Origin of the sequence: Curvibacter microcysteis, from assembly GCF_028649455.1 — a bacterium.
Taxonomy (GTDB): domain Bacteria; phylum Pseudomonadota; class Gammaproteobacteria; order Burkholderiales; family Burkholderiaceae_C; genus Curvibacter; species Curvibacter microcysteis.
Genome location: NZ_JAQSIO010000001.1, coordinates 568,946 through 625,141, shown reverse-complemented (window position 1 = coordinate 625,141; position 56,196 = coordinate 568,946). Strand labels below are relative to the sequence as shown.

Here is a 56,196-nt window from a genome sequence, read left to right as displayed (position 1 = left end):
GTCAGCTGGACCCGGCCTACCTGCAGCAGGCCTTTGCCGTCAACGCCATCGGCCCGGCCTTGGTGATCAAGCATTTCTTTCCGCTGCTGGCGCGCAGCGGGCCGGTGCTGGCGGCGTTTTTGTCGGCCCGCGTCGGCAGCATCGGGGACAACGCCCTGGGCGGCTGGTACGGCTACCGGGCCTCAAAGGCGGCATTGAACCAACTGGTGCGCACCTCGGCCATCGAGCTCAAGCGCCACAACCGCGACGCTGTCTGCGTGGCCCTGCACCCGGGCACGGTGGACACGGCCTTGTCCCAACCCTTTGCCAAGACGGGCCTGCGTGTGCGCCCGCCCGAGCAGGCCGCCGCCGAAATGCTGGACGCCCTGGCCGCGTTCGGCCCCACGCACAGCGGGCAGTTTTTCGCTTACGACGGCAGCAACGTGCCCTGGTGAAGCGCCGTCCCACCGCGCGTTGCGCGGGCTGGGACCTGTGTTTTCAAACCCCCGAAGCAGACCCGCTGGCGCGCGCTGTGCCCTTGCCGTCTTTGGCGTTACACTTCAAGTCATCTAGAGGACTAAAAGTCTTAAGCATGACACAGCCAGCCCTGCGCGCGGTCGCCGCCGCGACCCCGTCCCCCGTCCCCGGCCAAAGCCGCTACGGCGCCCTGGCCACCGCCTTGCGCCACCGCGTGGTGGCGGGCGAATGGCCGCCGGGCAGCGCGCTGCCGGCCGAACAGCTGCTGGCGGCCGAGCATGGCGTGGCCCTGGGCACCTTGCGCCGCGCGCTGGAGCTGCTGGCCGAACAAGGCCTGATCGAGCGTGTGCACGGCAAGGGCACGTTTGTGCGCCAGGGCATTGCCGGCGCGTCCATGCTGCGCTTTTTCCGCTTTGGTGACAGCGCAAGCGTGGTGCCAGCCTCGCGCATCCTGTCGCGCCAGACCGTGGCCGCGTCGGCCAGCGTGGCCCGCGCGCTGGGCCTGGCCCCGGGCGAGCCCGTGCTGCGCTTGCAGCGCCTGCGCCTGATCGATGCCCAGCCTTGCCTGCTCGAAGACCTGTGCTTGCCGCTGGACCTGTTCGCGCCCCTGGCCGAGGGCGACCCCGCCGACTGGGACGCCTTGCTCTACCCGATGTACGCGCGCCGCTGCGGCGTGCATGTGCAGCGCGCCATGGACGACATCGGTTTTGGCCTGCTGAGCGCCCCCCAGGCGCAAGCCTTGGGCCTGGCCGCCGGCCACCCCGCTGCCGTGGTGACGCGCTTGGCCTACGACCTGAGCGGGCGCTGCGTCGAATGGCGTTGTACCCGGGGCGACGCCCATGCTTTTCATTACACCGTGACCCTGACCTGAGGAGACAACACCATGCACCCCATCCCCCCACACGTACAGCCTTCGGGCCTGTCGCGCCGCCTGTGCCTGAGCGCGGTCGCCGCCACCGCAGCCGCGCCTTGGCTGGTCACCCGCGCAGCCCAGCCCATTGCCGGCGGGCGCACCATCACCCTGGTGGTGTCCTACCCCGCCGGTGGCGGGGCCGATCTGATGGCGCGCATCATCGCGCCGCGCCTGGCCGAGGCCCTGGGTCAGGGGGTGGTGGTGGACAACAAGCCCGGTGCCAGCGGTCAGCTCGCAGCCGCCCAGGTGGCGCGCGCCACCCCCGACGGCAGCACCTTGCTGCTCGATGCCTCGTCCTTTGCCGTCAACCCTTCGCTGTACCCGCGCCTGCCCTATGACAGCGACAAAGCCTTCACCCCGCTGGCGGTGCTGGCCACCTTCCCCAATGTGCTGGTCTGCACGCCCAGCTTCGAGGCCCAGTCGGTGCGCGACGTGCTGCGCCTGGCGCGCGCCAAGCCCGGCGACCTGGCGTACGCCTCGTCAGGCAATGGCTCGGCCCAACACCTGGCGGGTGCCTTGTTTGAAGCACGGACCGGCGCCCAACTGAGCCATGTCCCCTACCGTGGCGGCGGCCCGGCGCTCAACGATGTGATGGGCGGCCAGGTGCCCTTGTTCTTTGCCAACGTGGCGTCCTCGCTGGGCCACATCCAGGCCGGCAAGCTGCGCGCCCTGGCGGTGACCAGCCGGGTGCGCACGCGCTCGCTGCCCGATGTGCCGACGATGGAGCAAGCCGGCGTGGCGGGCTACGAGGTGCTGGAGTGGAATCCTGTGCTGGCCCCTGCGGGCCTGCCCGAGGCGACCCGCCAGACCCTGGTGGCCGGCCTCCGCCGCGCCCTGGCCGACCCCGAGGTGCTGGGCCGGGTGCGCCAGCTGGGCGGCGATGTGTTCGCCGACGCCAGCCAGGCCAGCGCGGGCCGCTTCATCCGTGAGCAGCAGGCGCAGTGGGCCCAGGTGGTGCGCGAGCGCCGCATCACGGTGGGTTGATCGCCATGGCGCAGGTTCTTGTGAACGAGGCCCCGGCGGCAGGCTGGGACAGCCATGTCCATGTCTTTGACGCCGAGCGCCCGGTCGCGCCCGGCCATTACCAGCCCGTGCACCGACCGCTGGAGGCCATCGAGGCCTTGGCCCAAGCCCACGGCGTGGGCCACCTGGTGCTGGTGCAGCCCAGTGTGTACGCCTGCGACAACGAGGTCCTGCTGCAGGCCCTGGCACGCCGCCCCGGCCGGCACCGGGGCGTGGTGGTGGTGGACGCCCGCGTGGGTGACGACGAGCTGGCCCGCATGCAGGCCTTGGGGGTGCGCGGTGTGCGCTTCAACCTCGTCTCGCCGGTGGGCAATGGCGCGGCCGACCTGCTGGCGCTGGCGCCCCGCTTGCGGGCCCTGGGCTGGCATGTGCAGTGGTATGCCCGGGCCAGTGACTTGCCCGCCATCCTGGCCTGGCACCAGCGCACGGGCCTGCCCTGTGTGCTGGATCACCTGGCCGGTCTGCACGCCGAGCTGGCGGCCGACGACCCGGCCTGGGCTGGTCTGCGCGACCTGCTGGCGCTGGGGGCCTGGGTCAAGTTGTCAGGCTGGTACCGCTTGGGGGCGCAGGCCCCGTACGCGGCGCTGACCAGTTCGGTGCAGCGCGTGGCGACCCTGGCCACACAGGCGGTGGCGGCCACGGGGGAGGCCCCGCGCCTGGTGTGGGGGTCGGACTGGCCCCACACCTCGTTCGTCCCCGAGGCCTTGCCGGCTTACGACAGCGTGTGGCAGCCCGTGCTGCAGGCTTTGGGCCCGCAGGCGGCGCAGGCCGTGCGCGCAGGGGGCGCGCGTTTGTACGCCTGAGGGGCGTTGCGGCGGCTCAGCGCAGCGTGACTTCCACGCGCCGGTTGCGGGGTTCGTCCACCTCGTCGGCGGTGGCGACGGCGGGCTCGCGTTCGCCTCGGCCCGAGGCCTCCACCTGCTTGGCGTTCAGGCCCTGCTGCACCAGCAAGTCGCGCACTTGCTGGGCGCGGCGCAGCGACAGGGCGTCGTTGCCGTCGCCGCTGCCCTTGGTGTCGGTGTGGCCCACGACCAGCACTTCAGCGCCGGGGTAGCGGGCCACGTCTTCCTGGATGCGGGGCAACTGCGCCTGCGACTCGCCGGACAGGCGCGTCGTGCCGGGTTGGAAGTACAGCACAAAGCGCACCGGGCGCGGCGGCGCGATGCGGAACAGCGCGTCATAGGCTTGGCGCACTTGGGCGGGGTCGGCCTGGTCCACCACCGGGGCTCGGTCGGCGATCGCACTGGCGCGCTGGTAGGGCTGGGTCAGGGTTTGCGTGGCCTGGCCGGCTTGCACCACCACACCGCTGGCGCTGCCGTCGGCTTGCGGCAGCAGCACCACCTTGACGACGGGCACTGGCGGCGGTTTGGGGGGCGGGCTGGAGCAGGCCGCCAGGGCCGCCAGCAGGCAGGCGCTGGCCAAGGAGCGCAGGGCGCCGGGCAGGGAGAAGGCGCGGGCGATGGGGTTCATGGCTGCTCCTCGCTCACTTCGACGATGAAGTCCGTGCCCAAGACCCCAATGGTCGAGGTCGGGGTGGTGATGCGCATGGACTCGGGGCGGTTCTTGCCAATCAGCCCTGTGATGACGCGCAAGCTGCCCTTGAGCATGTTGAGCACCATGTGGCCGTTGTAGGTGGTGTCGTTGAAGCTGAATTCACGCAGGTCCAGGGCGCTGTTGGGGCCCAGCATCAAGGTGGTGCCGTCGCGCAGCACCAGGCTGACCGAGGCTTCCGCCCCGGTTTGCACGCGCTCAGACGCCTGCACAAAGTCGCCCGACACCAGGGGGCGCGGGGTTGGGCCCTGCACGCTCCAGGCCAGCACCCGCCCGGTCACCAGCTTGACCGTGGCCGCACGTTCGCTGTTGGCCACGGTGGTCTGTCGGGTGGGGCTGGCGCTGCTGCCGGTGGATGGGGTTTGGGCCTGGGCCGCGCCCAGCCCCCACATCAGCAAAGAAAGCCCAGCCGCCAGGGGGCGGCTGTGGCGCGTGATGAACTCGGTCATTGACAATCGATCCTTGGCTACCTAGCGCCTGTGGGCGCTGGGTTTCAGTGAATATTCCACACCCTACCATTTTCAGCGCTGAGCGCACAAGGTAGGTGGACAGGATGCCAAGAACTTGGAAAGGACATGGCGTGATCAGTTTGATTCAGCGGGTCAGCGAGGCCCGCGTGTGGGTGGATGGCCAGGTGGTGGGGGAGATCGGCCCGGGCCTGCTGGTGCTGGCCTGCGCCGAGCGTGGCGACACCGAGGCCGGCGTGGAGCGCCTGCTGGCCAAAATTCTGAAGCTGCGCATCTTCAGCGACGAGGCCGGCAAAATGAACCGCTCGGTGCAAGACCTGGACGGCCAGGGGCGCCCCGGCGGTTTGCTGCTGGTCAGCCAGTTCACTTTGGCCGCCGATTGCAGCAGCGGCAACCGGCCCAGCTTCACCCAAGCCGCCGCCCCCGAGGACGGCCGCCGGCTTTATGAGCACCTGGTGCAGCGCGCCCGGGCCAGCCACGGCGAGGTGGCCACCGGTATTTTTGCCGCCGACATGAAGGTGCAACTGATCAACGACGGGCCCATCACCATCCCCTTGCGCATGGTTTGAGTCGGGCCTCGCTGCCCAGGCGGCGGGCTCAGGCGCTGGGGGCTGGCGCTGCGGTGGCCGCCACGGGCCGCTGGCGCAGGCGCTGTGCGGCGCGCACCGCGTCGTCCACGCTCCAGTACAGCGCCACATGGCCGTAGCCACCGCCGTCGGCCAGGCCCAGGCGCAGCAGGGCCTCGCGCGGCTTGTCCTTGACCCGGGCCAGCAGCAGCAAGCAGCCCTGCTGGCGCAGCGCGGCCGACAACTCGGCCAGAGATTCCATGGCCGAGCTGTCCAGGTCGTCGCTCATCTCCAGGCTCAGCACCACCACCTGGGTGGGGCGGGCCAGCGCCCGTTGGCGCACCTGCTGGAACACCTGCTCGGCGTTGGCAAAGAACAAAGGCTCCTCGGGCCGCACCACCAGGATGCCGGGCTGGACCCGGGTCTCGGGGTGGCGCTCGCAGTCCAGAAAGTCGCGCGTGCCGGGCAGTTGCCCCAGCTCAGACAGCACTGGCTGGGCAAATCGGCGCAGGGCCAGCAGCAGCGACAGGCCCACCGCCAGCAGCATGCCGAACAGCACACCAAACAGCAGCACGCCCGCGCCGGCCACCAGGGCCAGCCAGGCGTCGCTGCCCAGGCGCAAGGTGGCGATCATGGCCTGGGGCCACAGCTTGTGCGACAGGATGGCCGCCACCACGGCGGCCAGCACCGGCAGCGGCAGCAGGGCCAGCGCGGGTCGGGCCCACCACAGCATCAGGGCCAAGGCGGCGGCTGCGGCCACCCCGGCCCAGCGGCTGCGCCCGCCCGCGGCCTGGCTGGCCGAGGCGGCCGAAAAACCAGCGCCCACCGGCAGGCCCTGCACCAGACCACACAGCAGATTGGCTGCACCCAGGGCCAGCAGCTCGCGGTTGGCTTGCACGGTGTCGCCGTTTTGCAGCGCCAGCGAACGCACCGAGCCCCAGGACTCGGCAAACAAGATCAGCAGCAGCGCGGGTGCGATCTCGGCCGCGCGCAGCCACAGCTCCGTGCTCAGGCCTTGCAAGGGCCCTTGCAGCGACAAGCCGGCAATCGGCCCGACCAGGGCCACGCCCTGCCTGTCCAGACCCAGCGCGGCTGACAAGCCCACGCCCAGGCCCAGCACCAGCAGCGAGGTCGGCACGAACAGCCAGCGCGCCAGACCGTGGTGCAGCAGTAGCCACAACGCCAGCGCGCCCACCCCCAGGACCAGGCTGGGGCCATGCCACTGCGGCCAGGCTTGCAGTTGCTGGGCCAGCAAGGGCAGGACTTGGCTGGACGCTGCAGCCAGGCCGGTGAGGTGGGGCAGCTGTTTGATGACGATGGTCACCGCCAGCGCCCAGGCAAAGCCGCGCAGCACCGGGCGCGAAATGAAGGCCCCAATGAAGCCCGCGCGCAGCCCCGCCGCCACCAGGAACAAGGCACCGGTCAGCGCGACCAGGGCGTAGCCCATGGCGGGCCCGCCCAGGGTCACGGCCGAGGCGAACACCGCCGCCGCCGACGAAGTGGGTGCCACGATGGCAAAGCGGCTGGTGCCCAGCAGGGGGTAGACGCACAGGCCCACCAGGGCGGCCAGCAGCGCGTGCGCGGGCTCGACCCCGGCGATCGCGGCATAGGCCACCGCCTCGGGCAGCAGCACCCCGGCGACCGATACGCCGGCCAGCAGGTCCGGGCCTCGGTGCCGCAGCCAGGCCCGCGCACCCGGGGTGGGCTGCGGCCGGGGGGCGGCGGGGGTGTCGTTCATGGGGGGGCGATCCAGGTGCTGTCCAGTGGCGTTCGGCCAGCCCTTGGGGGGCGCATCAATAGGGGTTGGCGAAACCCAGCGAGCCCAGCAGCAGGATTTCCAGCGCTTCCATTTCCAGCGCGTCACGCTGGTTGGTTTCGTGGTCGTAGCCACAGGCGTGCAGGGTGCCGTGCACCAGCAGGTGGGCGTAATGGGCTTGCAAGGTCTTGCCTTGTTCTTTGGCTTCGCGCGCGACCACGGGGGCGCACAGCACCAGGTCGGCCAGGATCACCGGGTCGTTGGCGTAGTCAAAGGTGAGGACGTTGGTGGCGTAGTCCTTGTTGCGGTAGGCGCGGTTGAGTTGCTGGCCTTCTTCGGTGTCGACGATGCGCACGGCGATCTCGGCCGATTGCGGCAGGGCGTGGCGGATCCAGCGGGCGACGGCGCTGCGCGGCAGCGCGGCGCGGTGCTCGGCCACATCGGCAAAGCGGGCAAATTGCAGGGACAGGGAGAGTTCAGGCTGGCTCATGGGGCGGCTTCCAGTGGGGGCGGCGGGGGGTGTTGGGGGGGAGGGGAGACGGCACCGACCCGTGTGCACCGGGTCGGTGGGGCGCAGGCCAGGGGGGCGGCCTCAGTCGCTGCTGGCGCGGCGCGCGGCCGGGCGGCCGGCGGCGTCGTAGGCGTCGACGATGCGGGCCACCAGCGGGTGGCGCACCACGTCGGCGCTGGTGAAGCGGGTCACCGCGATGCCCTTGACGCGCTTGAGCACGCGCTCGGCCTCGATCAGGCCGCTGGGCGCGCCCTTGGGCAGGTCGATCTGGCTCACGTCGCCCGTCACCACCGCCTTGGCGCCAAAGCCGATGCGGGTGAGGAACATCTTCATCTGCTCGGGCGTGGTGTTCTGTGCTTCGTCGAGGATGACGAAGGCGTTGTTCAGCGTGCGCCCGCGCATGAAGGCCAGCGGGGCGATTTCCAGGGCGTTGCGCTCAAAGGCTTTTTGCACCTTGTCGTAACCCATCAACTCGTACAGCGCGTCGTACAGCGGGCGCAGGTAGGGGTCGACCTTCTGGCTCAGGTCGCCGGGCAGGAAGCCCAGGCGCTCGCCGGCTTCCACCGCTGGGCGGGTCAGCACGATGCGCTGCACCGCGCTGCGCTCCAGCGCATCGACCGCGCAGGCCACGGCCAGGTAGGTCTTGCCGGTGCCGGCCGGGCCAATGCCGAAGGTGATGTCGTGGGTGGCCACGTTGTCCAGGTAATTGGCCTGGGTGGGCGTGCGGGCGCGCAGGTCGGCGCGGCGCGTGCTCAGCAGTTGGGCGCCTTCGGGCACCTCGGCCAGGGCGGTGTCGCCGGCCATCATGAGCTGCACGGTCTCGGCCGGGATGGGGCGCTCGGCGATTTCGTACAAGGCCTGCAGCACCTCCATGGCGCGCTGCGCGCGCGCCTTGGGGCCGTCCACCTTGAATTGCTCATGGCGGTGCGCGATGCTGACCTGCAGGCCCGCTTCGATGGTGCGAAGGTGCTCGTCCATCGATCCGCACAGGTGACCCAGGCGCAAGTTGTTGTGGGGGGTGAAGGTGTGTCTGACGATCAAGCTGATAATTCCGGCCGAAGGGCCCCGAGCCGGGGCCACAAGGACTGCAATGATAGGCAAATTGACCGGAACCCTCGCTGACAAAAACCCGCCCCAGCTTCTGGTGGACTGCCACGGGGTCGGTTACGAGGTGGATGTGCCCATGAGCACCTTCTACAACCTGCCCGGTTTGGGCGAGAAAGTCTCGCTGCTGACGCACTTCGTGGTGCGTGAGGACGCGCAAATTCTGTACGGCTTTGGCACCGCGCCCGAGCGCGAGGCGTTTCGCCAGCTGATCAAGATCAGTGGCGTGGGCCCGCGCACCGCGCTCAGCGTGCTTTCGGGCATGAGCGTGGGCGAGCTGGCCCAGGCCATCTCGCTGCAGGAGCCGGGCCGCCTGGTCAAGGTGCCGGGCATTGGCAAAAAGACGGCCGAGCGCCTGCTGCTGGAGCTCAAGGGCAAGCTGGGTGCCGAGCTGGACCTGCGCCAGCCCGCCGCCAACGACGCCCAGGCCGACATCCAGCAGGCCTTGCTGGCCCTGGGCTACAACGACAAGGAAGCCGCCGCGGCCCTCAAGGCCTTGCCCGCCGAGGTGGGGGTGAGCGAAGGCATCAAGCTGGCGCTCAAGGCGCTGGCCAAGTAAACGCCAGCGGCCCGGGTCGGCGCCTTCAGCCAGGCCTCAAGCCTGGGGCCGCAGCGGCAGGCGGCGCAGGCGTTGACCGGTCAGCGCAAACAGCGCATTGGCCACGGCCGGCGCGATCGGCGGGGTGCCGGGTTCACCGACGCCGCCCGGGGGCGCGTCGCTGGGCATCAGCCGGGTGCGGATGACCGGCATGTCGGCCAGGCGCAGTGCGTCGTAGCTGGGGAAGTTGCTTTGCTCCACGCGGCCGTTCTTCAGTGTGATCTCGCCCATCAGGGCCGCGCTCAGACCGTAGACGATGGCGCTTTGCAGCTGCGCGTCCACGCTGTCGGGGTTGACCACGGTGCCGCAGTCCAGTGCGCAGGCCACGCGGTGCACCCGCACGCGGCCGCCCTCCAGCGACACCTCGGCCACCTGGGCGCACAGCGCACCAAAGGACTCGTGCAGCGCCAGGCCGCGCGCGCGCCCGGCCGGTGCGGGCTGGCCCCAGTTGCCCAGCTCGGCCGCGGCCTGCAGCACGGCGCGGTGGCGCGGGTGGCGCTCCAGCAAGGCGAGTCGGTAGGCCAGCGGGTCTTGCCGGGCCGCGTGGGCCAGCTCGTCCAGAAAGCATTCGGTGAAGAAGGCGTTGTAGCTGTGGCCCACGCTGCGCCAGGAGCCCACCGGCACGGGCGTGGCCACGCGCAGCTGGCGCACCTCCAGGTGGGGGATGGCGTAGGGCAGGTCGAAGGCCCCCTCGATGTGGTTTTTGTCGGGCGAGTCCAGGGCCAGGCGTGGCATCAGGCGGCGCATGGTGTCCAGGCCAATCGAGGGCGCGGCCACGCGGTGGCGCCAGGCCAGCGGGCGGCCCTGGGTGTCCAGCGTGGCGCTGAAGCGCGACACGGCGGCGGGCCGGTACATATCGTGTTGCAGGTCCTCTTCGCGCGACCAGGTCAGCTTGACCGGCGCGCCCTCAGTGCGCAGCGCAATCGCCACCGCTTCTTCGACCATGTCGGACTCCAGGCGACGGCCAAAACCGCCACCCAGAAACGGCACATGGAACGTGACCTGCTCGCTGTCCACGCCCGCCACCTCGGCGGCCTTCATGCGCGCCAGCGAGGGGGCCTGGCTGCCGCACCAGACCGTGACCCGTCCGCCCTTCACCTGGGCCGTGCAGTTGACGGGCTCCATGGCGGCGTGGGCCAGGAAGGGCACTTCGTACTCGGCCTCGAGGCGGGTCTTGGCCTGGGCCAGCACCTGCTCCGCATCGCCCTCGTGGCGAAAGCGCGTGCCTTCCTCCTGGTCGAAGGCCTGACGCAGCCGGGCGCTGATGCCCTCCGACTGCAGCTGGGCGTTGGGCCCCTCGTCCCACACCGGGGCCAGTCGCAGCAGGCCTTGCTGAGCCAGCCAGCTGTTGCGTGCCACCACCACCACAGCCTGGGTGCCCAGGGCAAAGGCCTGCAGCACGCCAGGCAGCGCCAGGGCCGGGGCCGGATCCAGGGTTTTGAGGGCGCCGCCAAACACCGGGCAGTGGGTGATGGCCGCGTAGACCAGGCCCGGCGGGCGCACGTCCAGGCCAAACACGGCCTGGCCATTGACCTTGGCCGGCACGTCGGTGCGTGGCAGGGGCTGGCCAATCAGGCGGCGCTCGGCCGCCGGTTTGAGGCGCAACTCGCGCGGTGCGGGCAGCTGGGCGGCGGCTTGCGCCAGCTCGCCCAGGCGCAGTGGGGTGCCGCCCGCGCGGGCCTGCACCACGCCGTCGCGCAGCGTCAGCTCGCTGACCGGCAGCTTGAGTTGCAGCGCGGCGGCCTGCAGCAGTTGCTGGCGCGCTGCCGCCCCGGCCAGGCGCAGCGGCTCCCAGGCGTCGCGCAGGCTGGACGAGCCCCCCGTCACCTGCAGCGCCAGCGCATAGCCCGCGTTTTGCAGCGTGGCCCGGGTCAGGCGCGCCAGCAGGCCTTCGTCGTCAGGCAAAAAGGGCGACACGTTGAGCAGCAGCGCGGTGTTGCTGTAGATGCGGGCGATGGGCGCGGCCTCGACCTGCACCTGGTCCCAGCGCGCATCCAGCTCGTCGGCCACCAGCATGGCCAGACCGGTGTGCACGCCCTGGCCCATCTCGGAGCGCGGCACTGCCACGATGACGCGGTCGTCCGGCGTGATCTTGACCCAGGCGTTCAAGGCCACCTGCTTGCCCGTGGGAGAAAAGTCGCTGCCCTGTCCGATGCGGGTGCTGGGGTTGGTGCCGCCGCAGCCCACCAGCAGGCCACCACCGGCGGCCGCGCCGGCCAGTAAGAAGCCACGCCGGCTCAACGCGGGCTGGGCGGAGGTCGATGGCGTGTTCATGCGCGGCTCCCTTGCAAGGCTTGGGCGGCACTGTGGATGGCCGCGCGGATGCGCTGGTAGGTGCCGCAGCGGCACAGGTTGGTGATGGCCGCGTCGATGTCGGCATCGCTGGGCCGGGGCTTTTGCCGCAGCAAGGCGGCGGCGGCCAGGATCATGCCGCTTTGGCAGTAGCCGCATTGCGGCGTCTGGTGCTGCACCCAGGCGGCTTGCAGCGCGGCCACAGTGCGGTCGGGCGCGCCCTCGATGGTGCGGATGGCCTTGCCCGCCAGGCTGCCCACCGGCATCACACAGGATCGCACGGCCGCGCCGTCGACTTCGACTGTGCAGGCGCCACAGGCGGCGATGCCGCAGCCGAATTTGGTGCCGGTCAGGCCCAGTTCGTCGCGCAAGGCCCACAGCAAGGGCATTTGCGGGTCGGCGTCCAGGGCATGGCTTTGCCCGTTGATGAGGAGGGGGATCACGAGAGGGGCCTTTCTGCGCTGGCGCCGGGCCCCGCACCGCCACCGGTGATGGTGGCAGTGCTCGGGCCGGCGCATAAGCGCCGAGTGTGACCGATCTCTGGTGGCGGGGGCTGGCACGCAGGTGACTGGGCCGTCCGGGCCGCCCCACGTGGTGCGGCCAGGGGCGGGCTCAGTCGGGCCGTTCGCCGCGTGCTAGGCGCGCCTCGATCTGGTCGATCACCGGCAGCAGGTCGGCCACGCTGTCGATCACATAGTGCGCGCCGCCGGCCAGCAGTTCGGCGGTGGCTTGCTCGCGCAGGCCTTGTTGTTCGGCCGCGGGCGTGGCCTGCCACTGGGCCTGGCTCAGGCCCAGGGTGTTGCCGCTGATGGCCAGGCCGACCACCCAGGCGCCAATGGCGCGGCCTTCCTGCAGGCCAGGCACGGTGTCGTCCACCTTGACCACGGCGGCCGGGGGCCAGACCTGCAGGTCGGACAGGGTGCGCACCATCATCAGCGGGCCGGGGCGGGCGCTGGCCAGGTCGCCCGCGCAGACCAGGTTGTCGGGCACATAGCCCTGGGCGGCGGCCAGGGGCTGGACCACGTCCATGATGGGGCGGTTGTAGCCGGTGGTGGAGCCGATCTTCAGGCCGCGCGCGCGCAGCGCATCCAGGGTGCTCAGCGCGCCCGGGATCAACTGCGCATGGTCGCGCACGCTGGCCGCGTTCATGGGCGTGAAGACCTCGTACAGCGCGTCGCAGTCGGCGTCGCCAAAGGGGCGGCCGTGCACGCGCTGCCATTCGGCCGCGATGCGGGGCGCGGTGCCCAGCGCGTGGATGTGGTCCCATTTGGCCAGGCCCATGGGGACACGGGCTTCGGCCACGTCGATGCGCACGCCGTAGCGCGCAAACAGCTGCACAAAGGCGTCCATGGGGGCCAGGCTGCCAAAGTCGATCACGGTGCCGGCCCAGTCAAAGACGGCGGCTTGCAAGCGGGTGGGGGTGTTCAGGGCGGGGTGCATGGGGTTCTTTCTCTCACCAGGGGGCAAAGACTTCTTCGGCCAGGCCGAAGGCGGTGCTGGCGCCGGTGCCGCTGGTGACGGTGACCAGGCGGGTCTGGGCGTCGGGGGCCAGCACCACGCAGGGCTCGGTGGCCGAGGACGGGTAGGTGCCGACCCAGCGTTCGGTCACCTCGGCCTGCGTCAGGTGCAGGGCCGCGCGCAGTTGGCGCAGGATCAGCTGGTCCACCTCTTCGAGCGCAAACGGCGGCAGCACCGGGCCGTAGTGGTGTGAGTCGCCCACCACCAGGGTGCCGTCGGCGCTTTGCACCACGATCAGGTGGATGCCGTGCTGCAGGCAGGCGGCCTCTTCGCGCTGCAGTTGCGCGCGCAGGGGCGCTGCCTCGGGCAGCTCGCAATAGCCTTCATAGCGCACCAGGCTCAGGTCGCCCATCACCGAGCCCTGCAGCTGGAAGCCCGGCTGCGGACGCACGCGCAGCATTTGCAGCTGGCACAGGCGAATGTTGTGCGGTGTCCACTGCGGCGCGAACAGGCCATGGAGCTCGGCATTGGTGCAGACCACCACGCGCTCGGCGCGGTACTGGGCGCGCGAGGTCTCGACCACGGGCGTTTGCACCGACTGCACCGTCTCGCCAAAGCGAAACTGCACGCCCAGGTGCTCGGCCAGCCAGCGCGTGAGCAGGGGGATGGCGCTGCGCGACTCCACGCGCAGTTCGTGCGGGCTGTAGAGCACCGATTGCAGGCCGTCGGTTTGCAGGGCTGGGTGGCGCTGGGCCGCCTCGGCGGGGCTGAGCAGCGCGCAGTGTTCCCCCATCTCGGTGCGCATGAAGGCTTCCAGCACCGCGTGCGCGGCCGGCCGTTCGGCGCGCAGCCACAGGCCCTGGTGCAGCACCTCGATGCCGGCCAGTGGGGCCAGTTCGGCCCAGATGTCGCGCGAGCGCCGCGCCCGCGCCCAGCTGGGGCCGGCCTTTTGCCCGGTGACGGTGACAAAGCCAAAGTTGCGGATCGAGGCGCCGATGCACATCGCATCGCGCTCCACCACCACCACGCGCAGGCCGCGCTTGGCCGCCTGGTAGGCGTGGGCCAGGCCGACAATGCCGGCGCCCACCACGAGAAGATCACAGGAGATCGGGGTCATAAACAAAAGATCCAACAGCCAAGAAAATCAAAGAAAACCAAGACGCCATGCAGCGGCCCAGCCTGGGCCACCGGGGCGGCGCCAGCGCGGAGCTCATCGGTCGAGAAAGGTCAGCGGCGGCGCCAGCGCTGGGTGCGCGACACCCCCCAGCGCTCCAGCGCGCCCAACAGGCCTCGCCCCAGGGCTGCGCTGATGAAAATCAGCGTGGCCATGGCGGCCGCCGGGGCGATGTCGCCCGCGTCGTCCATGGCCAGCACGGCCAGCGAGGCCAGGGTGGTCTCGGGCGAGTAGATGAACACCACGGCCGACACGGTGGTCATGGCGCTGACGAAGAAGTAGCCCGCCACCTGCAGCAGGGTCGGCAGGCACACCGGCAGGTGCACTTGCCACAGCGTGCGCCAGAAGGGCACGCCCAGCGAGGCGGCCACCTGCTCGTACTCGGCGTCCAACTGGCGCAGGGCGGTCAGCTGCGTGATGTGGGCCACCGAGTAGCAGTGCGCCACGGTGCACAAGGTCATCAGCGTGAGGCTGCCGTACAGCCCGTGCAAGGGGTTCCAGCCGGCATTGAAAAACAGGATGTAGCCCAGGCCCAGGGCCAGGCCGGGCACCGCCATGGGCAGCGAGGCGATGGCATTGAGCCACTGGCGCGCGGCGGCAAACTGGCGCGGTTTTTCCACCAGGTAGGCGCTGATGAACGTGCACAGGCTGCCCAGCACGGCGGTGCCGGCGGCCATGCGCAGCGAGTTGCCGTAGCTGGCCCAGCCGCCACCGTCCACCAGGTCGAAGTCGTAGTTCTTGAAACTGGGCACCAGGTTGTAAGGCCAGAACGTGGCCAGCGAGGCGAACACCGCCACCGCCAGCACGCCCAGCAGGGCCAGCGCGATCAGGCTGCAGTAGGCGAACAGGGCCCGGTCGAGTGCCGGGCAGGGCTGGGGCTGGAAGGGCACGGCGCGCAGGCCCAGGCTGGCGTTTTGGCGCCGGCGCAGGTGCTGTTCGGCGACAAAGGCCAGCACCGCGGGCAGCAGCAGGATCAAGGCCACCACCGCGCCCAGGGGCAGGTTTTGCTGGCCGATCACCTGCTTGTAGATGTCGGTGGCCAGCACCTGGGTGTTGCCGCCAATCACCTTGGGCACGCCAAAGTCGGTGATCACCAGCACGAACACCACGATCCAGGAAATCATCAAGCCATAACGGCTGGCGGGCAGGGTGACGCGCCAGAACACGCGCCAGCGGCTGGCGCCCAGGGTGGTGGCCGCCTCGACCAGGCGACCGTCGCTGGTGGCCAAGGCGGTGCTGAGGATCAACAGCGCGTGCGGAAAGGTCCACAGCACCGAGCCGGTGACGATGCCAAACGGCCCATAGGCCGGCAAGCCCAGCAACAGGCCCTTGAGCAGGCCCTGGTTGCCAAACAGGTAGATCAGGCTGATGGCCATCAGCAGCGACGGTGCCAGCAGCGGGATCAGGGCGACGGCACGGAACAGCCGCGCGCCACGCAGGCAGCTGTGCGTCAGCGCGTAGGCGTAGCCATAGGCCAGGGCCACGCACACCGTGGCGCTGGCAGCGGACAGCCACAGGCTGTTGCCCAGCGAACTCAGCACATTGGGGCTGCGTGCATAGGCCGCAAAGTGGGCCAGGCCGACAAATTGGCCTGCGCTGTCCCACAGGCTCATGCCCAGCAAGGCCAGCACCGGCAGCGCGATGGTCGCCGCCAGCACCGCCAGCGCCAGGCCCAGCAGGGCCGCCAGCCAGGGGCGCTCGGCCGGGGCGCGCAGGCGGGTGGGCGCGGGGGCGGCTTGGGGCGCCGCGGCCGGGGCGGATGACGCGGCCAAGGAGGCCGCCGGGGCGGCCCCAGGGGCGACGGGGTTCAGGCGCCAGTTCATGCGACGCGCCTCACCGATTCGGGCAGGGGCAGGGCGTGCAGCGCGGGCGCGGGCAGGCTCAGCAACAAGTCGCCCTGCAGCCATTCGGGCAGGCGCGCGTCGGCGCCGGTGGGCCATTGCGCGTCCAACGTGGCCTGCAGGCTGTCGCAGTGCAGGCGCAGCAAGGCGGTGGGGCCATGGAACTGGGCTTCCACCAGGCGCGCCCGCACGCTGTTGGCGGGCAAGGGTTGGTTCGCCGCAGGGGCGCTTTGCAATTGCACGGCTTCCGGGCGCAGGCCCAGCAGCAGGGTGCTGCCGGTGCGGTAGGCGCGGGTGTCGCCATGCAGCCGGGTGCTGCCCACCTCCAAGGTGTCGGCGGCCACCACGCGCGCGGGCAGCAGGTTCATGCGGCCGACAAAGCCCGCCACAAAGCGGGTCTCGGGCCGCGCGTAGAGCTGCTGGGGCGTGCCCTGCTGCTCAATGCGGCCTTCGTGCATCACCACCACGCGGTCGGCCATGGACAAGGCCTCGTCCTGGTCGTGCGTGACCATCACGGTGGTGATGCCCAGTTGTTGTTGCAGGCGCCGGATTTCGGCCTGCAAGCCGCCGCGCACCTGGGCGTCCAGCGCGCTCAGCGGCTCGTCGAGCAGCAGCAACTCGGGGCGGGGCGCCAGCGCGCGCGCCAGGGCCACGCGCTGTTGCTGGCCGCCGGAGAGTTGCGACGGCAGCTTGTGGCCCTGGTCGCCCAGGCCCACCAGGGCCAGCATCTCGGCGACGCGTTCGGCGCGCTGGGCGCGGGGCAGGTCCTGCAGCCCGAAGGCCACGTTCTGTGCCGCGCTCAGGTTGGGGAACAGCGCATAGCTCTGGAACACCACGCCGAAGCGGCGCTGGGCGGCGGGCCAGGCGGTGATGTCCTGACCGCGCAGGGTCAGGCTGCCGGTGTCCGGTGACTCGATGCCGCACAGGATGCGCAGCAAGGTGGTCTTGCCACAACCCGAAGGGCCCAGCAGGCTGATGAACTCACCGGGCGCCACGTCGAGCGCGATGCCGCGCAGCACGGCTTGGGCGCGGTAGCGCTTGGTGATGTGTTGGATGGAAAGCATGCTGGGGCCTGGCCTGTGAGGTCGTCGGAGGGCTTACTTCTTTTCGGCCTTGGCTTCGTAGCGGCGCGCCCATTCGGTCAGGATGCGTTCGCGCTGGGCAGCGGCCCAAACGAAGTCGTTCTTGACCAGCATTTTTTCGAGGTCGGAGGGCACGAACTCCAGGCGCTCTTGCACCTGGGGCAGGGCCAGCACGGCGAAGTTGGCGGCGTACAGCTCGTTGGCCTTCTTGGTCACGGACCAGTCGGCCAGGGCGCGGGCGGCGTCCTGCTTCTTGCTGGTCTTCATGACCGCGGTGGCTTCGACTTCCCAGCCCAGGCCTTCCTTGGGGAAGATGATGTCGATGGGCGCGCCGTCCTTCTTGGTCTTGTTGGCACGGTACTCAAAGCTCAGGCCGACCGGGAATTCGCCGGCGCCGGCCTGGCGGCAGGGCTTGGAGCCGCTGTGGGTGTAGACGCCCATGTTCTGGTGCAGCGCGTCCATGAAGGCCCAGCCCTTGTCTTCGCCCATCATCTGCAGCCAGGCCGAGACCATCAGGAAGCCGGTGCCGCTGGAGGCGGGGTGCGGCATGGTCAGCGTGCCCTTGAATTCGGGGCGGGTCAGGTCGGCCCAGCTGGTGGGTGTGGGCAGCTTGCGCTTGGCGGCTTCAACGGTGTTGAAGCACAGGGCCGAGGACCACAGGTCCATGCCGACCCAGGTGGGGGTGGCGCGCGGGTCGCGCATGTTGGCGCGCACGGCCTCCAGGCCCTTGGGGGCGTAGGGCTGGAGCATGTTCTCTTTGTCCAGCAGCATCAGCGAGGTGGCGGCCAGGCCCCACACCGCGTCGGCCTGGGGGTTGGCTTTTTCAGCCAGCAGGCGGGCGGTGATGATGCCGGTGCTGTCGCGCACAAACTTCAGTTCGATCTCGGGGTGGTCTTGTTCGAAGGCGGATTTGTAAGCCTTGATCTGGTCGGCTTCGAGGGCGGTGTAGACCAGCAGTTCGGTCTTGGCCAGGGCGGCCGAGGTGGCCAGGGCCGAGGCCAGCACGGTGGTGGCCAGGCCGAGGCGGCGAGCCCATTGGAGCAAGGTGGTGCGCATGAGGAGGTCCCGTGGTTGGGTGATCAAAATGACTGGGGGGGCCGGTCCGTCCCAGGGCATGCAGTGCGGCGTGTGGCGGACCTTGGCTGTGACTTTAGGCAGGCCGTGTGAAACGCCCATGTCACAAAGCTGCAATTTCCTGAAGGCCCCATAGGCAGATTTGGGTGTCCTCGGCGCGCGACGGCGGGGGCGCTTTCTGCCATGATTTCGCGCTGGCCTGGGGCTGGTTCGCGCGCTTGTCAGGCCTTGGTCGTCCTTCCTTCTTCTCCTTGCTTCAAGCCATGTTTGTCACCCAGCTCAAATCGTTTTTCACCGTGGCCCGGCTGGGCAGCGTGACCCAGGCGGCCAAACAGCTGGGCCTGAGCCAGCCCACGGTCACCACCCAGATCAAGGCGCTGGAGGCGCATTACGGCGTGGCCTTGTTCCGCCGCCAGGGCGGGCGACTCAGCTTGAGCGACGAGGGCGCGCAGCTGCTGCCCCAGGTGGACCGGCTGCTGCAGCAGGAGATCCAGGTGGAGTTCGCCCTGCGCGAGTCCGGCGAGCTGCCCCGGGGCCACCTGCGCCTGGGGGCCACCGCGCCGTACTACGTGCTGGACATCGTGCAGCGGGTGCGTGCGCGCCACCCCCAGGTCAGCGTGAGCCTGGGCGCAGGCAACTCGCGCCAGATGGTCGACGCCTTGCTGGCCTACCAGGTGGACCTGGCCACCTCGTCCCACCTGGAGACCGACCCGCGCCTGCACAGGGTCACACTCGGGGCCGATCCGCTGGTGCTGTTGCTGCACCGCGAGCATCCGCTGGCCGCGCGCCCGACGCTGCAGCTGACCGATCTGGCGGCTTGCGATTTGATCCTGCGTGAGCGCGGCTCGACCACCCGGCAGATCACCGAGGACGCCTTGGCCCGGGCCGGGGTGCAGGTGCGTGGCGTGATGGAAATTGCCAGCCGAGAGGCCATCCGCGAGGCGGTGATCCGGCGCATGGGCGTGAGCGTGTTCGCGCGCCACGAGGTCAGCAGCCACCCCGACCTGGTGAGCCGCCCCTTGGCGGACGAGCTGCCGTCCTTGGTGGAGTACCTGTACTGCTTGCAGGAGCGCCGCGAGTCGCGCCTGATCGCGGCTTTTCTGGCCGAATGCCGACCCGCCACGGGGCCCCGCGGCTGAACCCGGGCCTGGTCCCCGGCACCAGGCTGTCAGGGCGTCAAGGCGCTTCGCGCACCACGCGCCCATTCAAGGGCTGGGTCGGGCGGGCGTTGTTGGGGAACAGCTTGGCAAACAAGCGCAGTTGTTCGGTGCTCAACGTCATCGGGGTCTTGAGCACCATCCACAGCACGCCCTCGGTGCAAGGCGGCGTGGTCAGCGAGCCCAGGAACTGGTAGTAGCGCATGTCCTGCGGCAGCAACTCACTGAGGTTGATGCTGCCCGGGGGCATTTGCACGCGGTCCTGGCTGTCCAGGGGCATGTAGGTCCAGACCTTGTTGATCAGGGTGCTGGCCGGGCCCGGGTCCATCAGCACGGCGACCACGGCGAGCTGGTTTTGATCGTTGCGGTGCACCAGGTGGGCCACCATGGAGAAGCCCTTGTAGTTCACCTTCTCTTCGGCCGGGTGGTGAAAGTGGAACTGCAGCAGCTTGTAGGTGGAGCCACGCACCGTCAAGGTGTTGGGTGCTGCCGGGTCCAGGTCGACCTGCAGGGTATGGCCGTTGTTGACCACCGAGCCACCGCTGGGCATGTAGCGCACTTGCAGGGGCTCGGCGGGGCCGACCAGGGTGTCCGAGTCCAGGATGTGGATGGGCGACTGGCGTCGGCCCAGGCTGCAGGTGCTGAATTCGGGTTGCATCTTGCCCCAGGCGGCCGGGCCGTTGACGCCCTCGTACTCCCAGTGGGCGCTGCCGTGGTGGCCGTGGCCGTCTTCCTTGGCCTCGCCGGCTTCGGGTTTGCCGCCAGCCATGGCGTTGGCCTTGGCGCGGATGTACTCGCGGCTGCTGGGCTCAGCGCCGCCCGCGCGGCGCGCGTCCACCGGGTTGGCCAGGGCCCCCGAGGGCTTGGTCACGGCCTTGGGCATGTGCACTTCGATCACGGTCGAGCCTTCGCCCTTGCCCCCTTTGCCAGCTTGGTTGTTGCGGTCCACCCCGTCGCGGATGCGGCTGGCCAGGTCGTTGGCCGGGGCTTTTTCTGCAGCTGCTGGCGCGGCCTTGGCCGGTGGCTTGGCGTGGCTGTCCCCATGGGCGTCTGCGGCCTGGCTGGCGCCACTCAAGAGGCTCAGGCCCCAGCCCAAAGTCCACAAGAGAAGAGACAGGCGCTGGGGGGCGCCGGGGGAGGCGAAGGAGGGGCGTTGGTTCATGGTCGGCAGACAGAGTGGCGAGGCCAGGCAGGGCCCTCGCGGGGCAAAAATGAAGCTGCTACCTCTAGGATATCGGCAGCACCGGGCGCCACTTGAGTGCCATCTGCTGACCCCGCCCGGGAGGGCAGCCTGGGCGGCGCTATAGTCACCCATCACGCGCTGGGCCCGGGGCAGCTTCGCCCTGAGGCTGGCGCGGTGTCGGCCCGGTTTGGGGCGGCATCTTCTTGCTTTCAGGCCCCCTGGGCCGCTTTTGTTCGCCCGCTGCTGTGACCATCCAGACTGACAACTTTGCCTCTGCGCCGCCCCCGCCCGATCGCCGCGTGGTGTCGGCCGGCCCTGCCTCGCCCCACGAAGAGGCCATCGAGCGCGCCCTGCGCCCCAAGCTGCTGGACGAGTACGTGGGCCAGGCCAAGGTGCGCGAACAGCTCGACATCTTCATCGGCGCGGCGCGCAAGCGCTCCGAGGCGCTGGACCATGTGCTCTTGTTTGGCCCGCCCGGCCTGGGCAAGACCACGCTGAGCCACATCATCGCCGCCGAGCTGGGCGTGAACCTGCGCCAGACCAGTGGCCCGGTGCTCGAAAAGCCCAAGGACCTGGCGGCGCTGCTGACCAACCTCGAAAAGAACGACGTGCTGTTCATTGACGAGATCCACCGGCTTTCGCCTGTGGTGGAGGAAATCCTCTACCCCGCGTTGGAGGACTACCAGATCGACATCATGATCGGCGAAGGCCCGGCCGCGCGCAGCATCAAGCTCGACTTGCAGCCCTTCACCCTGGTGGGAGCGACCACGCGCGCGGGCATGCTGACCAACCCGCTGCGCGACCGCTTTGGCATCGTGGCGCGGCTGGAGTTCTACACGGCCGAAGAGCTGCAACGCATCGTGCGGCGCAGCGCCGGCCTGCTCAACACCCCCATCGACGAAGACGGTGCGTTTGAGATCGCGCGCCGCTCACGCGGCACGCCGCGCATTGCCAACCGCCTGCTGCGCCGGGTGCGCGACTACGCCGAGGTCAAGGGCGATGGCCGCATCACCCGCGGCATCGCCGAGCTGGCCCTGACCATGCTCGACGTGGACCCGCAGGGCTTTGACGTGATGGACCGCAAGCTGCTGGAGGCGGTGATCCACCGCTTTGACGGCGGCCCCGTGGGCCTGGACAACATCGCCGCCAGCATTGGCGAGGAGTCCGGCACGATTGAAGACGTGATCGAGCCCTACCTGATCCAGCAGGGCTACCTGCAGCGCACGCCGCGGGGGCGCATCGCCACCCTGGCGGCCTACCGCCACCTGGGCGTGACGCCGCCCAAGAGCGCGGGCGAGGGGCCCACCAGCGGCGACTGAGCAGGCGCGGGCCGGGCGGCCCGCTTGGGGGCAAGGGGGCTGTGAGCAGGCCTGGGTTCAGCCCACGGCGCCGCGCGCATCCACCGTCACGATGCGCTCCACCACCCCCTGGGCCAGGCCACCGCGCACGCCCACCATGAAGTCGTGCAGGTTGACCGTGGGGTCACAGTGGCCGGGGATCAGCCACAGGCTTTGCCCCAGGGCCGGCAGGGTCTGGCCCGCTTGCGTGGGGTAGAGCAGGCCGTGCTCGTCGCCGCCATTGCCAAAGCGCAGCGCGGGCTCGCCGTGCAGCGCATGCACCGTGGGCAGGCCCGAGTCGATGGCGTGGCATTTGTGGCCGGCGTCGCAGACCGCGTGCTGGGCGCTGCGGCTCATGACCTGGGTCTTGACGAACAAAGCGTGTTCAAACTGCGGCTGGGCCGGGTCGCGTTCGTTGGCCGCGTAGTCGGCGTCCATGAACAAGAAAGAGCCAGCCTGCAGCTCGCCGTAGACGCCGCTGGCGGTCTCCAGCACCAGGGTGCCAGTGCCGGCACCGGTGATCAAGGGGGTCTGGATGCCGGCGGCTTGCAGCACCTCGCAGGTCTGGTTCACCGCCCGCACGGCGTGGGCGATGGCGGCGCGGCGCTCGGCCGGGCTGCGCAGGTGCTGGGCCTGGCCGTGGTAGGCCTGCAGGCCGCCAAATACCAGTTGCGGGCAGGCCTGCACCTGGCGCACCAGGGCCAATGCGGCTTCGCCCGGCGGCACGCCACAGCGGCCTTGGCCGACGTCGATTTCGACCAGCACGCGCACCTTGGCGCGGCGGCCTTGCAGGGCCTGGGCCAGGCGTTCGATGCCGGTGGCGCTGTCCACCGCCAGGGCCAGCCAACCCCCGCGCCCGGCCAGGGTCTCGGCCAGGGTGGCGACGCGGGCCAGCTTGGCCGGGGCGATCACTTCATTGCTGATGTAGATGTCGGTCACACCGCCCGCGGCCAGGGCCTCGGCTTCGCCGGTCTTTTGCACGCACACGCCCACGGCGCCAGCGCTCATCAGCAGGCGGGCCAGCTCGGCACTTTTGTGCATCTTGGCGTGCGGGCGCCATTGGATCTGGTGCTTGGCCGCGAAATCGACCATGCGTTGCAGGTTGCGGTCCATGGCGTCCAGGTCGATGACCAGGGCCGGGGTGTCGATGGCGTCCACGCCCTGGCCGATCAGGCCCAGGAGCGCATCAGGTATGGTTTTCGTCAAGGGGGTTGTCCTGCAAATGCTGGGTGTCTGACCAACCGACCAGGGTGAAACCCTGCGGGGTCCAGAGCAGGCGGTTGATGGCGGCATTGCCCAGGGCCCAGGTGCGCGGGGCCTGCAGTTCCTGCCCGGTGGCGGCGCGGTAGAGCACGTCCATCACGCCACCGTGGGCGACCAGCACGATTTGCTCTCCCGGGTGGCGCGCCGCCAGCTCGGCCGCGGTGTCGACCACGCGCTGGCGGAACACGATCAGGGACTCGCCGCCTTCCGGCGCGAACACCGGGTCACGCGTGCGCCACAGCCGGGCCTGCTCGGGCAGGTGGGCTTCGATCTCGGCAAAGGTCTTGCCCTCGAACTGGCCAAAGCCGCGTTCGCGCAGGCCCAGGTGGGGCGTCACGGGAAGGCCGGTGTGCTCACCGACCTGGGCCGCGGTTTGCCAGGCGCGTGCCAGGTCGCTGGCGTAGATGGCTTGCACGGATTCGTCGACCAAGGCCTGGCCGACGCGGCGGGCTTGCCACTGGCCGGTGTCGTTGAGGGGGATATCGAGCTGGCCTTGGATGCGGGTGTCCACATTCCAGGCGGTTTCGCCATGTCGAATGGCAATGATGCGGGTGACGTCCATTCAGCGGATTCTAGGCCCGCTGGCGCGGGCCTCCGGTGGGCGGCTCAAGGGGGCATGACCACGTCGATGCTGACGCGGCGCAGGCCGCTGGGCGGCGTGGGGAAACCCGCCAACGCGGCCTCAAACAAAGCGCCCAGGGTCACGGCTTCGCTGCGCGTCAGGCCATCGCTGGCGGCATGGGTTTCATAGACGGTGCGGCCGTCGCTGTGGCTGCGGATCAGCAGGGCCACTTCACGCAGGGTGCGCGGCGGCGCATAGGGCATGCCTCCCCACAGGCCGCGCGTGCCCGAGCCGTAGTACATGCCGCGCCCGGCCCAGACCCGGCCGGACCAGCCATAGCCCGGCCAGCCGCCAAAGGGGTAGGGCGCAAAAGGGTCGGTCACGGTGGTGCTGCGCACGCCGACCTGGATGCTGAACTGGGCGTTGGCGTCGTCGCGCCGCAGGCCCACTTTTTCAAGGGCGGCCTGGGCCAGCGCCTCGACGCGGTCTTGCGCCTCGGGCGGTGTGGCTTGCTGTTGCGAGGGCAGGCGCTCAAAGCGGAAGCTGCTGCCGGGCGCGATGACGGGGCTGGTGGCGTAGGTTTCGACATCGCTGTCGACTTCCCAACGCGTGCTGGCGCAGCCGCTGAGCCCCAGCGTCAAGGCGGCCAAGAAAGGAATAAGCCACTTCATTGCGATCTCCTGTGCCCTCTGGGGCGCCTGGGGCGGCCGGCCGAAGCGGCCGCCGCTCAGAGTTGCACCACTTGCAGGCCGCCCAGGGCGGGGCTGGCTTGGGGGAACTCTTCTTCATCAAAGGCCTTGTCGCCGTTGTCGTCGGCGATGCCGGTCGGCTTGAGGTTCTTGAAGTCGTGTTGCTGTGCATCCATCAGGTGCGAGGGCACGACGTTGTGCAGCGCGGTGAACATGTTCTCGATGCGGCCGGGGAACTTCTTCTCCCATTCGCGCAGCATGTTGCCGATCTGTTTGCGCTGCAGGTTCTCCTGGCTGCCACACAGGGTGCAGGGGATGATGGGGAACTGTCGGTGCTCGGCCCAACGGACCAGGTCTTTTTCGGCCACATTGGCCAGCGGGCGGATGACGGTGAATTCACCGTTGTCGCTGACCAGCTTCGGGGGCATGCCCTTGAGCTTGCCGCCAAAGAACATGTTGAGGAAGAAGGTTTGCAGCATGTCATCGCGGTGGTGGCCCAGCGCGAGCTTGTTGCACTTGAGTTCGCGCGCCACCCGGTACAGGATGCCGCGGCGCAGCCGGCTGCACAGGCTGCACATGGTCTTGCCCTCGGGCACCTTGTCCTTGACGATGGAGTAGGTGTCCTGGGTTTCGATGTGGAACGGAATGCCCAGGCCGCCCAGGTAAGCGGGCAGGATGTGGTCCGGGAAGCCAGGTTGCTTTTGGTCCAGGTTGACGGCAATCAGTTCGAAGTCAATCGGCGCGCGGGCCTTGAGCTTCATCAGGATGTCGAGCATCCCGTAGCTGTCCTTGCCGCCCGACATGCAGACCATGATGCGGTCGCCCGCCTCGATCAGGTTGAAGTCGACGATGGCCTGGCCGACTTGGCGGCACAGGCGTTTCTCGAGCTTGTGGGTCTCACGCTCGATCTTCAGGCCCTTGTTCGGGGCATCCGGGACGTCAGCCGCCGCAGCAGCCTCGTCATCAATCCATACGGCACTCATGGGCGGTATTGTCTCACCCTCGCCTTTGGGGCGCCGACAAAGGGCGGCCCGGCGCGAGGTTTTACCAGTGGCCGGTTTCCACGCGGATGGCGACTTCGCAGTCCTCAAAGATCTCCAGCTTGGCGATCTTCACGCGCACGCCCAGCACGCCGGGCAGCTGCATCAGGCGGTGGGCCAGCTTGCCGATCAGGCTTTCCAGCAGGTTCACATGCTCGGCGGTGCACTCGGCGATGATGATCTGGCGCACCTTGCGGTAGTCCAGCACATGGTGGATGTCGTCGTCCACGGGCAGCAGGGGCTGGGTGCCCAGGTTGAGTTCGGCGTCGACCTGGATGGGCTGCGGGTCGGTTTTTTCGTGTTCCAGAATGCCCAGATTGGCGTCAAAGCGCAGGCCCGTGAGGGTGAGGATCTGGTTGCCTTTGGTGTTGAAGCTCATGGCGTAGGGGCGGCGGGTTGGGGCTCACATGAGCGAAAAATCGCGCTCGAAGCGCATCAGGTGCTGACCGCCATCGACCAGCAAGGTGGTGCCGGTGATGGAGCGGTTCTCGAGCGCGAATCGTACCGTGGCCACCACATCGGCTGGCGAAGACGAGCGCCCCAGCGGTGACAGGCGATGCAGTTGCTGAAATTTGTCGTCGCTGAGCATGTGGCTGGTCAGGGTCAGGCCCGGCGCCACGCCAACGATGCGCAGTTGCGGCGCCAGCGCCTGGGCCAGCATGGTGTTGGCGGCTTCCAGCGCGGCTTTGGACAGGGTGTAGCTCAAGAAGTCCGGGTTCTGGTTCCAGAGCTTTTGGTCCAGCAGGTTGACCACCACGCCCTGGCCTTGGCGCGCCAGCACATGGCGGTGCAGGGCCTGGGCCAGCAAGATGGGGGCGCCGGTGTTGCTGCGCAGGTGCTGCTCCAGGCTGGCAAAGCTGAAGCTGGCGGCGTCGTCGTGTTCGAACAGCGAGGCGTTGTTGACCACCGCCTCCAGGCTGCCCAGCGCGGCGACGGCGCGCGGCACCAGTTCGCGCACGGCGGCTTCGTCCTGCAAGTCGGCCTCCAGCACCACGGCGCCCGGGGTCAGGGCGTTGCACAGGCGCGCGGTTTCATCGGCGTCGGTGCGGGACTGGCGGCAATGCACGGCCACACGCCAGCCGTGGCGGGCCAGCTCCAGGGCGGCTTCGCGGCCCAGTCGGCGGCCGGCGCCGGTCACCAACACAGTGCGGGGGGAGGTGGGGGTGTCGCTTGAGCTCATGGGCTGGATTGTCCATCGCCTGCCGCCCCGGCGCTGGTGCGGGGCTTTGTGGCGCGTCGGCCTGGCCGCGGGCGCGGCGCCCGCGTGGACAATAGCGGGGTGAGCACTTCTTCTTCCTCCCCTTCCTCTGCGCCCGCCGACGTGGCGGCCAACCCCTTGCTGGCGCAGTTGCTGCGCAACATCCCCGACCAGGGCGGCTGGATGGGTTTTGACCAGTTCATGGCCGCCGCCCTGTACACGCCGGGCCTGGGCTATTACGCCAACGACAGCCGCAAGTTCGGCAGCCTGCCTGGCTCGGGCAGTGATTTCGTCACCGCGCCGGAAATGTCGCCGCTGTTTGGCCACACCCTGGCCCGCCAACTGGCCGAGGCGCTGGACGTGACCGGCACCGACGAGCTGTGGGAGTTTGGCGCCGGCTCGGGCGCGCTGGCGCGCCAGGTGCTGGAAGCCTTGGGCGATCGGGTGCGCCGCTACACCATCGTCGACCTGTCGGGCAGCCTGCGCGAACGCCAGCAAGAGGCCCTGGCCGGGTTTGGCGACCGCGTGGTCTGGGCGCAGGCACTGCCCGAGCGCCTGCGCGGCGTGGTGCTGGGCAACGAGGTATTGGACGCCATGCCGGTGCAGCTGCTGGCCCGCGTGGGGGGCGTCTGGCACGAGCGCGGCGTGGCCGTGCACCAGGGCCAACTGGCCTGGGCTGACCGGCCGACCGCCTTGCGCCCGCCGCTGGACATCGAGGGCCCGCACGACTACCTGACCGAGATCCACCCCCAGGGCGAGGCCTTTGTCCGCACCCTGGCCGACCGCCTGGAGTGCGGTGCCATTTTCTTGATTGACTATGGTTTCGGTGAGAGTGAGTACTACCACCCGCAGCGCCACATGGGCACCGTGATGTGCCACCGAGCCCATGTGGCCGACGACAACCCGCTGGCCGACCCGGGCCTCAAGGACATCACCGCCCACGTCAACTTCACCGGCATCGGGGTGGCGGCGCAAGAGGCCGATCTGGCCATCCTGGGCTACACCACCCAGGCGCACTTTCTGCTGAACTGCGGCCTGCTGGACTTGCAGGGCGAGGGCGACCTGGTGCAGCGTGGGCAGGTGCTCAAGCTCATCAACGAGCACGAGATGGGGGAGTTCTTCAAGGTCATCGCCCTGGGCCGCGGCACGCCGCCGGACTGGACGCCGATGGGTTTTGTGCGCGGCGACCGCACGCACAGGCTGTAAGCCGTGGTGCGCTGGATTCTGGTCACTTTGTTGGTGCTGGTGCTGTTCAGCGGCATCTCGCCTTGGCTGCGCAAGCTGGGCTTTGGGCGCTTGCCTGGCGACTTCCACTTCCGCTTCATGGGCCGCGAGTGGCAGATTCCGCTCACCTCGACCCTGCTGTTGAGCTTTGCCTACAGCGTGCTGGCGCGCTGGCTTTGAGCCATGGCTGGCTGGCGGCAGGCCCCCAAGCCGCCAGCCCCAGAAGACCCCTGACCGGCGCTGGGCCGTAAAACCCAGGTAAAACCGGGGTTGGCTGTACCAAATCTGAGACAAACGGCGCTTAGTATTTCTGTTTGGCGCGCCCCGCCGGCCTGGGCCGAGGGTGTGCGATGCTGGCGCCTGCCTCCCCATGACCGAATGTTCCCCTCGTTGCTGCGTGTTCCGCGCGCCCGCCATGCCCCGCTGGGCAGCGGGTGCGGTGCGGCGGCGCGGGGTGATTTCTCTTTCTTTTTCCTCGGCCTTGCCCGTCGTTTGACTGTCTGCCCATGACCGAAGCTGCTGATTCCACCCCCCGTTCTGAACCCAGCGCCTTGGCGCCGCTTGCATCGGCGACCCGGCCCTTGAGCCCGGCGGGTGCGTCTGCGGCGCCGGGCGGGCCCCGGCGGCGGCGCTCACGGGCGGTGCTTTGGGCGCTGTTGATCCTGCTGCTCGCTGGCGCAGCGGGCGGCGCCTGGTACTGGAAGAGCCGCAGCGCCGGCGCCGATGGCGCCGAGGGCAGTGCCAGCGCTCCGCCGGGGGGCGCCGGCGCCGGAGGACCGGGGCGCCGGCCTGGCGGTAACCGCACCCAACCCGTGTCGGCCCAGGCCGCGCGCTTGCAGGATGTGCGGGTCACGGTGGCGGCGATCGGCAATGTCACCGCGCTCAACACCGCCACGGTGCGCTCGCGCGTGGATGGCGAATTGCGCCGCATCCTGTTCCGCGAGGGGCAGCAGGTCAAGGCCGGTGATTTGCTGGCCGAAATCGACCCCCGCGCCTATGAGGTGGCCCTGGCTCAAGTGCAAGGCCAGTTGGCGCGCGACGCGGCCCTGCTGCGCAATGCCGAACTGGACCTGGCCCGCTACAAGGACTTGCTGGCCAAGGACTCGATCGCGCGCCAGCAGGTCGACACCCAAGAGGCCCTGGTCGCCCAGTTGCGCGGCACGGTGCAGACCGACCAGGCGCAGGTGGACAACGCCAAGCTGCAGCTGTCCTACACCCGCATCACCGCGCCCATCAGTGGCCGCCTGGGCCTGCGCCTGGTGGACCTGGGCAACACCGTGCGCTCCAGCGACGCCACGGGCCTGGTCAGCATCACCCAGACCCAGCCGGTGGCCGTGGTGTTTGCGGTGCCTGAAATCCACCTGCCGCAGATCAACCGCCAGCTCAAGAGCGGCGGTCTGGCGGTCGAGGCCTGGGACCGCGAGCAGCGCAACCGCCTGGCCCAAGGCCGGGTCACCACCACCGACAACGCCATCGACGCCACCACCGGCACCATCAAGCTCAAGGCCGAACTGGCCAATGCCGATGGCAGCCTGTTCCCGAACCAGTTCGTCAACATCCGTTTGCAGCTCAAGACCTTGAGCCAGGCCTTGGCCGTGCCCAACAACGCGATCCAACGCGGCAGCATGGGCACCTTTGTCTACCTGATCAAGGAAGACAGCACCGTCAGCCTGCGCAAGGTGGTGGTCGGCGCGGTCGATGGCGACTGGGTGGCCATCGAGGGCGAGGTCCAGCCGGGCGACCGCCTGGTCACCGACGGCGCGGACCGCCTGCGCGAAGGCGCCAAGGTCGAGGTGATCGCCGCCAACCGCAACCGCGCCGGCGGCGGTGCCGGGGCGGCGGGCAAGGGGGGCGCGGCTTCGGGCACGGGCCAACCAGCAGCGGGCGCCGCCTCTGGGGCCTCCGGGGCGGCCACAGCGGCCCCGGCATCGACCGCGGCCTCTGCCACGGCGCCGGGCAGCCCGCCCGCCGCCGCTGCGGCCAAGGACCCCGCTGGCGCCAGTGCGGTAGCGCCTGCGGCCCCAGCGCCGGGCGCGGACAGCACCGCCGCCGGCGGCCGACCGGCCTGGATGGACCGCCTGCCGCCAGAGCTGGTGGACAAGCTCATGGCCATGCCGCCCGAAGAGCGCAAAGCCTATTTGCAAAAGCTGCGCGAGCGTCGCCAGCAGCGCGAAAGCGGGGGCTGAGCCATGCCGCCTTCTGTTGTTGCGTGCCGCCGGTCTGAGCGGCGGGGGCTGAGCGCATGAACCTGTCCCGCCTGTTCATCCTGCGCCCGGTGGCCACTTCCTTGCTGATGGTGGCCATGCTGCTGGTGGGCTTGCTGGCCTACCGGCTGCTGCCCTTGTCGGCCTTGCCTGAGGTGGATTACCCCACCATCCAGGTCACCACCCTCTACCCCGGCGCCAGCCCGGACGTGCTGACCTCGGCCGTCACCGCGCCGCTGGAGCGCCAGTTCGGCCAGATGCCGGGCCTGTCGCAAATGTCGTCCACCAGTTCGGGCGGGGCCTCGGTCATCACCTTGCGCTTCACGCTGGATGTCACCCTGGACGTGGCCGAGCAGCAGGTGCAGGCCGCCATCAACGCCGGCAGCAACCTGCTGCCCAGCGACCTGCCGATGCCGCCCACCTACAGCAAGGTGAACCCGGCCGACGCGCCCATCCTGACCCTGGCCATCACCTCCAAGACCTTGCCCGTGATCCGCGTGCATGACCTGGTGGAGTCGCGCGTGGCGCAGAAGATCTCGCAGGTGTCGGGCGTGGGCCTGGTGGCCATCGCGGGTGGGCGGCGCCCGGCCGTGCGCATCCAGGCCGACCCGGTGGCGCTGGCCTCGGCCGGCCTGTCGCTGGAGGATGTGCGCACCGTCATCACGGCAGCCAACGTGAACCAGGCCAAGGGCAGTTTTGACGGCTACTCGCGCGCCTCCACGGTGGACGCGAACGACCAGCTCAAGTCGGCGGCCGAGTACAGCAACCTGATCCTGGCCTACAAAAACGGCAACCCGATCCGCCTCAAGGATATGGCGGCCGTGGTCGACGACGCCGAGAACCTGCGCCTGGCCGCCTGGGCCGACCTGCAGCCCGGTGTGATCCTGAATGTGCAGCGGCAGCCCGGCGCCAATGTGATCGAAACCGTGGACCGCATCCAGGCCTTGCTGCCCCAGCTCAAGGCCACCTTGCCGGCCTCGGTCGATGTGCAGGTGCTGACCGACCGCACCGTCACCATCCGCGCCTCGGTGGCCGACGTGCAGTTTGAACTGATGCTGGCCGTGGCCCTGGTGGTGATGGTGATCTTTGTCTTCCTGCGCAGCGTGCCGGCCACCCTGATCCCGGGTGTGGCGGTGCCGCTGTCCCTGGTGGGCACCTTTGGCGTCATGTACCTGGCGGGGTTCTCGATCAACAACCTGACCTTGATGGCGCTGACGATTGCCACCGGCTTTGTGGTGGACGATGCCATCGTGATGATCGAGAACATCGCTCGCTATGTGGAGGAGGGCGAGTCCCCGCTGGAGGCCGCGCTCAAGGGCAGCAAGCAAATTGGCTTCACCATCATCTCGCTGACCATCTCGCTGATCGCCGTGCTGATCCCGCTGCTGTTCATGGCCGACGTGGTGGGGCGCCTGTTCCATGAATTCGCCATCACGTTGGCGGTGTCCATCCTGATCTCGGCGGTGGTGTCGCTGACCCTCACGCCCATGCTGTGCGCGCGCATCCTGCGCCACACGCCCGAAGAAAGCCACGGCCGCCTGTACCAGGCCACGGGCCGTTTCTTTGACCGCATGATCGCGGGCTATGGCCGCATGCTGACCTGGGTGCTGGACCGCCAGGGCCTGACCCTGCTGGCCTTTGCCGCCACCCTGGGCTTGACGGCCTTGCTCTACCTTTGGGTGCCCAAGGGCTTTTTCCCGGTGCAGGACACGGGCGTGATCCAGGCCATCACCGAGGCCTCGCAAGACACCTCGTTTGCCGCCATGTCCGAGCGCCAGCAGGCCCTGGCCGAGCAGGTGCTCAAAGACCCGGCGGTGCAAAGCCTGTCGTCCTTCATCGGGGTGGATGGGGCCAACGCCACCTTGAACGCCGGGCGCATGCTGATCAACCTCAAGCCGCGCGAAGAGCGCGATGCGACGGCCAGCGAGGTGATCCGGCGCCTGTCGACCCAGCTGCAGGCGGTGCCTGGCATCGCGCTGTACATGCAGCCGGTGCAGGACCTGACCATCGAAGACCGCATCTCGCGCACCCAGTACCAGTTCATGATGTCCTCGCCGCGCATCGACGAGCTGGGCGTGGCCGCGCGTGAGCTGGTGGCGCGGCTCAAAAAGCGCCCCGAGCTGGCCGACGTGGCCAGCGACCTGCAAGACCAGGGCCTGCAGGCCTGGGTGGAGATCGACCGCGACGCCGCCGGGCGCCTGGGGGTGACGGTGGCGGGCATTGATGCGGTGCTCTACAACGCCTTTGGCCAGCGCCTGATCTCGACCATCTTCACCCAGACCACGCAATACCGCGTGGTGCTGGAGGTGGCGCCGCGCTACAAGCTGGGGCCGTCGGCCCTGCAGCATTTGTACGTGACGTCGAGCAGCGGCGTGCAGGTGCCCATGAGCGCGGTGGCCCGGGTCAGCGAGCGACCGGTGGCGCTGGCCGTGAACCACGCGGGGCAGATTCCGTCGGTGACGATTTCCTTCAACGCGGGCCCGGGCGCGTCCTTGGGTGAGGCGGTGGACGCGATCAAGGCCGAGCAGGCCGCGATGGATTTGCCCATCAGCGTGGAGACGGGTTTCCAGGGGGCGGCGCTGGCCTTCCAGGCCTCGCTGACCAACACCTTGCTGCTGATCCTGGCGGCGGTGGTCACGATGTACATCGTGTTGGGCGTGCTGTACGAGAGCTACATCCACCCGGTGACGATTCTGTCCACCTTGCCCTCCGCCGGGGTGGGGGCCTTGCTGGCCCTGCTGGCCGCGCGGCTGGAGCTGGGCATCATCGCCATCATTGGGGTGATCTTGCTGATTGGCATCGTGAAGAAGAACGCGATCATGATGATCGACTTCGCGCTGGAGGCCGAGCGTGAGCAGGGCCTGGCCCCGCGCGAGGCCATTTACCAGGCCTGCTTGCTGCGCTTTCGACCGATTCTGATGACCACCTTGGCGGCCCTGCTGGGGGCTTTGCCCTTGATGCTGGGCAGTGGCACGGGCAGCGAGCTGCGGCACCCGCTGGGGGTGACGATGGTGGGCGGTCTGATCGTCAGCCAGTTGCTGACCCTGTTCACCACGCCGGTGATTTACCTGGCGTTTGCTGGGATGGCGCAGCGGTGGCGTGAGGGGCGGGTATGAGTGCTTGGTTTGGCTTTGGCTTGCTTTCCTGCCCTTCGCTTCGCTTTGAACAAGCAGTGCTTTCGTTGAGGGCGGAGGCCGGGATTTCGGCCCGGCGGCCGACTCACTTTCTTTGTCTCGCCAAAGAAAGTAAGCAAAGAAAAGCGACCCGACTCACCCGCCCTGCTGCGCAGGGTCCGCTGCGCTGCTCGGCCAGGGCGGGGTCTCGCGAAACTCGCTTCGCTCAAACAGTCGCGAGCCCTTTTCCCGCCCCGGCCTGCGCTGCTCGCCGGGTGACACGGGAAGTCGAACACGGGCCCCAACGCCTGCTGCTGCGCAGCGGCGCCTGCCTCAACACCGTCACCCCGAAAAGCATCGCCAGTGCGGTGGTGAGCTCGTCCGATCCCGCTTGTCCCGTGGGGCAGGGCCGAGCAGCGCAGCGCCAGGGGGATGAGGACACGCGACTGTTTGAGCGAAGCGAGTTTCGCGGGCCCCCCCCTGGTGTGAGCAGCGCAGGGGACCGCGCAGCGGCCCTGACTTCGGGTCGCCTTTCTTTGCTTACTTTCTTTGGCGAAGCAAAGAAAGTGAGGCGCCTGCCGGGGCGCCCTCCCGGCCTCTACCATCAGCCAGCGCACCGCGTGTTCAGAGCGAAGCGAAGGGCGTTCCCTTGTCTTCCAGTCAACATCGCCAACAGCAACAGCAACAGCAACAGCAACAGCAACAGCAAAACAGCCCAGATCGGACAGGCCACCCCTTTCGCTGGCAAGGCCTACCGCACCCCTGAGAGGCTCATCCCATGAACTTCTCCGAGCCCTTCATCCGCCGCCCCATCGCGACCACCCTGATCACCATGGGCATCCTGCTGGCCGGCATCATTGCGTTCTTCCTGCTGCCCGTCGCCCCGCTGCCCCAGGTCGACTTCCCCACCATCTCGGTCTCGGCCAGCCTGCCTGGCGCCAGCCCCGAAACCATGGCCACCACCGTGGCCACGCCGCTGGAGCGCGCCCTGGGCAGCATCGCCGGGGTGTCGGAAATCACCTCGTCGTCCTCCCTGGGCAACACCCGAGTCACCCTGCAGTTTGAGCTGGACCGTGACATCAACGGTGCCGCACGCGACGTGCAGGCGGCCATCAACGCCTCGCGCGCCCTGTTGCCCAGCGGCCTGCCCAGCAACCCCACCTACCGCAAAGTCAACCCGGCGGATGCGCCGGTCATGATCCTGGCCCTGACCTCCGACGTGCTGGCGCGCGGCCAGATGTACGACGCCGCCTCCACCGTGCTGGCCCAACGCCTGGCCCAGGTCACGGGCGTGGGCCAGGTCATCGTCGGCGGCGGCGCCCTGCCGGCCGTGCGTGTGGAGCTGGACCCGAATCGCCTGGCCGCCAGCGGCATCGCCATCGACAGCGTGCGCGCCGCCCTGGTCGCCACCAACACCAACCGGCCCAAAGGCACGCTCGAAGACGGCCAGCGCAGCTGGCAGATCGGCGCCAACGACCAGGCCTTCACCGCCGCCGAGTACGCCCCCCTGGTGCTGCGCTACGCCAACGGCAACGCCATTCGCCTGCGCGACGTGGGTGAGGTCATCGACTCGGTGCAGGACGTGCGCAACTACGGCGCCGCCAACGGCAAGCCCTCCATCCTGCTCATCCTCTACAAGCAGCCCGGCGCCAACATCATCGAAACCGTGGACGAGGTGCGCCGCCTGCTGCCGCAGCTGCGCGCCTCCATCCCCAGCGCCATCGACCTCGACGTGGTGGTCGACCGCACCCCCACCATCCGCGCCTCGCTGCGCGAGGTGGAGCGCTCGCTGATCATCTCCATCGGCTTGGTGATCCTGGTGGTGTTCGTCTTCCTGCGCCACTTCCGTTCGGCCCTGATCCCCAGCGTGGCCGTGCCCGCCTCGCTGGCCGGCACCTTTGGCGTCATGTACCTGTGCGGCTACAGCCTGGACAACCTGTCGCTGATGGCGCTCACCGTGGCCACCGGCTTTGTGGTGGACGACGCCATCGTGGTGCTGGAGAACATCTCGCGCCACATCGAGCGCGGCAAGCGCCCGCTGGAGGCGGCACTGGCGGGCAGCCGCGAGATCGGCTTCACGGTGCTGTCGATCAGCATCTCGCTGATCGCGGTGTTCATTCCGGTGCTGCTCATGGGCGGGGTGGTGGGGCGGCTGTTCCGTGAGTTCGCGGTGGTGCTGTCGGTGGCCATCCTGGTGTCGATGCTGATTTCGCTCAGCACCACGCCCATGATGTGCGCGGTCTTGCTCAAGCCGCACGCGCCAGTCGCCGCGCCCGGGCGCTGGGCGCGCTGGGGCCTGCGTTTTCGGCGCGCCCTGCAGCGCGCCTACCGGCGCTCGCTGGCCCTGGCCATGCGCTGGCAACCGGTGACCCTGCTGTTGTTGGCCGGGGTGGTGGGGCTCAATGTCTACCTGTACCGCGAGGTGCCCAAGGGCTTCTTCCCGCAGCAGGACACAGGGCGCATTGTGGGCAACATCCGCGCCGACCAAGCCACGTCCTTCCAGGCCATGCAGCGCCGGCTGGACCGCTTCATGAACATCGTGCGGGCCGACCCGGCCGTGGCCTCGGTCAGTGGCTTCACGGGGGGCGGCCAGCGCAACACGGCCTCGATGTTTGTCTCGCTCAAGCCCTTGGCCGAGCGCCAGGTCAGCGCTGACCAGGTGATCAACCGCCTGCGCGGCAAGCTGGCCAGCGAGCCCGGCGCCAACCTGTTCCTGAACCCAGTGCAGGACATCCGCATCGGCGCGCGCCAGTCCAATTCACAGTACGAGTACACCTTGCTGGCCGACACGCTGGAGGACTTGCGCGCCTGGGAGCCACGCATCCGCCGCGCCGTCATGCAGCTGCCCGAGCTGCTGGACGTGAACTCCGACATGCAGGAAAAGGGCTTGCAGAACTCGCTGGTGATCGACCGCGATGCGGCCACCCGCCTGGGCCTGAGCATGAGCAACATCGACACCACCTTGAACGACGCTTTTGGCCAGCGTCAGGTGGGGGTGATCTACAACCCGCTCAACCAATACCGCGTGGTGATGGAGCTGGCCACCGAGTACCAGCAGTCGCCCGAGTCGCTGATGCAGCTGCGCTTCACCTCCAGCACGGGGGCGCAGGTGCCGCTGTCGGCCTTTGCCAAGGTCGAGCTGACCAACACCCCACTGTCGGTCACGCACGAGGGCGGCGCGCCCGACACCACCATCAGCTTCGCGCTGGCGCCCGGGGTGTCGCTGTCGCAGGCCACGGCGGCCATCGAAGACACGGTCGCCGCGCTGGGCGTGCCTGTCAGCGTGCGGGGCCGCTTTGGCGGCACGGCGGGGGCCTTCCAGAAGTCCATGGAAAGCCAGCCCTTTCTCATCCTCGCGGCCCTGGTCACCATCTACCTGGTGCTGGGCATCCTGTACGAGAACCTGATCCACCCCATCACCATCTTGTCGACCTTGCCGTCGGCGGGCGTGGGCGCGCTGCTGGCGCTGATGCTGACCGACACCGAGTTCTCCATCATCGCCCTGATCGGGGTGATCTTGCTGATTGGCATCGTCAAAAAGAACGCCATCATGATGCTGGACTTCGCCATCACGCGGCAGCGCGAGGCCGAGCTCAAGGGCCTGCAACTCAGCGCCGCCCAGGCCATCTACCGTGCCTGCCAGTTGCGCGTGCGCCCCATCCTGATGACCACGGTGGCCGCCATTTTTGGCGCGGTGCCGCTGGCGCTGGGCGCTGGCGATGGCGCCGAGCTGCGCCGCCCGCTGGGCATCGCCATCGTCGGTGGCCTGTTGTTCAGCCAGTTGCTCACCCTCTACACCACGCCGGTGGTGTTTGTCTGCATGGACCGCCTGCGTCAGCGCTGGCGCCGTCGCCGACCACCCGCGCAGGCGACCCCGGTCCTGCCGGCCCCGCCGCTTGAAAGTGCCGCACCATGACGTCTTTTGCCCCTCTGAATCTGGCCGTGCCGCGCGGCCTGCCCCTGGCCGCCAGCGCGCTGACGCTGGCGCTGCTGTCGGCCTGTTCGCAAGCCCCCGTTTACCAGCGTCCTGAACTGAGCACGCCCACCGCGTTCAAGGAAGCGGCCTGGCAGGACGCGCAGGCCCAAAGCCCCGACGTGCTGGACGACTGGTGGGCCCAGTTCCAGGACCCGGTGCTCAGCGAGCTGCAGGCCCAGGTGGTGGTGAACAACCAAAGCCTGCAAGCGGTGGTGGCCCAGTACCGATCGGCCGAGGCGGCGGTGGTGATCAGCCGCGCGGCCCAGCTGCCCACGGTCACGGGGGCGCTGGGGGCGACGCGCAGCGTCAGTGGCACCACCAACAGCACCGGCACCAGCGGCTCGGTGGCGCCGGTGAATGTGTTCTCACTCAGCGCCAACGCCAGCTGGGACACCGATTTGTGGGGCCGCCTGGCCAGCGCCAACGAGGCCTCGCGCAGCCAGTTGCAGGCCAGCCGGGGCGACTTGCTGGCGGCGCGCCTGTCCTTGCAGGTGACCGTGGCCCAGACCTATTTTTCCTTGCGCAGCATCGAGACCCAGGGCCAAAGCCTGGCGCGAGCCGTGCAGGCCTATGAGCAGTCGCTGCGCCTGACGCAAAACCGCTACAGCGCTGGGGTGGCGGGCGCGGCCGACGTGGCCCAGGCCCAGACCCAGCTCAAGTCGGCCCAGGCCCAGTTGATCGAGCTGCGCCTGCAGCGGGCCCAACTGGAGCACGCGCTGGCGGTGCTGCTGGGCCAGGCCCCAGCCAACTTCCGCCTGGCCGAGACGGCGCGCCTGCCCGCGGCCCCGGCCGCGCCGCGCCTTTTGCCCGCCAGCCTGTTGCAGCGCCGACCGGACATCGCGGCGGCCGAGCGCCGGGTGGCCGCGGCCAATGCCCAGGTCGGCGTGACGCGCGCGGCCTTCTTCCCCTCGCTGACCCTGTCGGCCAGCAGCGGTTACCGGGCCAACCAATGGTCGGACTTGGTCAGCCTGCCGCACCGCTTCTGGTCCCTGGGCCCCAGCATGGCCTTGGCCTTGTTCGATGCGGGCGGGCGTGAAGCCGCCACGCGCCAGGCCTGGCTGGCGGTGGATCAGGCGGCTGCCAACTACCGCCAGGTCGTGCTGACCGCCTTCCAGGAAGTCGAAGACAACCTGGTCGCTGCGGACGCCCTGGCCCAGGAGGCCCAGGTGCAGTCCGAGGCCCTGGCGGCGGCGCAGCGTGCGCTGGACATCGTCAGCAACCAGTACAAGGCGGGCACCGTGAGCTACCTCAACGTGATCACGGCCCAGGCCACCGCATTGGCGGCCGAAAACACCTTGACCAGCGTGCGCAACCGCCAATTGCTGGCGGTGGGACAATTGCTGAAGAACGCGGCCGGGCGCTGGGACCTGCCGCTGGCGTCGGATCTCCGTGCCCAAGGCGCCCCTTGAGGGCCAGGTGCCGGATTTCTTTACACACCCAGCGTTGAACTGTGGGCCGGTTTTGTCCTCAAAATCGGCATCCCAGCGTCCTAACCGACCGAGGTTTCTTATGAACAAACTGCTGATCCTCAGTGCCAGCCTGCTGGCTGCCACCGGTGCCGTCCAGGCCCAAGAGACGGGCCGCGTCATCTCGTCCACCCCGGTGATCCAGCCGGTGGCGGTGCAACAACAAAGCTGCGGCACCGCCCCCATGGTGGTGCAGGCGCCCAAGTCCGGCGCTGGCGCTTTGATGGGGGCTGTGGCAGGCGGCGCGATCGGCAATGCCCTGGGCGGCGGTGCGGGCCGGGCCGTGGCCACGGCGGCCGGCCTCATGGGCGGCGCCATGTTGGGTGATCACATCGAAGGCGCAGGCGCGACGCAGGTGGCCCAGGTGCCGCAATGCAGCACGCAAACCGTCTACGAAAACCGCCAGGTCGGCTACAACGTGGTCTACGAATACGGTGGCCGCCAGTACACCGCCATGATGGCCAACGACCCCGGTCAGACCGTGCAGCTGCAGGTCAACCCGGTGGTGCAAGGGGCCAGCAACCCGTCGGCGGCCTACAGCCCGCCGGCTTACGCCCAACCCACCTACACCCAGCCGGTCTACACCGACCCCAATGCGGTGGTGACCCAGACTGTCTACCCCACCACCTACACGACTTACGCGCCGGTGGTGTATTCGCAGCCCTACTACGTGGCGCCGACCTATTACCCGGCAGTCACCCCGGCGGTCACACTGGGCCTGGGGTTGGGCCTGGGTTACTGGGCCGGCAGTTGGCGCGGTGCCTACCACGGGGGCTACCACGGAGGTGGCCGCCGTTGGCGTTGAGCTCAGCGCCCCGTTGGCAGGGGCCGTTGGACCCCACCGAGCCGGCCTTGCGCCGGCTTTTTGTTGGCGGGGCTCAGTCCGCGTGCAGGCCCAGGCCCTGGGCCACGGCCTGGCTGCGCGCTTGCTGCACGGCCGCGCCCACGGCCTGGCCTTGCAGGCCCCGCGCCGCGGCCTGGGCGGCCACCGGGGCGGTGTCCACCGACAGGGCGGCGGCCAGGGCCTGGCGCAGCCGGGCCGCCTGCGGGTAGGCGGCCTCGGATTGGCCCAGGCGGCCCCGGGCATCGCATTCGCAGGCCAGCAAGATGTCTTCAAAGCGGGCTGGTTTGCGGATCGCATCGCAGCGCTCCAGCAAGCGCATCAGGGCGGCGGCGCCCAAGTCCAGGCTGCGGTGCAGGTTGCCGTGCTCGCGTGCCACCACGTCGGCCAGCTCCTTGCAGTCCAGCGGCACGCGCAGTCGGGCGCTGACGTGCTTCAGCAGGCGCGCGCTGCGTTCTTCGTGCCCGATGTGGCGTGGCAGCACATCGGCAGGGGTGTTGCCCTTGCCCAGATCGTGGCCCAGGCAGGCATAGCGCACGGCCAAGGGGGCTTTCAGGCGGGCGGCCATGTCCAACACCATCATGACGTGCACGCCGGTGTCGATTTCGGGGTGGTAGTCGGCGCGCTGGGGCACGCCCCACAGGCGGTCCAGCTCGGGCAGCAGGCGCTTCAGGGCGCCACAGGCGCGCAGCACCTCGAACATGCGCGAGGGCCGATCGGCCATCAGGCCGCGCGCCATCTCTTGCCAGACCCGCTCGGGCACCAGGTGGTCGACTTCGCCGTCGTCCACCATCTCGCGCATCAGGTCCAGGGTCTCGGGGGCCACGCTGAAGTCGGCAAATCGGGCGGCAAAGCGGGCCAGGCGCAGGATGCGCACCGGGTCTTCGCGGAAGGCTGGCGTCACATGGCGCAGCACCCGCGCGTGCAGGTCGCGCTCACCGCCCCAGGGGTCGATCAGGTGGCCCGGGCCGGGCTGGGATTCGGGCAAGCGGCCACTGGCCAGGTCAGGGTGCAGGGCTTGGGCGATGGCGTTGATGGTCAGGTCGCGGCGTGCCAGGTCGTCTTCCAAGGTGACCTCGGGCGAGGCCTGCACGGCAAAGCCCTTGTAGCCGTGTCCGCTTTTGCGCTCGGTGCGGGCCAGGGCGTATTCCTCGTGGGTGAGGGGGTGCAAGAAGACCGGGAAGTCTTTGCCCACCGGCACAAAGCCTTGCGCACCCATGGCTTCAGGCGTGCCGCCGACCACGACCCAGTCGCGGTCCTGCACCGGCAGCCCCAACAGCGCGTCGCGCACCGCGCCACCGACCAGGTAGATCTCCATCGTCAGGGGGCTCCGTGTCAGCGCTGGACGCGGTAGGGTTCCTCAAAGTCGAGGAAGTCCTGTTCCGCCAGGGCGTCGTTGATCCAAGCCTGCACGCCGGGCAGGTCGCGCACGCGCTGCACATAGGCGGCCACGGGCTCGGGCAAGGGCAGGGCATAGGTGTGCAAGCGCATGCAGACCGGTGCAAAAAAAGCATCGGCCACGCTGAACTCGCCAAACAGCATGGGGCCACCGTGGGCGGCCAGGGCGTCGGTCCACAGGGTGCTCAGACGCTCCACGTCGGCGCGCACGCCGGCTTGGTCGCGCCAGACCAGGGCGCCGATGTCGGGCAGGTGGGCTTCGATGTTCATGGGGCAGTGGCTGCGCAAGGCGGTGAAGCCCGAGTGCATTTCCGCGCACAGGCTGCGGGCATGGGCGCGGGCCTTGCGATCGCTGGGCCACAAGGCTTTTTCAGGGAAGCTCTCCGCCACGTATTCGGCGATGGACAAGGTGTCCCAGATAGCCAGGTCGCCGTCCAGCAGCACGGGCACTTTGCCGGCGACCTTGAGCTGGGCCAGGGCGCGCTTGAAGCTGGAGTCTGGCGCGAACGAGTCAAAGCGCACCTTGACCTCCTCGAACTCGATGCCGGCCTGGCGCAGCAGCACCCAGGGCCGCATCGACCAGGAGGAGTAGTTCTTGTTGCCGATCACCAGTTTGAGCATGGGGGTCTCCAAGGAGGGGTTGGGCCGCAGCCGCTGGGCCATCGCGGCCCGGGGGTGGAATGGGGGCTTGAATGATGCCACGGCCTGGGTTTGTGGCGTGTTGCACTCTTTTACACTTAGGGCATGCAAGCGCGGCTTTTTCCTGGTCTCCTGCGGACCCTGGTGCGCGTCCGCCCTGCGCCCTGGGCGGCTGCCAGGGGGCGTCTGAGCCAGTTGGCTTGGGGGGCTGGCTTGCTCTTGCTGGCCTGGCTGTTGGCTGGGGGCTGGGGCCAGGCAGAGGCCCAAGCGCTGGCGCCCTCCCGGGTCGACCCGCCCGTGATGACCCTGCGGGCTGGCCCCGAGGGTGTGGCCTTGAGCGGCGCGCTGGGGGTCCTCATCGACGACTCCGGCACCTTGCAAATTGACGATGTGCGCAGCCCGGCGCACCAGCCACGCTTTGCCTACCCTGCCGCGCCCGTGCGCTCGGCCATGGACCCCCGGGCCTATTGGTTCCAGGTGCGCCTGCGGCAAACGGGCAGCGATGGCGACTGGCTGATTGCGGTGCCCTCCGTGGCCGCCCGCGAACTGAGTTTTTACGGTCCGTATGACGCGCAGGGCCAGGCCTTGGCGGAGCCCGTGCACACCGGCATCGCCTACCCCTTCAGCACCCGGCCCCTGCAGGCCGAGCGCATGGTGTACCGCTTTCGCCTGCAGTCGCCCGGGGAGGTCACGGTCTACGTGCGGGCGGTCTCGCGCGTCGGGCAGATTTACGCGCTGAGTGCCTGGGACACGGGCGACTACCTGGCTGGGGTGCAGAGCAAGCGTTTGTTCGACGGCCTGAGCTACGGCATCTTGCTGGGCATGCTGGTCTACAACTTTGCCTTGATGCTGCTGTTCCGCGACCGGGTCTATGGCTACTACCTGCTGAACTGCTTTTTTGCCCTGCTCTCGATTGCCAACTTCAATGGCCATGCTGCGCGCTACCTGTGGCCCGACCAACCGCCCCTGGCGGAGTGGTCGTATGTGCTGGCCCCGGCGTTCTGGATCATCGGCGGGGCCTTGTTCGCGCGGCGCTTTTTGGACTTGGCGCGCTTTGCGCCCTGGATCGATCGCTTTTTGGCGGCCTTGATCGGGCTGCAGTTGCTGGCCGTGGCGGTCGCTGGCTTTGACCATTTGCCCTGGCTGGTCATGGCCACCGAGTTGGGCGCCATGATGGGCGCGGTGGCCGCCTTGGTGGGGGCGGTGATTGGTTTTCGCCGGGGTTTCAAACCGGCGGGCTTGTACATCGCCGGGCTCTTGTTTCTGTTTGGGGCGGTGTTCTTGCTGATTCTGTCCAACCGCGGCGTGCTGAGCTGGACGCCGCTGCACCTCAATGCGCTGCAGCTGGGCGTGGCAGCCGAGTTGGTGGTGTTTTCGGTCGCCTTGGGCACCCGCATCCGCGTCATGCGACGGGCCCAGCGTGAGCTGAACCAGCGTGCCGAACAACTGGCGATTGCGGCGGAAACCGACAGCCTGACCGGTCTGGCCAACCGCGCAGGTCTGGCCCAGGCAGCGGCCCGCCTGCTGGTCGGCTCCAAGCCCCATGCGCTCATGCTGCTGGACCTGGACCGCTTCAAGCCCATCAACGACCAGCATGGACACGAGGCCGGTGACGCGGTGCTGATGGCGGTGGGGCAGCGCTTGCAGGCGCAGTTGCGGCCGGGGGACCTGGTGGCCCGCCTGGGCGGCGATGAGTTCGTGATCTTGCTGGCCGAGGTGCATGAACGGCCCAACCTGGCCCAGCTGGCCGAGCGCTTGTGGCAAGCGGTGCAGCAGCCTGTGGCTTGGCAGCACGTCAGCCTGCAGGTCCAGGCCAGCCTGGGCATTGCCCGCTACCCGCAAGATGGGCGCAACCTGGTCGAGTTGCAGCGCGCGGCCGACCGCGCCATGTACCACGTCAAGCAATCGAAGCAAGCGGGGCATGCCTTCCATGAAGACCTGCCCGACGGCTATGCCACGTTGCCGGCCCCCTTGCTCTAGGGCCTCAGCCCACCGGCCAGACCACCCCGTTGTCGTTGAGGATGGCGTCCAGCGGCAGGTCGTGTGCTTCGGGCTCGAAGTCGGGCAGGAAACCCTGTGTGTAACCTAGGCCCACAGTCACCGGGCGCGGCTCCAGCGCGGCCAAGGTGCGGTCGTAAAAGCCGCCGCCATAGCCCAGCCGGTAGCCGCCAGCCCCGTAGCCCACGCAGGGCACGAAGAGCAGGGTGGGCACGATCAGCTCGGTGTCCTTGGGTTTGGGGATGCCGTAGGCGTCTTCCTCCATGGGGCAGCCGGGGTACCAGGCATGGAAGGTCAGCGTCTTGTGCACCTTGTCCACCACCGGCAGGCCAATGCGGCGCGGTTGCGGCTCGCCTTGCAGCTCGCCGTCTTCCTTCCAGCGGTGCAGCGCTGGCAAGGGATCGAATTCGCCCTTGATGGGCCAATAGGCGCCAATGACGGCGTCGGGACGCCCCACCAGCCAGATGCGCATCACCCGCTGCAGCAGTTCTGCGCGTTCCAGCCGGTCTGGCATGTTGAGGCGTTGCTCGATGAGTGCCTTGCGAACCGCTAACTTGTCCATAATTCCCTCATGTATCTACAGAAGATTTTGACATCGGTTCTGGCCTGCGTTGCCATCGGCTCTTTTTCGGGCCTGGCCACGGCCCAAAACCGAGGTGACGACGTGGTGCTCGACATGAGCCAAGCCTTTCGCAAAGGCGATCGCAAAAAGCTCAGCCAACTCCTGCCCCAGGCCCGGGGCCACGCGCTGGAACCCTGGGCGGCCTACTGGGAATTGCGCGCCCGCCTGGGCGATGCCAGCAGCGACGAGGTCGAGGCCTTTTTAGCCCGCTACGTGGGCACCTACCAGGAAGACCGGTTGCGCAACGACTGGCTGCTCTTGCTGGGGCAGCGCCGTGACTGGGCGGGCTTTGCGGCCCAGTACCCGCTCTATCGCATGGGCGACGACCGCGAGGTCAAGTGCTATGGCCTGCTGGTGGAGCAGCTCAAGGGCCAGGCCACGCCCCAGATGGCCGATGAGGTGCGCCGCCTCTGGTACAGCCTGCGCGAGGCCGATGACGGCTGCACCCAGGCGGCCGATCGGCTTTACGCCAACAAGCGCCTGACCGCCACCGACCTGTGGCGCAAGGCCCGCCTGGCCACCGAGGCCAATCGCCCGCGCGCGGCCCGCAATGCCGTGGAGCTGGTGGCCCCCGACGCCCTGGGCGAGCTGGCCCAGCTCAACGACAGCCCGGTCAAGTTCCTGGCCAAGCGCGTGGCCGCGCCCACCCGGGTGCGTCAGGAGCTGGTGGTGCTGGCCCTGATCAAGATCGCCCAGACCGACCCCGATGCCGCAGCCAACCTGCTGGACACGCGCTGGGGCGTCCACCTGCTGCCTGAAGAGCAGCACTGGGTCTTGGGTGTGATCGGCAAGCAGCTGGCCATGAAGCTCGACAGCGACGCCGTACGGGTGTTTGCCAAGGTCAACCGCGACAGCGATTTGAACGACGACCTGCTGGGCTGGAAGGTGCGAGCCGCCTTGCGCGCCAGCCAGTGGCGCCTGGCGCTGAACGCGTTGCGCGCCATGAGCGACGAAGGCAGCCGCGACCCCACCTGGGTCTACTGGCGCGCCCGCGCCCAGCTGGCCCTGGCCCGCACCGACGAGGCGCGCCAGGAGGCGCTGCAGCCGCTGCAGGCCATCGCCGGTGCGCGGGGCTTTTACGAGCAGCTGGCGATGGAGGAATTGGGTCAGCGCATCACCTTGCCGCCGCGCCCGGTGCCGCTGTCGGCCGAAGAAAAAGACGCCGCACGAAACCACCCCGGCCTGAACCGCGCGCTGTACGCCATCGCGCTGGGCCTGCGCTCCGAAGGCAACCGCGAGTGGAACTACACCACCAACTTGCACAGCCCGGGCGGCATGGGGGACCGCGAACTGCTGGCCGCCGCCGACTTCGCCTGCCAACGCGAGGTGTGGGACCGCTGCATCAACACCAGTGAGCGCACCCGCAACACGGCGGACTACGAGCAGCGCTACCCCATGCCCTTCCGCGATCAGGTGCTGCGCCGCAGCCGCGACATCGGCCTGGACCCCGCCTATGTCTATGGCCTGATCCGCCAGGAAAGCCGCTTCGTCATGGACGCCCGTTCGGGTGTGGGCGCCTCGGGTCTGATGCAGGTCATGCCCGCCACGGCGCGCTGGACGGCCAAGAAGATTGGCCTGAACAGCTTCACGCCCGACCAACTGTCCGAGCGCGACACCAACATCACCATCGGCACCGCCTACCTCAAGCTGGCCCTGGATGACTTTGGGGGCTCCATGCCCATGGCGGCTGCGGCCTACAACGCGGGCCCGGGGCGACCGCGCAACTGGCGCAACGGCCCGGTGCTGGACGCGGCCATTTGGGCCGAGAACATCCCGTTCAATGAAACGCGCGATTACGTCAAGAAGGTGCTGGCCAACACCACGGCCTACGCGGCCTTGATCACGGGTCAGCCGCAGTCCTTGAAGGGACGCCTGGGCAGCGTGGGCCCGCGTGACGAGCGCATCCCCGAGCCCAACGCCGACCTGCCTTGAGGCCGAGCGGTGGCCCGCCGCTTGACCCGGCGGGCCGGGGCCTCCGGCTGGGCTCAAAGGTTGAGCAGTTGCTCACCTTCCAGGCGCGCTGCGCCCGAAGCCACCAATTGCCCCACCAGCTGCTCCAGCCAGTCGCCTGAGGGCGCCTGGCCCTGGCGCCGGGCGGCGCCCACCATGTAGGGCGTGCGCTGCATCCACTGCGCCAGCTCGAGCAAGCCAATCTGCTGCCACTCGAGCAGCTTGAACTTGAGCAGCACTTTGGTCGCGTACTGCTGGTGCTTGGCCGGATCGCGCTGAAAGCCATCCAGACGCCGACGCGCCACCGCCAGGGCGGTGGTGGCGTCATGGAAGACAGCGCCGTGGCCCGGGATCACGGTGCGCGGTGCCAGCGTCTCGATCAGGTCCAGTGTGGCGCCCACTTCGTCGAAGGCGTGGACGCCTTCCAGTTCAGGAAACACCACGCCAAAGCCGTTTTGCCACAGTGCGTCGGCCGAGATCAGGGTGCGCGTGGCGGGCTCAAAGAAGATGACCGAATGCGGGTCGTGGCCGGGGGCCGCATGCACCTGCCAGTCGGCGCCACCCAGGCGCAGGGTCTGGCCCGGCTGCAGCACGGCGTCGAATCGAAAGCGTGGACAGGCCTGGCCAGTGGCCTGGTAGCTGAGCCCGTCCTCATCCCATTGGCGCACCAGCTCGGCTTCGCCGGGTGGGATCGCGGTGTGCAACTGGGGGTAGGCGGCCTGCAAAGCGGCATTGCCACCGCAGTGGTCGCTGTGCAGGTGGGTGTTGAACAACTGGTCCAGCGGCTGCGCTCCCAGGGCCTGGCCCACCAGGGCCAGGGTTTGTTCGCTGTGGCTGGCGTAGCCGCTGTCGATCAGGGCGCTGCCCTCGGGGCCGCGCAGCAAGATGTTGTTGGCCGACAGCCAGCCGCGCTCGAAAACGCTGAGGCCAGCGGGCAGGGCCGGCGGCTCGGTGGAGGCGCTCATGGCCGGCTGCCGCTCAGTGGGCGGCGCTGCTGCGCAGTTCCCGGCGCAAGATCTTGCCCACATTGGTCTTGGGCAGGTCGGTGCGGAACTCAATGAACTTGGGCTGCTTGTAGCCGGTCAGGTTGTCGCGGCAGTAGCGCAGCACATCGTCCTCGGTCAAGGCGGGGTCCTTGCGCACGATGAAGATCTTGATGGCCTCGCCCTGCTTGGCATCGGGCACGCCCACGGCCGCGCATTCCAGCACGCCCGGGCACAGCGAGATCACCTGTTCCAACTCATTGGGGAAGACGTTGAAGCCGCTGACCAGGATCATGTCCTTCTTGCGGTCGATGATGCGGGTGTAGCCCTTTTCATCCATCACGCCGATGTCGCCGGTGCGCATGAAGCCGTCGGCGGTGAAGGCCTTTTCGTTCTCGGCCGGCTGCTGGTAGTAGCCGGTCATGACGTTGGGGCCCTTGATGCAGATTTCGCCCGACTGGCCTTGCGGCACGGTGTGGCCCGCGTCGTCCTTGATGGCGATGTCGATGCTGGGCAGGGGCAGGCCAATGGTGCCCGAGAAGCTGGTGCTGGTGACCGGGTTGTTGGTGCCGATGGCGCAGGTCTCGCTCATGCCCCAGCCCTCGACCATGGCCGAGCCCGTGGCCTCTTGCCAGGCGCGCGCTGTGCCTTCGGCGGCGGCCATGCCGCCCGCCTGCGACACGCACAGGTGGGAGAAGTCCAAGGTCTTGAACTCAGGGTGCTGCAGCAAGGCGTTGAACAAGGTGTTGACCGCGGGCAGCATGTGGAAGGTGCGCTTCTTCAGCACCTGGATGAACTTGCCGATGTCGCGCGGGTTGGGGATCAGTGTCATGTGCGAACCCTGGCGGATGGCCAGCATGCACAGGGTCAGCGCGAAGATGTGGTAGAGCGGCAGCGCGGCAATGCTGTTGATCTTGGTGGGGTCGCCCACGCGGGCCAACGCCGGGCTGAACCAGGCATCGGCCTGCAAGGTCGCGGCCACGATGTTGCGGTGCGTCAGCACCGCGCCCTTGGACAGGCCCGTGGTGCCGCCGGTGTACTGCAAGAAGGCGATGGAGTCGAGGTTCGCTGGGCTGGCTTGCAGCGAGCGGCCGCGGCCCTGTGCCAATGCCTTGTTGAAGGGGGTGACGGTGCGGCCGCCCCCTTGAGGCAGTTGGTAGGCGGGCACCATCTTCACCAGGTGGCGCACGGCAAACGTGACCCAGGCGCCTTTGAGGCCGCCCAGCAGGTCACCCATGGCGGTGACCACCACTTCCTTGACGTCGGTCTTGTCGATCACCGACTGCAGGGTGTGGGCAAAGTTCTCCAGGATCACGATGGCGCTGGCGCCCGAGTCCTTGAGCTGGTGCTCCAGCTCCCGTGCGGTGTAGAGCGGGTTGACGTTCACGCAGGTGTAGCCGGCGCGCAGGATGGCGGCCATGGTGACGGCAAATTGAGGGATGTTGGGCAGCATGATGGCCACGCGCGCGCCCGGCTCCAGCCCGCGCGATTGCAACCAGGACCCCAGGGCGGTGGACAGGGCATCGAGCTCTCCGTAGCTCATCCACACGTCCATGCACACCGAGAAAGGCTTGTCTGCGAACTTGCGGAAGGACTCTTCCAGCAACTGCGTCAGCGAGCCATATTGCTCGGGGTTGATCTCGGCGGGTACAGCGGCGGGGTAATGCTTCAACCAGATTCGGTCCATGTCGATCTCCTTGTCGCCAGATTCTGGATGCAGCGCAGCAAAACCGCTCATCGGGCTTGTCCTAGGTTGCAGGGCCATGGCGTCCCACAGGCGACAGCGGTGGGGGCCCGAGGGGCCTTCGGGTCAGGCCTGTCCAGGCTGGGGTCCGCCGTGCCATCATCTCAGCCCAACGTGGGAAGGAGGGGCCGATGATCGCCCGACTGCAACGGGGCTTGCTGGCCCTGATCCTGGGACTGGCGGCTTGGGCCCTGCTGGGCCTGTGGGCGCGCTCGCCAGCCCTCGCGCTGCTGGTGGCCGGGGGCGTGCTGAGCTTCAACGCCCTGGTTTTAGGCCTGGAGTTCATCTTGATGGCCCGCCTCAACCGCCGCGAGCCGGTGCCGCAACCCGCACCTGGGGTGGTGCTGCGCGCTTGGTGGGTCGAGGCGGCCGCCGCCACGCGGGTGTTTGGCCACTGGCAGCCTTTTGCCGCCAACGCGGTGCCCGACCTGATCGGGCCAGGCCGCCACCCAGGCCAGCGCCCGGTGCTGCTGCTGCACGGCTATGTGTGCAACCGCGGCTTCTGGAGCCCCTGGTTGCAGGCCTTCCGTGCGCAAGGCCGGCCTTTCAGGGCCTTGACGCTGGAGCCGCCCTTCACCTCCATCGACCACTTGGCAGACCAGGTCGACCAAGCCGTGCGTGAGTTGACCGAAGCCAGTGGCCTGGCCCCGGTGGTCCTGGCGCACAGCATGGGCGGCCTGGTGTTGCGTGCCTGGTGGCGGGCCCGCAGCGCCCACGGCGAGCCCGACGGCGTGCAGCACGCCATCACCCTGGGCACGCCGCACCGGGGGACCTGGCTGGCCCGTTGGGCCCACACCCCCAATGGTGTCCAGATGCGGCTGGGCAGCGACTGGCTGCGCGCGCTGGCCCAGGCCGAACCGGCCGAGCGCGCTGCGCGCTTCACCTGCGTGTACTCGAACACCGACAACATCGTCTTCCCGGCCACGAGCGCCACCTTGGATGGCGCTCGCAACGTGCTGGTCACGGGCGTGGCCCATGTGGCTTTGGCCTGTGACGAGGCACTGCGCGCCCAGGTGATGGCCTGGATCGCCGAGCACGATGCCGTGACGCTGGCCCCCTGAGGTTCAGGCGGCCAGGGCGGCGGGGTGTTCGACCTGATCGGCCGCCAGCTCGGGCAGGCCGCGCAGGCGCTCGTACAGCGGGCTGAAGTCGGCTTCGGTGAGGTCAAACAGTTGCTGGAAACTGTCGATCTCGAAGTAGGTCGACTGGTAGCTGTCGATCTTGTAGCGCGTGCGCATGGTGCGCTCCAGTTGCAGCGGCAGGCGCTGTGGCTCGGGGCTTTGCACCGCGTGGCGCAGCTCTCCGCTGGAGCTGAGGATGCCTGCACCATAGGCGCGCAAGCCCCCGTGCTGGCGGATCAGGCCGAACTCGATGGTGTACCAGTACAGGCGGCTCAGTTGTTCGCAGGCGCCCAGGGCATGGGCCTTGAGCCCGCCTTGGCCGTAGCGCTGCACGTAGTCGGCAAACACGGGGTTGAACAGCAGAGGCACATGGCCGAACAAGTCGTGGAACACATCGGGCTCGACGATGTAGTCGAACTCGTCGGGGCGGCGGATCCAGTCGGTGACCGGAAAGCGGCGCTCGGACAGCAAGGTGAAGAAGGGCACTTCCGGGATCAGGCCCGGCACGGTCACCAGCTGCCAGCCGGTGGCGCGCAGCAGGCGCTCGTTGACCTCGTCAAAGCGGGGGATGCGGTCCACGTCTTCGGGGCGTTGACCCAGCGAAGGCAGGGCGGCGATGAACTCGTCGCAAGCCAGGCCGGGCAGCAGGGCGGCCTGGCGGCGGAACAGCCGGGCGTAGGTGTCGTGGTCCTGGGCCGTGTAGGCGGCGTAGTCCTGGGTGCAGGTGTAGTCGGCGCCGGCGCGCGCGTAGTCGCCGCGCGGGGGGCGGTCGCTGGCGCCGTACACCACGGGTTCGATGGCCATGTCGGTCTCCTGGTTCTGGATGTCAGCCTCCCGCAGCGACCGAGCGCTGGCGGGGGCGGCCCCGGCCCACCCCTTCTGTGGGGGCGGTGTCCGGGTGAGGCGGCTTACAGCACGCCGCGGCGCATTTGGTCGAGCTCGATGGACTCGAACAAGGCCTTGAAGTTGCCATTGCCAAAGCCGTCGTCGCCCTTGCGCTGGATGAACTCGAAGAAGATCGGGCCAAGCTGGTTCTCGCTGAAGATCTGCAGCAGCAGGGCGTCCTTCTTGCCGTCGATCAGGATCTTGCGCTCATGCAGCGCGGCCAGGTCCTCGCCGTGGCCGGGGATGCGCTTGTCCACCAGTTCGTAGTAGGTGTCGATGGTGTCGAGCAGGCGCACCTGGTTGGCGCGCAGGCCGTCGACGGTGGCGAACAGGTTGTCCGAGCCCATGGCGATGTGCTGGATGCCTTCACCGCGGTACATGTCCAGGTACTCCTGGATCTGACCGGCCTTTTCTTTGCCCTCTTCGTTGATCGGGATGCGGATCTTGCCGCAGGGGCTGGTCATGGCCTTGCTCTTGACGCCAGTCACCTGGCCTTCGATGTCGAAGTACTTGACCTCGCGGAAGTTGAACAGGCGCTCGTAGAAGTCGGCCCATTCGTTCATGCGGCCCCGGTGCACGTTGTGCGTCAGGTGGTCGATGTAGGTCAGGCCGACGCCGCGCGGGGCCAGGGCTTCTTCGGTGCTCAGGCCCGGCAGGGGCTCGAAGTCCACGTCAAAGAAGCCGATGTTGCCGATGGCGCCCGGGGCGGCGCCGTTCTTGCCGCGCCAGCGGTCCACCAGGTAGATCACGCTGTCGCCAATGCCCTTGATGGCCGGGATGTTGAGCTCGCCCGGGCCGGCGGTGCCGGCGTAGCCCCAGGCGCCCAGGCCAATGGCGCGCTCGTAGGCGGCCTTGGCGTCTTGCACGCGGAAGGCAATCGCGCACACGCTGGGGCCGTGCAGGCGGGCAAAGCGCTGGGCAAACGAGTCGGGCTCGGCGTTGATGATGAAGTTGATCTCGCCCTGGCGGTACAGGGTCACTTGCTTGTGGCGGTGGCGGGCCACAGGGCGGAAGCCCATGCGCTCGAACACCAGGCCCATGGCCGCGGGGTCGGGGGCGGCGAACTCGATGAATTCAAAGCCATCGGTGCCCATGGGGTTGTCCCAGGGCGTGAAGGGGGCGACGGCGGCAGTGGGCAGGGGGGCGTTCATGGTCTTGTCTCCGGGGTGCAGGTTGGTGACTCGACTGTAGGGCGCTGCCCCAGCATTTTTTCTGCATTCTGAGGCGTTGATCTGGATCTGATTGCAGGAAAAATGCAAAATAAAAGTCATGGAAGCACTCGACAAGCTTGATAAGCAAATATTGCGCAGCCTTCAGCAGGATGGGCGCGCCACCTATGACCAGATTGCCGAGGTCGTGGGCCTGTCGCCCAGCGCCGTGCTGAGGCGGGTCAAGCGCCTGGAGGAGTCGGGCGTGATTGACCGCTATGTGGCCCTGGTCAAGCCCGAATCCGTGGGCCTGGGCCTGACGGCTTACCTCAATGTGCGGCTGGAAAAGCTCACCGAAAGCCACAAGCGCAACCCCATGGACGTGTTCCGTGCCAGCGTGCAGACCTGGCCCGAGGTGGTGGAATGCGCCTCGCTGACCGGCGAGATGGACTACCTGCTGCGTGTGGTGGTGGCGGACATGGCCCACTACAGCCGTTTCATCATGGACACCTTGCTCAAGCACCCCAGCGTGCAGGACTGCAAGACCAGCTTCGTGCTGGACCGGGTCAAGGCCACGACGGCCGTACCGCTCTGATACGCACCCCGCCCGCTGGTCAAGGGCCTTCCCATGGGTCGCCAATTTCTCTTTACAAGTCAGGGGTTTGTTGCTTTTCAATTTGCAAACTAAGGGGAAACCCTTATAGTTCAGCCCATGTTAGCTCCCTCCATCTGGTTCAAAGCGTCTTGGCAGGCCGGCCGCGAATTCTTTCGCCCCCGGGCGATCGCCCGTTCGGCCCACACCCGTTCGCCTGCGCCGGTGATGGTGCCGATCCGATCCTTGGGAGTGACCTACCGCGCGCGCATCGCCGCGCACCTGTTGGCGCTCGATCCGCAGGACCGCTACCTGCGCTTTGGCTATGCCGCCAGCGATGAGCAGGTGCAACGCTATGTGGACCAACTGGACTTCGAGCGCGACGAGATCTTTGGCATCTACAACCGCCGCCTGGAGTTGATCGCCATGGCCCATCTGGCCTTCTCCAGCGACCCCAAGCTCAACAGCTGCGCTGAGTTTGGCGTCTCGGTGCTCAAGAAGGCACGCGGCCGGGGGTACGGCGCGCGCTTGTTTGACCGCGCCATCATGCACGCCCGCAACGAGGGCGTGAGCCTGATGTTCATCCATGCGCTAAGCGAGAACACCGCCATGCTCAAGATCGCCCGCAACGCCGGCGCGACCGTGGAGCGCGAAGGCTCCGAGTCCGAGGCCTACCTCAAGCTGCCTCCGCCCAACCTCGACAGCCAGGTGGCCGAGTTGTTCGAGCAGCAGTACGCCGAGATTGACTACCGGCTCAAGGTGCAAGCCAAGCAGTTTTGGGACACCCTGGCCAGCGTGCAGGAAATCCGCCGGGGCGTGCGCGCCGGGCGGCATCAGTCGGCCCAGTGAGCGGGAGCGACGCCCGGTGGCTGCCGCCTGTCACATCGATCCGCTATCCTTGAGGCTTCTTCACTACCGCACGTTTTGCGCCCCAGGCTGTGTCTGACCCCCACCCCGCGCGACCTTCCGAGAAGGAAGACAAGCGCAGTTTTCTGCAAAAAGTAGCCGAGTTCATCCGACCGGGCCCTGATTCCCGTGATGAACTGCTGGAAACTTTGTCCGAGGCCGAGGACAACGAAGTCATCGGCGCCGAGTCGCGCGTCATGCTCGAAGGTGTGATCCGCATGGCCGACATGACCGCGGGCGACGTCATGGTCGCGGCCCCGCGCATGGACCTCGTCAACATCGATGCCCCCTACGACGAGCTGCTGAACCTGGTGATCGAAACCGGCCACTCGCGTTTTCCGGTCTACAGCGCCGAGCGTGAGAACATCATTGGCATCTTGCTGGCCAAAGACCTGCTCAAGCTGCAACGGGCGCCTGAGCTCAACATCCGTGCCCTGCTGCGCCCGGCGGTGTTTGTGCCGGAGAGCAAGGGCTTGAATGATTTGCTGCGTGAGTTCCGTGGCAACCGCAACCACCAAGCCATCGTGATCGACGAGTTTGGCCGTGTGGCTGGCCTGATCACCATTGAGGACGTGCTCGAGCAGATCGTGGGTGAGATCGAGGACGAATTCGACATCGCCGAAGACGAAGGCGACATCTTTGGTTTGGCCGACCACACCTACCGCGTCAGCGGTGACACCCCCATCGAGCGGGTGGCCGAGGCCTTTGGCGTGGCCATTGCCAGCACCGATCCCGAGGACGACTTTGACACCATCGGTGGCCTGATCGCCCACGAAATGGGCCACGTGCCGCGCCGTGGTGAGGAGCATGTGCTCGGGGGCCTGCGCTTTGTGGTGCTGCACACCAAGGGGGGGGCGGTGCGTTGGTTCAAGGTCGCTCCCGTGGCTGACGGCGCCGACGGCGCATGAGCGCCCCAACCGCCTCTTCGATCCCCGCCTCTCGCCTGCGCCTGCTGCCCCATGGGCTGGCTTGGCTGGCCCTGCCAGCCGGTCTGCTGCAGGCTTTTTCTCTGGCCTGGCCCGGCACCGGCACGCCTTCGGGCACCCTGCAACTGCTGTCTCTGGCCGTGCTGGCCGGCCTGCTGCAACGCGCCCAGCGGCCTGCCGCCGGTTTGTGGGTGGGCGCCTTGTTTGCCCTCAGTTGGTTGTCGGGCACTTTTTGGTGGTTGTTCATTTCCATGCACACCTACGGCGGCCTGCCAGCGCCCTTGGCGGTGCTGGCGGTGCTGGGCCTGGCCGCTTTTTTGGGCAGCTACTACGCGTTGGCCGCGCTGTTGTACGCCCGCTGGCAAGCCCGGCTGGCTTCGGTGTTGCAGCGCAGCGTGCTGTTCGCGGCCTTGTGGACCCTGGCTGAGTTGCTGCGCGGCCAGATGTTCACCGGTTTCCCCTGGGGGGCTGGCGGCTACGCCCAGGTCGAGGGCCTGGCCCCTTGGCTGGCCCCTTGGTTGGGGGTGTACGGGGTGGGCGCCGTGGTGGCCTGGGCAGCGGCCCTGCTGGCAGAAACGGTCCGCCTTGTTGGGGGGCGTTGGCGCGCGGGTCTCGGATGGCGCCCACCCACGGTGGGTTTGGCGTTGGGCGGCCTGGTCTGGGCTGCGCTGAGTGCCTGGCTGGCCCCGGAGTGGGGTGCTTCTTCGGCTCCCTTGGAGGTGCGGCTGCTCCAAGGCAATATCCCGCAGGACGAGAAATTCCAGGCCGGCTCTGGCGTGCCCATGGCCTTGAAGTGGTACGGCAGCGAGTTGATGGACAACGACCGAGCCCTGGTCGTGGCGCCTGAAACGGCCTTGCCCTTGCTGCCCCAGCAACTGCCCGTGGGCTACTGGCGCACCTTGCTGGAGCGTTACGGCGTGGCGCCCGCCACGGGATCTGACCCTGCCGTTCCGGCCCAGGCCGCTTTGCTCGGCGTGCCCCTGGGCAGCGAGGCCTTGGGCTACACCAATTCCGTGGTGGGACTGCGGCCGGGCCAAGCCTCGCTTTACCAGTACGACAAGCACCATCTGGTGCCCTTTGGTGAATTCATTCCGCCGCTGTTCCACTGGTTTGTTGCCATGATGGACATCCCGCTGGGCGACTTCAACGCGGGTGCCATCGGACAGCCCTCGATGGACTGGCAGGGCCAGCGCCTGGCGCCCAACATCTGCTACGAGGATTTGTTTGGCGAAGAGTTGGGCCAGCGTTTTCGCCAGCCCGAACTCGCGCCGACGATTTTGGTGAACTTCAGCAACATTGGCTGGTTTGGCGACAGCCTGGCCATCGACCAGCACCTGCACATCTCGCGTCTGCGTGCGCTGGAGTTCGCCCGGCCCATGGTGCGCGCCACCAACACCGGGGCCACGGCCTTGATCGACCACCAGGGTCGGGTGCTGCAGCAACTGCCGCCGGTGGTCCGGGGCGTGTTGCGGGGCACGGTGCAAGGCCGGGGCCTGCGTGCCGACCAAGGTGGTTGGGGCATCACCCCTTATGCCTGGTGGGTGTCACGCTGGGGCTTGGCACCCTTGTGGGGCCTGGCCCTGCTGACCGTGTTGGTTCTCGCCCGCCGCGCGCGCCAGCGCTGAGCCCCGTCAGGGGGCGTTCCAGACGTAGTAGCCCGTGTCTTCGTAGCGGAAGCGCGGCAGCAATTGGATCACCAGGTCGCGCTCCACGGTGTCGGCGGTGTAGAAGTGCGCGCCGGCGCTGGCGTTGTAGAAGCGGTACAGCGCGGTGTTCACACCGTTGCTGGCGGAGTTGGCGTACCAGCCCACGCCTTGGTAGCTGTAGCTGGGGTTGAGCTGGATCAGCAGGTCGCGCTCGGTCTGGCTGATGGTGTAGAAGTAGGTGTTGCGGCTGGCGTTGTAGAAGCGGTAGACCGGCTCCACGCTCGCCAGGCTGGTGCTGTAGGCGTAAAAGCGAATGCCGTCGTAGCTCAGGCCCGCAGGGTTGGCCGCCAGCAGGGCGTCGCGCTCGCTCTGGGTGATGGTGTAGAAGTGCGAGTCGCTGATGCGGTTGTAAAAGCGGTAGACCGGGCTGCGGCTGGCCGCGCTGGCGTTGTCCAACCATTGGTAGATGCCGGCCTGGTAGGCCAGGTCAAAGCGGCCATAGACATCGGTGCCCTTGGG

The 56,196-nt window shown here is 68.5% G+C and carries 49 protein-coding genes (2 of these 49 only partly in view); 22 read left to right on the top strand and 27 right to left on the bottom strand.

Features of this window, described 5'->3' with window-relative positions; translation table 11 throughout:
* The 4 genes from PSQ39_RS02725 to PSQ39_RS02710 form a co-directional block, all read left to right on the top strand.
* Positions 1-434, top strand: partial view of an SDR family NAD(P)-dependent oxidoreductase gene (locus PSQ39_RS02725; RefSeq protein WP_273925056.1) — the 3' portion only. The gene continues 349 nt to the left of window position 1, outside the view; only the last 434 of its 783 coding nucleotides appear in the window; the start codon falls outside the window, past its left edge; its stop codon occupies positions 432-434.
* Between the two features lie 137 nt (positions 435-571).
* Complete coding sequence (locus tag PSQ39_RS02720) at positions 572-1,327, top strand: GntR family transcriptional regulator (RefSeq protein ID WP_273925055.1); 756 nt, start codon at positions 572-574, stop codon at positions 1,325-1,327.
* Positions 1,328-1,339: 12 nt separating this feature from the next.
* On the top strand, positions 1,340-2,353 hold the full coding sequence (locus PSQ39_RS02715; RefSeq protein ID WP_273925054.1) for a tripartite tricarboxylate transporter substrate binding protein: 1,014 nt from the start codon (positions 1,340-1,342) through the stop codon (positions 2,351-2,353).
* Between the two features lie 5 nt (positions 2,354-2,358).
* Positions 2,359-3,195: an amidohydrolase family protein gene (locus tag PSQ39_RS02710; protein ID WP_273925053.1), complete on the top strand. Its 837-nt coding sequence runs from the start codon at positions 2,359-2,361 to the stop codon at positions 3,193-3,195.
* Positions 3,196-3,211: 16 nt separating this feature from the next.
* Here the strand turns inward: PSQ39_RS02710 and PSQ39_RS02705 are convergent, their stop codons facing one another.
* The gene (locus PSQ39_RS02705) at positions 3,212-3,862 is read right to left on the bottom strand and encodes an OmpA family protein (RefSeq protein ID WP_273925052.1); all 651 of its coding nucleotides are present in this window, start codon (positions 3,860-3,862) and stop codon (positions 3,212-3,214) included.
* Entirely contained in the window at positions 3,859-4,392 is a 534-nt protein-coding gene (locus PSQ39_RS02700) for a FecR family protein (RefSeq protein ID WP_273925051.1), read from the bottom strand. Before PSQ39_RS02700 ends, PSQ39_RS02705 begins: the two co-directional genes overlap by 4 nt.
* A 131-nt stretch (positions 4,393-4,523) precedes the next feature.
* On the opposite strand from PSQ39_RS02700, the gene dtd reads away from it, so the two are divergent.
* A complete protein-coding gene (gene dtd / locus PSQ39_RS02695; RefSeq protein WP_273925050.1) occupies positions 4,524-4,979 on the top strand; it encodes a D-aminoacyl-tRNA deacylase in 456 nt (151 codons plus the stop codon).
* A gap of 28 nt (positions 4,980-5,007) precedes the next feature.
* On the opposite strand, the gene PSQ39_RS02690 is transcribed toward dtd, so the two are convergent.
* The 3 genes from PSQ39_RS02690 to PSQ39_RS02680 form a co-directional block, all read right to left on the bottom strand.
* Entirely contained in the window at positions 5,008-6,714 is a 1,707-nt protein-coding gene (locus tag PSQ39_RS02690) for a SulP family inorganic anion transporter (protein WP_273925049.1), read from the bottom strand.
* Between the two features lie 55 nt (positions 6,715-6,769).
* Complete coding sequence (gene ybeY / locus PSQ39_RS02685) at positions 6,770-7,222, bottom strand: rRNA maturation RNase YbeY (protein ID WP_273925048.1); 453 nt, start codon at positions 7,220-7,222, stop codon at positions 6,770-6,772.
* Between the two features lie 102 nt (positions 7,223-7,324).
* Positions 7,325-8,284 (bottom strand): PhoH family protein, encoded by a 960-nt coding sequence (locus tag PSQ39_RS02680; RefSeq protein WP_273925047.1) that lies wholly within the window; start codon positions 8,282-8,284, stop codon positions 7,325-7,327.
* Between the two features lie 49 nt (positions 8,285-8,333).
* Between PSQ39_RS02680 and ruvA the strand changes: the two genes are divergently transcribed.
* Positions 8,334-8,906, top strand: a complete 573-nt coding sequence (gene ruvA, locus PSQ39_RS02675; protein ID WP_273925046.1) for a Holliday junction branch migration protein RuvA — start codon at positions 8,334-8,336, stop codon at positions 8,904-8,906.
* Between the two features lie 36 nt (positions 8,907-8,942).
* Here ruvA and PSQ39_RS02670 read toward each other — a convergent pair whose 3' ends face one another.
* From PSQ39_RS02670 to PSQ39_RS02640, 7 genes are all read right to left on the bottom strand, one after another.
* Positions 8,943-11,219 (bottom strand): xanthine dehydrogenase family protein molybdopterin-binding subunit, encoded by a 2,277-nt coding sequence (locus PSQ39_RS02670; protein WP_273925045.1) that lies wholly within the window; start codon positions 11,217-11,219, stop codon positions 8,943-8,945.
* Positions 11,216-11,677, bottom strand: a complete 462-nt coding sequence (locus PSQ39_RS02665; RefSeq protein WP_273925615.1) for a (2Fe-2S)-binding protein — start codon at positions 11,675-11,677, stop codon at positions 11,216-11,218. The genes PSQ39_RS02670 and PSQ39_RS02665 overlap by 4 nt, the downstream gene beginning before the upstream one ends.
* Positions 11,678-11,849: 172 nt before the next feature.
* Complete coding sequence (gene phnX, locus PSQ39_RS02660; protein WP_273925043.1) at positions 11,850-12,677, bottom strand: phosphonoacetaldehyde hydrolase; 828 nt, start codon at positions 12,675-12,677, stop codon at positions 11,850-11,852.
* Positions 12,678-12,690: 13 nt separating this feature from the next.
* Complete coding sequence (locus PSQ39_RS02655; protein ID WP_273925042.1) at positions 12,691-13,812, bottom strand: TIGR03364 family FAD-dependent oxidoreductase; 1,122 nt, start codon at positions 13,810-13,812, stop codon at positions 12,691-12,693.
* 110 nt (positions 13,813-13,922) lie between these two features.
* On the bottom strand, positions 13,923-15,692 hold the full coding sequence (locus PSQ39_RS02650) for a putative 2-aminoethylphosphonate ABC transporter permease subunit (protein ID WP_273925041.1): 1,770 nt from the start codon (positions 15,690-15,692) through the stop codon (positions 13,923-13,925).
* Positions 15,689-16,774, bottom strand: coding sequence for an ABC transporter ATP-binding protein (locus PSQ39_RS02645; RefSeq protein ID WP_273925040.1), 1,086 nt, complete (start codon positions 16,772-16,774; stop codon positions 15,689-15,691). The genes PSQ39_RS02650 and PSQ39_RS02645 overlap by 4 nt, the downstream gene beginning before the upstream one ends.
* Positions 16,775-16,807: 33 nt before the next feature.
* Positions 16,808-17,848, bottom strand: a complete 1,041-nt coding sequence (locus tag PSQ39_RS02640) for a putative 2-aminoethylphosphonate ABC transporter substrate-binding protein (protein ID WP_273925039.1) — start codon at positions 17,846-17,848, stop codon at positions 16,808-16,810.
* A gap of 281 nt (positions 17,849-18,129) precedes the next feature.
* On the opposite strand from PSQ39_RS02640, the gene PSQ39_RS02635 reads away from it, so the two are divergent.
* Positions 18,130-19,005, top strand: coding sequence for a LysR substrate-binding domain-containing protein (locus tag PSQ39_RS02635; RefSeq protein WP_273925038.1), 876 nt, complete (start codon positions 18,130-18,132; stop codon positions 19,003-19,005).
* A gap of 37 nt (positions 19,006-19,042) precedes the next feature.
* Here the strand turns inward: PSQ39_RS02635 and PSQ39_RS02630 are convergent, their stop codons facing one another.
* On the bottom strand, positions 19,043-20,185 hold the full coding sequence (locus tag PSQ39_RS02630) for a carbonic anhydrase (RefSeq protein WP_273925036.1): 1,143 nt from the start codon (positions 20,183-20,185) through the stop codon (positions 19,043-19,045).
* Between the two features lie 266 nt (positions 20,186-20,451).
* Here PSQ39_RS02630 and ruvB point away from each other — a divergent pair, with 266 nt between their 5' ends.
* Positions 20,452-21,525, top strand: a complete 1,074-nt coding sequence (gene ruvB, locus PSQ39_RS02625) for a Holliday junction branch migration DNA helicase RuvB (RefSeq protein WP_273925035.1) — start codon at positions 20,452-20,454, stop codon at positions 21,523-21,525.
* A gap of 57 nt (positions 21,526-21,582) precedes the next feature.
* Here ruvB and PSQ39_RS02620 read toward each other — a convergent pair whose 3' ends face one another.
* The 6 genes from PSQ39_RS02620 to PSQ39_RS02595 form a co-directional block, all read right to left on the bottom strand.
* Positions 21,583-22,749: a DSD1 family PLP-dependent enzyme gene (locus PSQ39_RS02620; RefSeq protein WP_273925034.1), complete on the bottom strand. Its 1,167-nt coding sequence runs from the start codon at positions 22,747-22,749 to the stop codon at positions 21,583-21,585.
* Complete coding sequence (locus tag PSQ39_RS02615) at positions 22,730-23,368, bottom strand: histidine phosphatase family protein (RefSeq protein WP_273925033.1); 639 nt, start codon at positions 23,366-23,368, stop codon at positions 22,730-22,732. Before PSQ39_RS02615 ends, PSQ39_RS02620 begins: the two co-directional genes overlap by 20 nt.
* 44 nt (positions 23,369-23,412) lie before the next feature.
* Positions 23,413-24,039 (bottom strand): DUF4136 domain-containing protein, encoded by a 627-nt coding sequence (locus tag PSQ39_RS02610; protein WP_273925032.1) that lies wholly within the window; start codon positions 24,037-24,039, stop codon positions 23,413-23,415.
* 56 nt (positions 24,040-24,095) lie between these two features.
* Complete coding sequence (gene ttcA, locus PSQ39_RS02605) at positions 24,096-25,040, bottom strand: tRNA 2-thiocytidine(32) synthetase TtcA (protein WP_273925031.1); 945 nt, start codon at positions 25,038-25,040, stop codon at positions 24,096-24,098.
* A gap of 61 nt (positions 25,041-25,101) precedes the next feature.
* On the bottom strand, positions 25,102-25,476 hold the full coding sequence (locus tag PSQ39_RS02600) for a dihydroneopterin aldolase (protein WP_273925030.1): 375 nt from the start codon (positions 25,474-25,476) through the stop codon (positions 25,102-25,104).
* 24 nt (positions 25,477-25,500) lie between these two features.
* Entirely contained in the window at positions 25,501-26,277 is a 777-nt protein-coding gene (locus PSQ39_RS02595) for an SDR family oxidoreductase (RefSeq protein ID WP_273925029.1), read from the bottom strand.
* 201 nt (positions 26,278-26,478) lie between these two features.
* On the opposite strand from PSQ39_RS02595, the gene PSQ39_RS02590 reads away from it, so the two are divergent.
* From PSQ39_RS02590 to PSQ39_RS02560, 7 genes are all read left to right on the top strand, one after another.
* The gene (locus PSQ39_RS02590; protein WP_337961396.1) at positions 26,479-27,501 is read left to right on the top strand and encodes a class I SAM-dependent methyltransferase; all 1,023 of its coding nucleotides are present in this window, start codon (positions 26,479-26,481) and stop codon (positions 27,499-27,501) included.
* A gap of 3 nt (positions 27,502-27,504) precedes the next feature.
* Entirely contained in the window at positions 27,505-27,699 is a 195-nt protein-coding gene (locus PSQ39_RS02585) for a DUF2905 domain-containing protein (protein ID WP_273925028.1), read from the top strand.
* Between the two features lie 326 nt (positions 27,700-28,025).
* A complete protein-coding gene (locus PSQ39_RS02580; protein ID WP_273925027.1) occupies positions 28,026-29,705 on the top strand; it encodes an MdtA/MuxA family multidrug efflux RND transporter periplasmic adaptor subunit in 1,680 nt (559 codons plus the stop codon).
* A gap of 56 nt (positions 29,706-29,761) precedes the next feature.
* Complete coding sequence (locus PSQ39_RS02575) at positions 29,762-32,839, top strand: MdtB/MuxB family multidrug efflux RND transporter permease subunit (RefSeq protein WP_273925026.1); 3,078 nt, start codon at positions 29,762-29,764, stop codon at positions 32,837-32,839.
* A 775-nt stretch (positions 32,840-33,614) separates the two neighbouring features.
* Complete coding sequence (locus tag PSQ39_RS02570; RefSeq protein ID WP_273925025.1) at positions 33,615-36,752, top strand: multidrug efflux RND transporter permease subunit; 3,138 nt, start codon at positions 33,615-33,617, stop codon at positions 36,750-36,752.
* Complete coding sequence (locus PSQ39_RS02565; RefSeq protein ID WP_273925024.1) at positions 36,749-38,221, top strand: efflux transporter outer membrane subunit; 1,473 nt, start codon at positions 36,749-36,751, stop codon at positions 38,219-38,221. Before PSQ39_RS02570 ends, PSQ39_RS02565 begins: the two co-directional genes overlap by 4 nt.
* Positions 38,222-38,321: 100 nt before the next feature.
* Positions 38,322-39,083 carry a glycine zipper 2TM domain-containing protein gene (locus tag PSQ39_RS02560; protein WP_273925023.1) on the top strand — a complete coding sequence of 254 codons (762 nt, stop codon included), beginning with the start codon at positions 38,322-38,324 and terminating at the stop codon, positions 39,081-39,083.
* A 73-nt stretch (positions 39,084-39,156) separates the two neighbouring features.
* Here the strand turns inward: PSQ39_RS02560 and PSQ39_RS02555 are convergent, their stop codons facing one another.
* Together PSQ39_RS02555 and PSQ39_RS02550 are read right to left on the bottom strand one after the other, a co-directional pair.
* Positions 39,157-40,437 (bottom strand): multifunctional CCA addition/repair protein, encoded by a 1,281-nt coding sequence (locus PSQ39_RS02555; RefSeq protein ID WP_273925022.1) that lies wholly within the window; start codon positions 40,435-40,437, stop codon positions 39,157-39,159.
* Between the two features lie 17 nt (positions 40,438-40,454).
* Positions 40,455-41,138, bottom strand: coding sequence for a glutathione S-transferase family protein (locus tag PSQ39_RS02550; RefSeq protein ID WP_273925021.1), 684 nt, complete (start codon positions 41,136-41,138; stop codon positions 40,455-40,457).
* Between the two features lie 162 nt (positions 41,139-41,300).
* Between PSQ39_RS02550 and PSQ39_RS02545 the strand changes: the two genes are divergently transcribed.
* Positions 41,301-43,136 carry a diguanylate cyclase gene (locus PSQ39_RS02545; protein WP_273925020.1) on the top strand — a complete coding sequence of 612 codons (1,836 nt, stop codon included), beginning with the start codon at positions 41,301-41,303 and terminating at the stop codon, positions 43,134-43,136.
* Between the two features lie 4 nt (positions 43,137-43,140).
* Here the strand turns inward: PSQ39_RS02545 and PSQ39_RS02540 are convergent, their stop codons facing one another.
* On the bottom strand, positions 43,141-43,716 hold the full coding sequence (locus tag PSQ39_RS02540) for a 5-formyltetrahydrofolate cyclo-ligase (RefSeq protein WP_273925019.1): 576 nt from the start codon (positions 43,714-43,716) through the stop codon (positions 43,141-43,143).
* Positions 43,717-43,725: 9 nt separating this feature from the next.
* Here PSQ39_RS02540 and PSQ39_RS02535 point away from each other — a divergent pair, with 9 nt between their 5' ends.
* Complete coding sequence (locus PSQ39_RS02535) at positions 43,726-45,708, top strand: lytic transglycosylase domain-containing protein (RefSeq protein ID WP_273925018.1); 1,983 nt, start codon at positions 43,726-43,728, stop codon at positions 45,706-45,708.
* Positions 45,709-45,761: 53 nt separating this feature from the next.
* Here the strand turns inward: PSQ39_RS02535 and PSQ39_RS02530 are convergent, their stop codons facing one another.
* Together PSQ39_RS02530 and PSQ39_RS02525 are read right to left on the bottom strand one after the other, a co-directional pair.
* Positions 45,762-46,691 (bottom strand): MBL fold metallo-hydrolase, encoded by a 930-nt coding sequence (locus PSQ39_RS02530; RefSeq protein ID WP_273925017.1) that lies wholly within the window; start codon positions 46,689-46,691, stop codon positions 45,762-45,764.
* Positions 46,692-46,704: 13 nt separating this feature from the next.
* Complete coding sequence (locus PSQ39_RS02525) at positions 46,705-48,396, bottom strand: AMP-binding protein (RefSeq protein WP_273925613.1); 1,692 nt, start codon at positions 48,394-48,396, stop codon at positions 46,705-46,707.
* A gap of 188 nt (positions 48,397-48,584) precedes the next feature.
* Here PSQ39_RS02525 and PSQ39_RS02520 point away from each other — a divergent pair, with 188 nt between their 5' ends.
* Complete coding sequence (locus tag PSQ39_RS02520; RefSeq protein WP_273925016.1) at positions 48,585-49,514, top strand: esterase/lipase family protein; 930 nt, start codon at positions 48,585-48,587, stop codon at positions 49,512-49,514.
* 3 nt (positions 49,515-49,517) lie between these two features.
* Here PSQ39_RS02520 and phhA read toward each other — a convergent pair whose 3' ends face one another.
* Both phhA and hppD read right to left on the bottom strand, forming a co-directional pair.
* Positions 49,518-50,378, bottom strand: a complete 861-nt coding sequence (phhA, locus tag PSQ39_RS02515; protein WP_273925015.1) for a phenylalanine 4-monooxygenase — start codon at positions 50,376-50,378, stop codon at positions 49,518-49,520.
* A gap of 104 nt (positions 50,379-50,482) precedes the next feature.
* Complete coding sequence (gene hppD / locus PSQ39_RS02510) at positions 50,483-51,610, bottom strand: 4-hydroxyphenylpyruvate dioxygenase (protein WP_273925014.1); 1,128 nt, start codon at positions 51,608-51,610, stop codon at positions 50,483-50,485.
* A gap of 118 nt (positions 51,611-51,728) precedes the next feature.
* On the opposite strand from hppD, the gene PSQ39_RS02505 reads away from it, so the two are divergent.
* The 4 genes from PSQ39_RS02505 (at position 51,729) to lnt (ending at position 55,656) form a co-directional block, all read left to right on the top strand.
* Positions 51,729-52,202 (top strand): Lrp/AsnC family transcriptional regulator, encoded by a 474-nt coding sequence (locus PSQ39_RS02505; RefSeq protein ID WP_273925013.1) that lies wholly within the window; start codon positions 51,729-51,731, stop codon positions 52,200-52,202.
* Between the two features lie 117 nt (positions 52,203-52,319).
* Positions 52,320-53,048: a GNAT family N-acetyltransferase gene (locus tag PSQ39_RS02500; RefSeq protein ID WP_273925012.1), complete on the top strand. Its 729-nt coding sequence runs from the start codon at positions 52,320-52,322 to the stop codon at positions 53,046-53,048.
* Between the two features lie 89 nt (positions 53,049-53,137).
* Positions 53,138-54,013 (top strand): HlyC/CorC family transporter, encoded by an 876-nt coding sequence (locus PSQ39_RS02495; RefSeq protein WP_273925011.1) that lies wholly within the window; start codon positions 53,138-53,140, stop codon positions 54,011-54,013.
* Positions 54,010-55,656 (top strand): apolipoprotein N-acyltransferase, encoded by a 1,647-nt coding sequence (lnt, locus tag PSQ39_RS02490; protein WP_273925009.1) that lies wholly within the window; start codon positions 54,010-54,012, stop codon positions 55,654-55,656. Before PSQ39_RS02495 ends, lnt begins: the two co-directional genes overlap by 4 nt.
* Positions 55,657-55,662: 6 nt before the next feature.
* Here lnt and PSQ39_RS02485 read toward each other — a convergent pair whose 3' ends face one another.
* Positions 55,663-56,196 carry the 3' end of a trypsin-like peptidase domain-containing protein gene (locus PSQ39_RS02485; RefSeq protein WP_273925008.1) on the bottom strand. It continues 1,410 nt past the right edge of the window, so the window shows 534 of its 1,944 coding nt (coding positions 1,411-1,944); the start codon falls outside the window, past its right edge — the gene reads right to left on this strand; its stop codon occupies positions 55,663-55,665.

Excerpts from the sequence above, each read along its gene's own strand:
- ruvA (WP_273925046.1), top strand. The coding sequence starts at position 8,334 with ATGATAGGCAAATTGACCGGAACCCTCGCTGACAAAAACCCGCCCCAG.
- PSQ39_RS02645 (WP_273925040.1), bottom strand. The coding sequence starts at position 16,774 with ATGCTTTCCATCCAACACATCACCAAGCGCTACCGCGCCCAAGCCGTG.
- PSQ39_RS02565 (WP_273925024.1), top strand. The coding sequence starts at position 36,749 with ATGACGTCTTTTGCCCCTCTGAATCTGGCCGTGCCGCGCGGCCTGCCC.
- PSQ39_RS02500 (WP_273925012.1), top strand. The coding sequence starts at position 52,320 with ATGTTAGCTCCCTCCATCTGGTTCAAAGCGTCTTGGCAGGCCGGCCGC.
- PSQ39_RS02670 (WP_273925045.1), bottom strand. The coding sequence starts at position 11,219 with ATGAACACGCCATCGACCTCCGCCCAGCCCGCGTTGAGCCGGCGTGGC.
- PSQ39_RS02650 (WP_273925041.1), bottom strand. The coding sequence starts at position 15,692 with ATGAACTGGCGCCTGAACCCCGTCGCCCCTGGGGCCGCCCCGGCGGCC.
- PSQ39_RS02690 (WP_273925049.1), bottom strand. The coding sequence starts at position 6,714 with ATGAACGACACCCCCGCCGCCCCCCGGCCGCAGCCCACCCCGGGTGCG.
- PSQ39_RS02560 (WP_273925023.1), top strand. The coding sequence starts at position 38,322 with ATGAACAAACTGCTGATCCTCAGTGCCAGCCTGCTGGCTGCCACCGGT.
- PSQ39_RS02705 (WP_273925052.1), bottom strand. The coding sequence starts at position 3,862 with ATGAACCCCATCGCCCGCGCCTTCTCCCTGCCCGGCGCCCTGCGCTCC.
- PSQ39_RS02520 (WP_273925016.1), top strand. The coding sequence starts at position 48,585 with ATGATCGCCCGACTGCAACGGGGCTTGCTGGCCCTGATCCTGGGACTG.
- PSQ39_RS02720 (WP_273925055.1), top strand. The coding sequence starts at position 572 with ATGACACAGCCAGCCCTGCGCGCGGTCGCCGCCGCGACCCCGTCCCCC.
- PSQ39_RS02555 (WP_273925022.1), bottom strand. The coding sequence starts at position 40,437 with ATGGAGATCTACCTGGTCGGTGGCGCGGTGCGCGACGCGCTGTTGGGG.
- PSQ39_RS02525 (WP_273925613.1), bottom strand. The coding sequence starts at position 48,396 with ATGGACCGAATCTGGTTGAAGCATTACCCCGCCGCTGTACCCGCCGAG.
- ttcA (WP_273925031.1), bottom strand. The coding sequence starts at position 25,040 with ATGAGTGCCGTATGGATTGATGACGAGGCTGCTGCGGCGGCTGACGTC.
- PSQ39_RS02595 (WP_273925029.1), bottom strand. The coding sequence starts at position 26,277 with ATGAGCTCAAGCGACACCCCCACCTCCCCCCGCACTGTGTTGGTGACC.
- lnt (WP_273925009.1), top strand. The coding sequence starts at position 54,010 with ATGAGCGCCCCAACCGCCTCTTCGATCCCCGCCTCTCGCCTGCGCCTG.
- PSQ39_RS02575 (WP_273925026.1), top strand. The coding sequence starts at position 29,762 with ATGAACCTGTCCCGCCTGTTCATCCTGCGCCCGGTGGCCACTTCCTTG.
- ybeY (WP_273925048.1), bottom strand. The coding sequence starts at position 7,222 with ATGAGCCAGCCTGAACTCTCCCTGTCCCTGCAATTTGCCCGCTTTGCC.
- PSQ39_RS02590 (WP_337961396.1), top strand. The coding sequence starts at position 26,479 with ATGGGTTTTGACCAGTTCATGGCCGCCGCCCTGTACACGCCGGGCCTG.
- PSQ39_RS02635 (WP_273925038.1), top strand. The coding sequence starts at position 18,130 with ATGTTTGTCACCCAGCTCAAATCGTTTTTCACCGTGGCCCGGCTGGGC.
- PSQ39_RS02710 (WP_273925053.1), top strand. The coding sequence starts at position 2,359 with ATGGCGCAGGTTCTTGTGAACGAGGCCCCGGCGGCAGGCTGGGACAGC.
- PSQ39_RS02655 (WP_273925042.1), bottom strand. The coding sequence starts at position 13,812 with ATGACCCCGATCTCCTGTGATCTTCTCGTGGTGGGCGCCGGCATTGTC.
- PSQ39_RS02630 (WP_273925036.1), bottom strand. The coding sequence starts at position 20,185 with ATGAACCAACGCCCCTCCTTCGCCTCCCCCGGCGCCCCCCAGCGCCTG.
- PSQ39_RS02600 (WP_273925030.1), bottom strand. The coding sequence starts at position 25,476 with ATGAGCTTCAACACCAAAGGCAACCAGATCCTCACCCTCACGGGCCTG.
- PSQ39_RS02610 (WP_273925032.1), bottom strand. The coding sequence starts at position 24,039 with ATGAAGTGGCTTATTCCTTTCTTGGCCGCCTTGACGCTGGGGCTCAGC.
- PSQ39_RS02570 (WP_273925025.1), top strand. The coding sequence starts at position 33,615 with ATGAACTTCTCCGAGCCCTTCATCCGCCGCCCCATCGCGACCACCCTG.
- PSQ39_RS02550 (WP_273925021.1), bottom strand. The coding sequence starts at position 41,138 with ATGCTCAAACTGGTGATCGGCAACAAGAACTACTCCTCCTGGTCGATG.
- PSQ39_RS02535 (WP_273925018.1), top strand. The coding sequence starts at position 43,726 with ATGTATCTACAGAAGATTTTGACATCGGTTCTGGCCTGCGTTGCCATC.
- PSQ39_RS02580 (WP_273925027.1), top strand. The coding sequence starts at position 28,026 with ATGACCGAAGCTGCTGATTCCACCCCCCGTTCTGAACCCAGCGCCTTG.
- phhA (WP_273925015.1), bottom strand. The coding sequence starts at position 50,378 with ATGGCCATCGAACCCGTGGTGTACGGCGCCAGCGACCGCCCCCCGCGC.
- PSQ39_RS02540 (WP_273925019.1), bottom strand. The coding sequence starts at position 43,716 with ATGGACAAGTTAGCGGTTCGCAAGGCACTCATCGAGCAACGCCTCAAC.
- PSQ39_RS02640 (WP_273925039.1), bottom strand. The coding sequence starts at position 17,848 with ATGCGCACCACCTTGCTCCAATGGGCTCGCCGCCTCGGCCTGGCCACC.
- hppD (WP_273925014.1), bottom strand. The coding sequence starts at position 51,610 with ATGAACGCCCCCCTGCCCACTGCCGCCGTCGCCCCCTTCACGCCCTGG.
- PSQ39_RS02615 (WP_273925033.1), bottom strand. The coding sequence starts at position 23,368 with ATGGACGTCACCCGCATCATTGCCATTCGACATGGCGAAACCGCCTGG.
- PSQ39_RS02700 (WP_273925051.1), bottom strand. The coding sequence starts at position 4,392 with ATGACCGAGTTCATCACGCGCCACAGCCGCCCCCTGGCGGCTGGGCTT.
- phnX (WP_273925043.1), bottom strand. The coding sequence starts at position 12,677 with ATGCACCCCGCCCTGAACACCCCCACCCGCTTGCAAGCCGCCGTCTTT.
- PSQ39_RS02715 (WP_273925054.1), top strand. The coding sequence starts at position 1,340 with ATGCACCCCATCCCCCCACACGTACAGCCTTCGGGCCTGTCGCGCCGC.
- PSQ39_RS02505 (WP_273925013.1), top strand. The coding sequence starts at position 51,729 with ATGGAAGCACTCGACAAGCTTGATAAGCAAATATTGCGCAGCCTTCAG.
- PSQ39_RS02530 (WP_273925017.1), bottom strand. The coding sequence starts at position 46,691 with ATGAGCGCCTCCACCGAGCCGCCGGCCCTGCCCGCTGGCCTCAGCGTT.